The 54619-nt window shown below is 70.8% G+C and carries 63 protein-coding genes and 1 tRNA gene (2 of these 64 running past the window's edge); 22 read left to right on the top strand and 42 right to left on the bottom strand.

Going from position 1 to position 54619, the window contains the following annotated elements:
• From ACP7BP_RS06410 to ACP7BP_RS06360, 11 genes are all read right to left on the bottom strand, one after another.
• Positions 1-1309: the 5' portion of an aromatic ring-hydroxylating oxygenase subunit alpha gene (locus tag ACP7BP_RS06410; RefSeq protein ID WP_426243622.1), read on the bottom strand. It extends 38 nt beyond the left edge of the window; only the first 1309 of its 1347 coding nucleotides appear in the window; the start codon lies at positions 1307-1309; its stop codon lies off the left edge, out of view.
• On the bottom strand, positions 1306-2124 hold the full coding sequence (locus ACP7BP_RS06405) for an ABC transporter ATP-binding protein (protein WP_426243620.1): 819 nt from the start codon (positions 2122-2124) through the stop codon (positions 1306-1308). The genes ACP7BP_RS06410 and ACP7BP_RS06405 overlap by 4 nt, the downstream gene beginning before the upstream one ends.
• Positions 2117-3034: an ABC transporter permease gene (locus ACP7BP_RS06400; RefSeq protein ID WP_426243618.1), complete on the bottom strand. Its 918-nt coding sequence runs from the start codon at positions 3032-3034 to the stop codon at positions 2117-2119. The genes ACP7BP_RS06405 and ACP7BP_RS06400 overlap by 8 nt, the downstream gene beginning before the upstream one ends.
• Positions 3031-3822 (bottom strand): ABC transporter permease, encoded by a 792-nt coding sequence (locus tag ACP7BP_RS06395; protein WP_426243616.1) that lies wholly within the window; start codon positions 3820-3822, stop codon positions 3031-3033. The genes ACP7BP_RS06400 and ACP7BP_RS06395 overlap by 4 nt, the downstream gene beginning before the upstream one ends.
• 82 nt (positions 3823-3904) lie before the next feature.
• Positions 3905-4867, bottom strand: coding sequence for an ABC transporter substrate-binding protein (locus ACP7BP_RS06390; protein WP_426243614.1), 963 nt, complete (start codon positions 4865-4867; stop codon positions 3905-3907).
• 427 nt (positions 4868-5294) lie between these two features.
• Complete coding sequence (locus tag ACP7BP_RS06385) at positions 5295-6728, bottom strand: NAD-dependent succinate-semialdehyde dehydrogenase (protein ID WP_426243612.1); 1434 nt, start codon at positions 6726-6728, stop codon at positions 5295-5297.
• An 11-nt stretch (positions 6729-6739) separates the two neighbouring features.
• Positions 6740-7732, bottom strand: a complete 993-nt coding sequence (locus ACP7BP_RS06380; RefSeq protein WP_426243610.1) for an ornithine cyclodeaminase — start codon at positions 7730-7732, stop codon at positions 6740-6742.
• Positions 7729-8748, bottom strand: a complete 1020-nt coding sequence (locus tag ACP7BP_RS06375; RefSeq protein WP_426243608.1) for a dihydrodipicolinate synthase family protein — start codon at positions 8746-8748, stop codon at positions 7729-7731. Before ACP7BP_RS06375 ends, ACP7BP_RS06380 begins: the two co-directional genes overlap by 4 nt.
• 50 nt (positions 8749-8798) lie before the next feature.
• Positions 8799-8993: a ferredoxin gene (locus ACP7BP_RS06370; protein ID WP_426243606.1), complete on the bottom strand. Its 195-nt coding sequence runs from the start codon at positions 8991-8993 to the stop codon at positions 8799-8801.
• Between the two features lie 26 nt (positions 8994-9019).
• Positions 9020-10306 carry an NADH-ubiquinone oxidoreductase-F iron-sulfur binding region domain-containing protein gene (locus ACP7BP_RS06365; RefSeq protein WP_426243604.1) on the bottom strand — a complete coding sequence of 429 codons (1287 nt, stop codon included), beginning with the start codon at positions 10304-10306 and terminating at the stop codon, positions 9020-9022.
• On the bottom strand, positions 10299-11132 hold the full coding sequence (locus tag ACP7BP_RS06360) for an SDR family oxidoreductase (RefSeq protein ID WP_426243602.1): 834 nt from the start codon (positions 11130-11132) through the stop codon (positions 10299-10301). Before ACP7BP_RS06360 ends, ACP7BP_RS06365 begins: the two co-directional genes overlap by 8 nt.
• A 194-nt stretch (positions 11133-11326) precedes the next feature.
• On the opposite strand from ACP7BP_RS06360, the gene ACP7BP_RS06355 reads away from it, so the two are divergent.
• The 3 genes from ACP7BP_RS06355 to ACP7BP_RS06345 all read left to right on the top strand — a co-directional run bounded on the left by ACP7BP_RS06355 (position 11327) and on the right by ACP7BP_RS06345 (position 14193).
• Positions 11327-12256 (top strand): VOC family protein, encoded by a 930-nt coding sequence (locus tag ACP7BP_RS06355; protein ID WP_426243600.1) that lies wholly within the window; start codon positions 11327-11329, stop codon positions 12254-12256.
• 206 nt (positions 12257-12462) lie between these two features.
• Positions 12463-13260 carry an IclR family transcriptional regulator gene (locus ACP7BP_RS06350; protein ID WP_426243598.1) on the top strand — a complete coding sequence of 266 codons (798 nt, stop codon included), beginning with the start codon at positions 12463-12465 and terminating at the stop codon, positions 13258-13260.
• 150 nt (positions 13261-13410) lie between these two features.
• Complete coding sequence (locus ACP7BP_RS06345; protein ID WP_426243596.1) at positions 13411-14193, top strand: IclR family transcriptional regulator; 783 nt, start codon at positions 13411-13413, stop codon at positions 14191-14193.
• Positions 14194-14219: 26 nt separating this feature from the next.
• Here the strand turns inward: ACP7BP_RS06345 and ACP7BP_RS06340 are convergent, their stop codons facing one another.
• The 7 genes from ACP7BP_RS06340 to ACP7BP_RS06310 form a co-directional block, all read right to left on the bottom strand.
• Positions 14220-14933 (bottom strand): SDR family oxidoreductase, encoded by a 714-nt coding sequence (locus ACP7BP_RS06340; protein WP_426243594.1) that lies wholly within the window; start codon positions 14931-14933, stop codon positions 14220-14222.
• Entirely contained in the window at positions 14930-15748 is an 819-nt protein-coding gene (locus ACP7BP_RS06335) for a VOC family protein (RefSeq protein WP_426243592.1), read from the bottom strand. The genes ACP7BP_RS06340 and ACP7BP_RS06335 overlap by 4 nt, the downstream gene beginning before the upstream one ends.
• 13 nt (positions 15749-15761) lie before the next feature.
• Positions 15762-16274 carry an aromatic-ring-hydroxylating dioxygenase subunit beta gene (locus ACP7BP_RS06330; RefSeq protein WP_426243590.1) on the bottom strand — a complete coding sequence of 171 codons (513 nt, stop codon included), beginning with the start codon at positions 16272-16274 and terminating at the stop codon, positions 15762-15764.
• Entirely contained in the window at positions 16271-17566 is a 1296-nt protein-coding gene (locus tag ACP7BP_RS06325; protein ID WP_426243589.1) for an aromatic ring-hydroxylating oxygenase subunit alpha, read from the bottom strand. Before ACP7BP_RS06325 ends, ACP7BP_RS06330 begins: the two co-directional genes overlap by 4 nt.
• The gene (locus ACP7BP_RS06320; protein WP_426243588.1) at positions 17563-19104 is read right to left on the bottom strand and encodes a sugar ABC transporter ATP-binding protein; all 1542 of its coding nucleotides are present in this window, start codon (positions 19102-19104) and stop codon (positions 17563-17565) included. The genes ACP7BP_RS06325 and ACP7BP_RS06320 overlap by 4 nt, the downstream gene beginning before the upstream one ends.
• 16 nt (positions 19105-19120) lie before the next feature.
• The gene (locus tag ACP7BP_RS06315; protein WP_426243586.1) at positions 19121-20275 is read right to left on the bottom strand and encodes a sugar ABC transporter substrate-binding protein; all 1155 of its coding nucleotides are present in this window, start codon (positions 20273-20275) and stop codon (positions 19121-19123) included.
• A 112-nt stretch (positions 20276-20387) separates the two neighbouring features.
• On the bottom strand, positions 20388-21410 hold the full coding sequence (locus ACP7BP_RS06310; protein ID WP_426243584.1) for an ABC transporter permease: 1023 nt from the start codon (positions 21408-21410) through the stop codon (positions 20388-20390).
• 245 nt (positions 21411-21655) lie between these two features.
• Here ACP7BP_RS06310 and ACP7BP_RS06305 point away from each other — a divergent pair, with 245 nt between their 5' ends.
• A complete protein-coding gene (locus tag ACP7BP_RS06305) occupies positions 21656-22627 on the top strand; it encodes a Gfo/Idh/MocA family oxidoreductase (RefSeq protein ID WP_426243582.1) in 972 nt (323 codons plus the stop codon).
• A gap of 16 nt (positions 22628-22643) precedes the next feature.
• Here the strand turns inward: ACP7BP_RS06305 and ACP7BP_RS06300 are convergent, their stop codons facing one another.
• From ACP7BP_RS06300 to ACP7BP_RS06260, 9 genes are read right to left on the bottom strand one after another with little or no spacing between them, the layout of a single operon-like run.
• Positions 22644-23258, bottom strand: a complete 615-nt coding sequence (locus ACP7BP_RS06300) for a LutC/YkgG family protein (RefSeq protein ID WP_426243580.1) — start codon at positions 23256-23258, stop codon at positions 22644-22646.
• On the bottom strand, positions 23255-24739 hold the full coding sequence (locus ACP7BP_RS06295) for a lactate utilization protein B (protein WP_426243578.1): 1485 nt from the start codon (positions 24737-24739) through the stop codon (positions 23255-23257). Before ACP7BP_RS06295 ends, ACP7BP_RS06300 begins: the two co-directional genes overlap by 4 nt.
• 10 nt (positions 24740-24749) lie before the next feature.
• Positions 24750-25538, bottom strand: coding sequence for a (Fe-S)-binding protein (locus tag ACP7BP_RS06290; protein WP_426243576.1), 789 nt, complete (start codon positions 25536-25538; stop codon positions 24750-24752).
• 27 nt (positions 25539-25565) lie between these two features.
• The gene (locus ACP7BP_RS06285; RefSeq protein ID WP_426243574.1) at positions 25566-25889 is read right to left on the bottom strand and encodes a GroES family chaperonin; all 324 of its coding nucleotides are present in this window, start codon (positions 25887-25889) and stop codon (positions 25566-25568) included.
• A gap of 11 nt (positions 25890-25900) precedes the next feature.
• Positions 25901-26149: a DUF3618 domain-containing protein gene (locus ACP7BP_RS06280; protein WP_426243572.1), complete on the bottom strand. Its 249-nt coding sequence runs from the start codon at positions 26147-26149 to the stop codon at positions 25901-25903.
• Positions 26146-26901: an energy-coupling factor ABC transporter ATP-binding protein gene (locus ACP7BP_RS06275; RefSeq protein WP_426243570.1), complete on the bottom strand. Its 756-nt coding sequence runs from the start codon at positions 26899-26901 to the stop codon at positions 26146-26148. The genes ACP7BP_RS06280 and ACP7BP_RS06275 overlap by 4 nt, the downstream gene beginning before the upstream one ends.
• Positions 26898-27581 carry a cobalt ECF transporter T component CbiQ gene (gene cbiQ, locus ACP7BP_RS06270; protein ID WP_426243568.1) on the bottom strand — a complete coding sequence of 228 codons (684 nt, stop codon included), beginning with the start codon at positions 27579-27581 and terminating at the stop codon, positions 26898-26900. Before cbiQ ends, ACP7BP_RS06275 begins: the two co-directional genes overlap by 4 nt.
• 1 nt (position 27582) lies before the next feature.
• On the bottom strand, positions 27583-27915 hold the full coding sequence (locus ACP7BP_RS06265) for a PDGLE domain-containing protein (protein WP_426243566.1): 333 nt from the start codon (positions 27913-27915) through the stop codon (positions 27583-27585).
• Positions 27912-28598: an energy-coupling factor ABC transporter permease gene (locus ACP7BP_RS06260; RefSeq protein ID WP_426243563.1), complete on the bottom strand. Its 687-nt coding sequence runs from the start codon at positions 28596-28598 to the stop codon at positions 27912-27914. The genes ACP7BP_RS06265 and ACP7BP_RS06260 overlap by 4 nt, the downstream gene beginning before the upstream one ends.
• Positions 28599-28710: 112 nt before the next feature.
• Here ACP7BP_RS06260 and bcp point away from each other — a divergent pair, with 112 nt between their 5' ends.
• From bcp to ACP7BP_RS06240, 4 genes are all read left to right on the top strand, one after another.
• A complete protein-coding gene (bcp, locus tag ACP7BP_RS06255; RefSeq protein WP_426243561.1) occupies positions 28711-29181 on the top strand; it encodes a thioredoxin-dependent thiol peroxidase in 471 nt (156 codons plus the stop codon).
• A 21-nt stretch (positions 29182-29202) separates the two neighbouring features.
• Positions 29203-29276: transfer RNA gene (locus ACP7BP_RS06250), tRNA-Leu, on the top strand.
• Positions 29277-29339: 63 nt separating this feature from the next.
• Positions 29340-30263 carry an NADP-dependent oxidoreductase gene (locus tag ACP7BP_RS06245; protein WP_426243559.1) on the top strand — a complete coding sequence of 308 codons (924 nt, stop codon included), beginning with the start codon at positions 29340-29342 and terminating at the stop codon, positions 30261-30263.
• Between the two features lie 49 nt (positions 30264-30312).
• Positions 30313-31194: a bile acid:sodium symporter family protein gene (locus ACP7BP_RS06240; RefSeq protein ID WP_426243557.1), complete on the top strand. Its 882-nt coding sequence runs from the start codon at positions 30313-30315 to the stop codon at positions 31192-31194.
• On the opposite strand, the gene rdgB is transcribed toward ACP7BP_RS06240, so the two are convergent.
• The 4 genes from rdgB to ACP7BP_RS06220 form a co-directional block, all read right to left on the bottom strand.
• On the bottom strand, positions 31161-31769 hold the full coding sequence (gene rdgB, locus ACP7BP_RS06235) for an RdgB/HAM1 family non-canonical purine NTP pyrophosphatase (protein WP_426243555.1): 609 nt from the start codon (positions 31767-31769) through the stop codon (positions 31161-31163). The two genes, ACP7BP_RS06240 and rdgB, sit on opposite strands and share 34 nt — an antisense overlap.
• Complete coding sequence (gene rph / locus ACP7BP_RS06230) at positions 31766-32491, bottom strand: ribonuclease PH (RefSeq protein WP_426243553.1); 726 nt, start codon at positions 32489-32491, stop codon at positions 31766-31768. The genes rdgB and rph overlap by 4 nt, the downstream gene beginning before the upstream one ends.
• 118 nt (positions 32492-32609) lie before the next feature.
• Positions 32610-33410 carry an ABC transporter permease gene (locus ACP7BP_RS06225; protein WP_426243551.1) on the bottom strand — a complete coding sequence of 267 codons (801 nt, stop codon included), beginning with the start codon at positions 33408-33410 and terminating at the stop codon, positions 32610-32612.
• Complete coding sequence (locus ACP7BP_RS06220) at positions 33407-34321, bottom strand: ABC transporter ATP-binding protein (RefSeq protein ID WP_426243549.1); 915 nt, start codon at positions 34319-34321, stop codon at positions 33407-33409. The genes ACP7BP_RS06225 and ACP7BP_RS06220 overlap by 4 nt, the downstream gene beginning before the upstream one ends.
• 130 nt (positions 34322-34451) lie before the next feature.
• Between ACP7BP_RS06220 and ACP7BP_RS06215 the strand changes: the two genes are divergently transcribed.
• Positions 34452-35609 (top strand): sensor histidine kinase, encoded by a 1158-nt coding sequence (locus tag ACP7BP_RS06215; protein ID WP_426243547.1) that lies wholly within the window; start codon positions 34452-34454, stop codon positions 35607-35609.
• Positions 35606-36289: a response regulator gene (locus tag ACP7BP_RS06210; RefSeq protein WP_426243545.1), complete on the top strand. Its 684-nt coding sequence runs from the start codon at positions 35606-35608 to the stop codon at positions 36287-36289. The genes ACP7BP_RS06215 and ACP7BP_RS06210 overlap by 4 nt, the downstream gene beginning before the upstream one ends.
• A gap of 28 nt (positions 36290-36317) precedes the next feature.
• Here the strand turns inward: ACP7BP_RS06210 and ACP7BP_RS06205 are convergent, their stop codons facing one another.
• Both ACP7BP_RS06205 and murI read right to left on the bottom strand, forming a co-directional pair.
• On the bottom strand, positions 36318-37097 hold the full coding sequence (locus ACP7BP_RS06205) for an MBL fold metallo-hydrolase (protein WP_426243543.1): 780 nt from the start codon (positions 37095-37097) through the stop codon (positions 36318-36320).
• Positions 37094-37906 carry a glutamate racemase gene (gene murI / locus ACP7BP_RS06200; RefSeq protein WP_426243541.1) on the bottom strand — a complete coding sequence of 271 codons (813 nt, stop codon included), beginning with the start codon at positions 37904-37906 and terminating at the stop codon, positions 37094-37096. The genes ACP7BP_RS06205 and murI overlap by 4 nt, the downstream gene beginning before the upstream one ends.
• 100 nt (positions 37907-38006) lie before the next feature.
• On the opposite strand from murI, the gene ACP7BP_RS06195 reads away from it, so the two are divergent.
• Positions 38007-39062 carry an alkaline phosphatase family protein gene (locus tag ACP7BP_RS06195; RefSeq protein ID WP_426243539.1) on the top strand — a complete coding sequence of 352 codons (1056 nt, stop codon included), beginning with the start codon at positions 38007-38009 and terminating at the stop codon, positions 39060-39062.
• Positions 39063-39158: 96 nt separating this feature from the next.
• Here ACP7BP_RS06195 and ACP7BP_RS06190 read toward each other — a convergent pair whose 3' ends face one another.
• Positions 39159-40001, bottom strand: a complete 843-nt coding sequence (locus ACP7BP_RS06190; protein ID WP_426243537.1) for a DUF3152 domain-containing protein — start codon at positions 39999-40001, stop codon at positions 39159-39161.
• A 9-nt stretch (positions 40002-40010) separates the two neighbouring features.
• The gene (locus tag ACP7BP_RS06185) at positions 40011-40958 is read right to left on the bottom strand and encodes a PLP-dependent cysteine synthase family protein (RefSeq protein WP_426243535.1); all 948 of its coding nucleotides are present in this window, start codon (positions 40956-40958) and stop codon (positions 40011-40013) included.
• A gap of 89 nt (positions 40959-41047) precedes the next feature.
• Between ACP7BP_RS06185 and ACP7BP_RS06180 the strand changes: the two genes are divergently transcribed.
• From ACP7BP_RS06180 to ACP7BP_RS06165, 4 genes are read left to right on the top strand one after another with little or no spacing between them, the layout of a single operon-like run.
• Positions 41048-41968: an ABC transporter ATP-binding protein gene (locus ACP7BP_RS06180; protein ID WP_426243533.1), complete on the top strand. Its 921-nt coding sequence runs from the start codon at positions 41048-41050 to the stop codon at positions 41966-41968.
• Positions 41965-42720: an ABC transporter permease gene (locus ACP7BP_RS06175; RefSeq protein ID WP_426243531.1), complete on the top strand. Its 756-nt coding sequence runs from the start codon at positions 41965-41967 to the stop codon at positions 42718-42720. Before ACP7BP_RS06180 ends, ACP7BP_RS06175 begins: the two co-directional genes overlap by 4 nt.
• A 35-nt stretch (positions 42721-42755) precedes the next feature.
• Positions 42756-43988, top strand: a complete 1233-nt coding sequence (locus ACP7BP_RS06170) for a sensor histidine kinase (RefSeq protein ID WP_426243529.1) — start codon at positions 42756-42758, stop codon at positions 43986-43988.
• Positions 43989-43996: 8 nt separating this feature from the next.
• Positions 43997-44623, top strand: coding sequence for a response regulator (locus tag ACP7BP_RS06165; RefSeq protein ID WP_426244773.1), 627 nt, complete (start codon positions 43997-43999; stop codon positions 44621-44623).
• Here ACP7BP_RS06165 and ACP7BP_RS06160 read toward each other — a convergent pair whose 3' ends face one another.
• Positions 44624-44905, bottom strand: coding sequence for a MoaD/ThiS family protein (locus ACP7BP_RS06160; protein WP_426243527.1), 282 nt, complete (start codon positions 44903-44905; stop codon positions 44624-44626). It abuts the gene before it with no gap.
• Positions 44905-45345 carry a Mov34/MPN/PAD-1 family protein gene (locus ACP7BP_RS06155; protein WP_426243525.1) on the bottom strand — a complete coding sequence of 147 codons (441 nt, stop codon included), beginning with the start codon at positions 45343-45345 and terminating at the stop codon, positions 44905-44907. Before ACP7BP_RS06155 ends, ACP7BP_RS06160 begins: the two co-directional genes overlap by 1 nt.
• Before the next feature lie 121 nt (positions 45346-45466).
• Between ACP7BP_RS06155 and ACP7BP_RS06150 the strand changes: the two genes are divergently transcribed.
• Entirely contained in the window at positions 45467-46717 is a 1251-nt protein-coding gene (locus ACP7BP_RS06150; RefSeq protein ID WP_426243523.1) for an MFS transporter, read from the top strand.
• Here the strand turns inward: ACP7BP_RS06150 and ACP7BP_RS06145 are convergent.
• Genes ACP7BP_RS06145 through clpS form a run of 3 tightly spaced genes read right to left on the bottom strand, consistent with a single transcriptional unit; the run spans position 46714 to position 48058 of the window.
• Positions 46714-47193, bottom strand: a complete 480-nt coding sequence (locus tag ACP7BP_RS06145) for an NUDIX hydrolase (RefSeq protein ID WP_426243521.1) — start codon at positions 47191-47193, stop codon at positions 46714-46716. The genes ACP7BP_RS06150 and ACP7BP_RS06145 overlap by 4 nt on opposite strands.
• 3 nt (positions 47194-47196) lie before the next feature.
• Positions 47197-47787, bottom strand: a complete 591-nt coding sequence (locus ACP7BP_RS06140; protein WP_426243519.1) for a DUF2017 domain-containing protein — start codon at positions 47785-47787, stop codon at positions 47197-47199.
• Between the two features lie 10 nt (positions 47788-47797).
• Positions 47798-48058, bottom strand: a complete 261-nt coding sequence (gene clpS / locus ACP7BP_RS06135) for an ATP-dependent Clp protease adapter ClpS (RefSeq protein WP_426244772.1) — start codon at positions 48056-48058, stop codon at positions 47798-47800.
• A 54-nt stretch (positions 48059-48112) separates the two neighbouring features.
• Between clpS and ACP7BP_RS06130 the strand changes: the two genes are divergently transcribed.
• The gene (locus ACP7BP_RS06130) at positions 48113-49432 is read left to right on the top strand and encodes a nicotinate phosphoribosyltransferase (RefSeq protein WP_426243517.1); all 1320 of its coding nucleotides are present in this window, start codon (positions 48113-48115) and stop codon (positions 49430-49432) included.
• 9 nt (positions 49433-49441) lie between these two features.
• Here the strand turns inward: ACP7BP_RS06130 and ACP7BP_RS06125 are convergent, their stop codons facing one another.
• The gene (locus tag ACP7BP_RS06125; RefSeq protein WP_426243515.1) at positions 49442-49819 is read right to left on the bottom strand and encodes a VOC family protein; all 378 of its coding nucleotides are present in this window, start codon (positions 49817-49819) and stop codon (positions 49442-49444) included.
• Positions 49820-49871: 52 nt separating this feature from the next.
• Here ACP7BP_RS06125 and ACP7BP_RS06120 point away from each other — a divergent pair, with 52 nt between their 5' ends.
• Genes ACP7BP_RS06120 through ACP7BP_RS06100 form a run of 5 tightly spaced genes read left to right on the top strand, consistent with a single transcriptional unit; the run spans position 49872 to position 53574 of the window.
• Positions 49872-50444: an isochorismatase family protein gene (locus tag ACP7BP_RS06120; protein WP_426243513.1), complete on the top strand. Its 573-nt coding sequence runs from the start codon at positions 49872-49874 to the stop codon at positions 50442-50444.
• Positions 50437-51207 (top strand): enoyl-CoA hydratase, encoded by a 771-nt coding sequence (locus tag ACP7BP_RS06115; protein WP_426243511.1) that lies wholly within the window; start codon positions 50437-50439, stop codon positions 51205-51207. The genes ACP7BP_RS06120 and ACP7BP_RS06115 overlap by 8 nt, the downstream gene beginning before the upstream one ends.
• Before the next feature lie 24 nt (positions 51208-51231).
• On the top strand, positions 51232-52041 hold the full coding sequence (locus tag ACP7BP_RS06110; RefSeq protein ID WP_426243509.1) for a transporter substrate-binding domain-containing protein: 810 nt from the start codon (positions 51232-51234) through the stop codon (positions 52039-52041).
• A gap of 1 nt (position 52042) precedes the next feature.
• Positions 52043-52843 carry an amino acid ABC transporter permease gene (locus ACP7BP_RS06105; RefSeq protein ID WP_426243507.1) on the top strand — a complete coding sequence of 267 codons (801 nt, stop codon included), beginning with the start codon at positions 52043-52045 and terminating at the stop codon, positions 52841-52843.
• On the top strand, positions 52840-53574 hold the full coding sequence (locus ACP7BP_RS06100) for an amino acid ABC transporter ATP-binding protein (RefSeq protein ID WP_426243505.1): 735 nt from the start codon (positions 52840-52842) through the stop codon (positions 53572-53574). The genes ACP7BP_RS06105 and ACP7BP_RS06100 overlap by 4 nt, the downstream gene beginning before the upstream one ends.
• 16 nt (positions 53575-53590) lie before the next feature.
• Here the strand turns inward: ACP7BP_RS06100 and ACP7BP_RS06095 are convergent, their stop codons facing one another.
• Positions 53591-54619, bottom strand: partial view of a bifunctional metallophosphatase/5'-nucleotidase gene (locus ACP7BP_RS06095; RefSeq protein WP_426243503.1) — the 3' portion only. 810 nt of this gene lie beyond the right edge of the window; only the last 1029 of its 1839 coding nucleotides appear in the window; the start codon falls outside the window, past its right edge; it ends in the stop codon at positions 53591-53593.

Below are 54619 nucleotides of genomic sequence, written 5' to 3'. Positions count from 1 at the left end.
ACCGCTGGTTCACCTCGGAGATGTCCGATCCGACGATGTTCCCGGGGCCGTCGAACCAGGCCTCGTAGGGCGCGTGGTCGTGGGCCAGGTCGAAGTTCGCGGCCACCCGCGCGCGGGTCTCGACGCCGCTGTTCACCTGCAGCATCCGGCGGAAGTTCTCCATGTCGTCGCTCTCGAAGAACGCGGTGGCACCGTGCTGGCGCTGCATGGTCTTGAACGCCGACTCCTTCCAGTCCTCCGCGTAGTCGGTGGGGGCGACGAGCCAGCAGAGCTCGTCGGTGGTGTCGGGACCGACCGGGTTGAAGACCCTCAGCTGGACCATGGCTGCGTCGACGTCGCCGGGGTCGAACCCACCGGCGCGGGGCGTGTGCAGGAAGGACAGGTTGGGGAAGATGGTCCCGTGCATCACGGTCGAGTTCGCGAACATCTCGACCTGGGCCGGCGAGAGCTGCGAGCGGATCTCGGGCCAGCGCTCCTCGGGGTAGCCGGGGAACGCGATCTCCTCCACGCCGGCCGTGCGCTGGGCCCTGATGGTGTGCCCGTGCTCGAACTGGATGCAGACGCCCTCGGTCGAGCCTGCCTGGCTCCCCATCAGCCCCAGGTCGAACCCGGCTCGGTGGGCGTGGCGTAGGTGGTAGCCGTCGCCGGAGAAGTTGTCGGCCTCGAGCTTCCAGTTGCCCTGGTGGAGGAACCGGAACGCGCCGTACGGTGCCTCCGTCCCGGCGGCGGAGACCCCGAGGAAGCACTCGAGGTAGAACGCCATGTCGCCGAGGTAGTCGCGCAGCGACACCTGGTCGGCGTCGAACGTCGCGAAGAGCAGCCCGTGGAAGGACTCCGTGCGCGCCGCGCGCAGGTTGAACGACGCCTTGTCGAAGTCCGCGCCGTACAGCTCGCGGTAGCGCGGGACGCCGGTCAGCTTGCCGTCGTTGGCGAAGGTCCAGCCGTGGTAGCCGCACCGGAAGTGCGAGGCGTTCCCGACGTCGGCCTTGCAGAGCAGCGTGCCCCGGTGCGTGCAGGAGTTCAGCATGGTGCGCACGTCGCCGGACTCCGTGCGGGACACGATGACCTGGTCGGTCCCCATCAGCCGGGTCACGTAGTCGCCGGGCTCGGGGATCTCGCTCTCGTGGGCCACGAAGAGCCAGCTGTGCCGGAAGATCCGCTCGAGCTCGCTCTCCCAGTCGGACGAGTCGGCGAAGTAGCGCCGCGGGACGGAGAAGGACTGGGTCGGCGCGGCGGCCGCGCCGTTGCCGGTCGAGGAGCTCACGGTGCCTCCGAGGGGAGTGGACGGGCTGTCGTCGACGGTCGTCACGGTTGCCCTCCCTCGCTCAGGAGACCGGCGGTGGCCACGGCGTCCGGCCGGCGCAGCAGCGCCGTCACGTGGCTGCGGATCCTGATGAAGTCGGGATGTGTCTTGGTCGAGATGTGGTCGCGCGGGCGGGCCAGGTCGACGTCGATGACCTCGGCCACGACGCTCGGCGGCTTCGACAGCACGAAGATCCGGTCGGCGAGGTAGACCGACTCGTCGATGTCGTGGGTGACCACCAGCACGGTGATGCCGAGCTCCGACTGGATGCGCATCAGGAGGTCCTCGAGGTCCGCCCGGGTCTGCGCGTCCACCGACGCGAACGGCTCGTCCATGAGCAGCAGCCTCGGGTGCGACGCGAGCGCCCGGGCGATGGCGACCCGCTGCTGCATGCCACCTGACATCTGCCAGGGATAGAGCGTCTCCTTGCCGGCGAGGCCGACCTCCGCGATGGCGTACCTGACCCGCTCCGCCCGTTCGGCGGCCGGCAGCCGGCGGATGGGGAAGGCGATGTTCTTCTCGACCCGCATCCACGGGTAGAGCGAGCGGGAGTAGTCCTGGAACACCATGGCCAGGCCCTCGGGGACACCCTTGACGGGCTTGCCTTCGAAGCGGACCTCGCCGTCGCTGGGCAGGTCCAGGCCCGAGATCATCCGCAGGAGCGTGGTCTTGCCACAGCCCGAGGGACCGACGATCACGCTGATCTTGTGGGCAGGGATCTCGGCATCGATGCTGCGAACGGCCAGGACGTCCCCGTACCGACGCGAGACGCCGGCCAGCAGGAGCTCCGGGTCCCCGGAGTTGAGAACCTCGTCAGTCATGTTGCTCCGTCGCTCCTCTGTGCCAGGCGAGCACTCGTCGCTCGATCAGTTTGAAAACCAGGTTGAAGATCAGTCCCAGGACCACCAGCATCACCAGGACCGACCAGAACGCGCCGTAGTCGAACACTCGCTGCGACTGGACGAGCCGGTAGCCGAGCCCGTTCTCGGACTTCTGGAGCTCGGAGATGATCATCAGGATCAGCGACAGCGACAGCGAGGTCCTGATGCCGGCGAAGATCTTGGGCGAGGCGCCCGGAAGGATGACCCTGAGCAGCACGTCGCGGTCGCGGATCCGGAAGATCTGGGCCGCCTGCGCCCGCACCTGTCCGATCGACGCCACACCGTCGACGGTGTTGAAGAGGATCGGCCAGACGATGCTGAAGGCGATGAGGAGCACCTTCGGCCAGTCCCCCGTCCCGAACAGGAAGAAGAACACGCCCAGCAGGGCCGGCGAGGGCAGCGACCTGCCGAGGTGGATGAGCGGTTGCGTCATCGCCGCGAGGAGCCGGGACACCCCGATCGCCGTGCCGAAGACCACCCCGACCACGATCGCGAGCGCAAGGCCTCCCAGGGCACGCAGGACGCTGGGGATCATGTCGTCGTACGTCGCGTCGCCGAGGAAGAGTCGTGAGGCGTCCGTCGTGAAGAAGTCGCTGAAGAACTGCCGCACTGCGGTGAGCGGGTCGACGACGTAGAGCTGCAGGTCGGGGACGGTCGAGGCCCACCACCACAACGCCACCAGGATCACCGGCACGACGAGGCGCAGCCCCGCTGCCCGAAGAGCTCGGACGGGGCGACCGCGGTCGGCGGCACGGGTCTCCGCCGGCCGCTTCGGCGGCCGAGCGGGACTGTCGACCTCGACGGCGTCGGGGGACGAGCGCACCACTGTCTTGGAGGGACCTTCCGTCACTGAGCCAGTCCCTTCTTCCAACCGAACGCGATGCCGTCGATCTTGGCCATCGCGACGTTCACGACCACACCCAGCAGCCCCGCCACCACGGTCGCGGCGTAGACGAGGTCCAGGCTCGTGGCGTTGGCGGTGTTCTGGAGGATGTAGCCACCGATGCCCGACCCGTTGCCCATCAGCAGCTCGGCGCTGACAGCCACCAGCAGGCCGATCGAGGCAGCGATCCGCACTCCGGTGAAGGCGAACGGGAGGGCGCTGGGGATCTTGATCAGGCAGAGCACGCCCAGGTCGCTGACGCCGAGGGTCTTCGCCGTCATCACCGCGGTCGTGTCGACACCGCGCACGCCGTACAGCGTGTTGAGCAGGATCGGCCACAGGCACGAGAGCGCGACGGTGAGCGACAGCGGCAGCATCCCCTGACCGATGAGGACGACGAGGATCGGGCCGACCGCCACGGACGGCAGGACCCGGAAGGCCTCGACCGGCCACTCGAACGCCAGGAAGACATGGGTGAAGGCACCCATGAGCCCACCCAGGACGACGCCTACGATCGCCGCGATGGCCAGGCCGAGCATCCACTCGACGAGGGTGAACCTGATGGCCTCCCAGAAGACGCCGTCTTGAAGCAGGGAGACGACGCCGTCCGCCACCTGGCTGGGCACGGGCAGGCCCGGGACGTCGATGATCCCGGACCGCAGCACGACCTCGGCGACCAGGGCGCTACCGAGCACGCCCAGCAGGCCGAGCCCGAACTCGGTCCTGCCGCTGTACGGGTCGTGTAGCAGCTTCATCCTGCTATCCCTCTCGTGATGGCCGTCGGCTGTCCTGCGGGTGGCGGGCGAGGACCCTGAGTCCTCGCCCGCCCCCGCTGCGTCACGGCTGGTAGAAGTGCGCGTCCACGTCGTAGTCGTCGCCGATCAGGTTCTGGCCGGCCAGGAGGTCCGCCAGGCGCCCGACCTCGTCGGGGTTGGGAGCGTCGAAGTACGTCGGGAGCTTCATGTTCGCAGCGACCTCCGCCGGGACGTCGGCGATGCCGGGCAGCCAGTCGCGCAGCTCGTCCTCGTTGGCCGCGAGGTCGCCGCCGGCGGCGTAGATGGCCTCGGCGAACGCCTTCGTGGTCTTCGGGTTCTCGTCGACGAATCGCGAGCCACAGACGAAGGCTGCGGCCGGCAGCGCCTTGTTGGGGCCTGTGGTCAGGTCGACCACCTCACGGAGGCCCGCTCCGAGAGCGGCCGAGCGGAAGGGCTCGGGCGTGTGCGTGGCGTCGATCGAACCGGCCTTGACGCCGTCGATCATCTCGCCGAACGGGACCTCGACGAAGTCGACGTCGATGTCGATGCCCTCGTCGTCGAGAAGGTTGTAGAAGGCGACGTCGCCGACGTTGTTGGTGGTGTTGACGCCGATCGTCGCACCGTCCAGGTCCTCGATCGTCTTGATGGGCGAGTCGTCGGCCACCATGATGACGTTGCTCTGGTCACCCAGCGCGGAGGACAGCGCGACCATGTCGACCGGCACGCCGCCGTCCTGCGCCACGAGCGTTGCGATCGTGTTCGCGAAGCTGCAGTCGATGTCGCCCGCCACCGCGCTCTGGATGCCCACCGGGCCGCCGGCGATCGGCTCGAGGGTGACGTCGAGACCGGCGTCCTCGAAAAAGCCGTGGTCCTTGGCCCAGTAGACGGCCGCGTAGTCGGCGAGTGGGAGAACGCCGACCTTCAGCTCGGTCTTCTCGAGCCCGGAGCCGCTGGTGTCGGCGTTCGCCTCGTCGCCGGAGTCGGAGCAGCCGGCGAGCAGCAGCACCAGGGCGGCGGCGGCCGCCGCGGTCAGGGGAATACGCATCGTGCGTGCCTTTCGATCAAGGGTGACGCAGCCAAGACCCGTGCCGGTGCCCGCGATCCGATCAGTGTGACGATGATCGGCTCGATTCGGATGTCTTGATCGCATTGTGACTGTGATGTTCACAATTCACAGACGCGATGTCAAGGGTTTCGCCGGCGCTGAGTGCCTGCCTGCCGGAGATTTGTCATGGCCTCGGGTGCATCAGCAGACAAGGCGCCACGGTCGGCCGCCATGAGGCGTCGCGGATACCCACCGCCCGTCCCAAGTGAGAGACCTGGGGCGTGCGTGCAGCGGTGCCGTCGCGCAGGGGCAGCACTGCGGGCGCAGCGCTGCCGCGCCCGCCTGTCACAGGCGCACGGAGGGTCTCTCGGCCGTCCGCGGCCCAGTGGTCAGGGCAGCGGGCGCCCGACTGGTCGACGGCCGGCTGTCACCGGTAGGGAATGGCGGTGTATTTCATCTCCAGGAACTCGCGCATGCCCTCGGCGGCCCCCTCGCGTCCGATCCCGGACTGCTTGACCCCGCCGAACGGCGCTGCCGGGTCGGAGACGACACCGCGATTCAGCCCGACCATGCCGGACTTGAGCCGCCGTGACACCGCCAGACCTCGGTCGAGGTCCCGCGTGTAGAGGTAGGAGATGAGGCCGAACTCGCTGTCGTTGGCCAGGGCCACGGCCTCCGCATCGTCCTTGAACCGGACGATCGGGGCGACCGGGCCGAAGATCTCGTGCCGCAGGATGTCGGCGTCCGGCCTGACGTCCGTGAGCACCGTGGCCCGGTAGGAGTACCCGGGCAGCCCTTCCGACCCGCCGCCCACGGAGACCGTCGCGCCCGCTCCGACAGCAGCGTCCACGAGGTCGGCCACCTTCTGCTGGGTCGCCAGGTTCACGAGCGGCCCGAGCTCGACGCCCTCGTCGAGGCCGTTGCCATGACGCACGGCCCCCATCCGCTCGCTGAACGCGGCCACGAAGTCGTCGGCCACCCGATCGGACACGTAGATCCGGTTCGCGGCCGTGCACGCCGAGCCGCCGTTGCGCAGCTTCGCGACCATCAGGCCGTCCACCGCCGCATCGAGATCCGCATCGTCGAGGACGACGAACGGCGCATTGCCCCCGAGCTCCATGGACGTGCGGACGACGTTGCGGGCGGCCACGGACAGCAGCGTGCGCCCGACCTCGGTCGAGCCCGTGAAGGAGAGAGCCCGGACCCGCGGGTCGCCCAGTGCGTGCTCGACCAGCTCGCCGGCCCGTCGCGTGCAGACGATGTTGAGCACGCCGTCGGGCAGGCCCGCGCGGGCGAGGAGGTCGGCGATCGCCAGTGCGGTGAGCGGGGTCTCGGCGGCCGGCTTCAGCACCGCGGTGCAGCCCGCGGCCAGGGCCGGGGCGATCTTCCGGGTCGCCATCGCGGCGGGATAGTTCCACGGCGTGATGAGCAGCGAGATGCCGATCGGCTCCTCGGTGACCATGATCCAGTTCTGGCCGTTCGGGGATCGCCGCATGTCGCCGTGTCCGCGCACGGCCTCCTCGCCGAACCATCGGAAGAACTCGGCCGCGTAGGCGACCTCGTTGCGAGCGTCGGGCAGCGCCTTGCCGTTCTCGCGGACGATCAGCCGCGCGATGTCCTCGGCCTCCTCGGTCATCAGCTCCCAGGCGCGCCGCAGGATGACCGACCGCTCGCGCGCCGGCGTCTCGGCCCACGTCTCGTGGACGCTGTCGGCGGCGTCGATCGCGGCCGCCATGTCCTCGACGGAGCCGTCAGCGACGTGCCCGAGGGTCTCCATGGTCGCCGGGTCGATCACCTCGAACTCGCCGTGCTCACCGAGCGTTCCGCGCCACTGTCCACCGATCCACAGTCCGGTCTGCATTCAGAATCTCCTCAGAGGTTGCGCTTGATGTCGGTCAGGCTCTCGATGACGCGTCCGTCGCCACCGACTGCATCCATGGCATCGATGATGGCCTTGGCCAGCACGAGGTCCTGCTCCGGTGAGCCGATCGACTTGTAGAGCGTCGTCCCGGCTGCCTGGCCGCCGGGCTCGGCGATGTAGTCGCCCAGCGTCCTGACCCGGGACCGGTCCAGTCCGAGGGCCACGGCCTCGAGGGCGTCGCCCGACTCCTCGAGGACGTCGGGCGTGTCGACGACGAGCACGCTCGCGCCGGTCAGGACGGCGCCGGGCAGCTCGCGCTGGTCGGGCATGGTGGACCCGATCGAGAGCACCAGCGGCACGTCGGCAAGATCGGCCGCCCCGACGACGACGTGTCGTGAGCCCGTGGCCAGGTAGACGACGTCGACGTCGTTCGCGGCCGCCTCTGGGCTCGCGACCGGCAGCACGGCGATCTCGAGCTCCTGGCTCATCTCCTCCGCGAAGGCGACCCGGTTGGCCTCCTGGCGGCTCGTCACGTGCGCGACCTTGACCGGGAGCGTGCTCGCGAGGGCCCGCAGTCCCGCCCGCGCCTCGGCTCCCGAGCCGATCACGCCGACCGTCAGCGGTCGCCCCGGCTCCCCGAGGTACGCCGTCGCGGCGGCTGCCGCGCTCGCGGCCGTCCTCATGGTCGTGATGAGGGAGGCGTCGACGACACCCAGCGGCCGCCCGTCGTCGGTGGAGAAGAGGTGGATCGCGTAGCGCAGCACGCCGCCGGGCGAGTAGTGGAACTCCTTGTAGCCGAACACCCCGAGAGAGGGCAGCGTCGCCGCCAACACCCGCATCCAGCCACCGGGCAGCGCCAGGTTCAACCGCTTGACGGCCGAGTCGGGCTGGCGGCGGACGTCGGCGGCCACGCGGGCGGCGGTGAGCGCGAGGTCGGCCGTGCCGTAGCGGAGCACCTCTGACGCGGTCACGACCCGGACCTTGGTCAGGTCGGCCTCGATCATGAAGGGCACCGACCGCGGAAGAACTCGGTGTCGGGCTCGTCGGTGACGTCCATGCCGCTCGCGACGGCGGCCGCACGCAGGGTGCGCATCTGACGGTCGAGGAGCCGCATGTGCGGCGGGCGGACCGGACCGCCGTTGAAGCCCTGAAGCCATCCCTGGTACTTCCACAGCATGCGGTGCACGAACACCGTGCCGCCGTTCGCCTCCTTCATCAGCGAACCGGTCGCCTGCCGAGCCGGGTGGATGCGCCAGTAGATCTCCATCGCCTCGTCGTAGCGCTCGGGATCCTGGAGGAGGTCGAAGTACCTCGGCACCTCGGCGCCGAAGTACTCGTAGTTCGAGGTGCCCATCCACGGCATGCCGTACAGGCTCGTCCAAGCGGGCGAGTTCATCTCGAGCGGGTCTGCGACCAGGACCCGGTCGGAGAACCGGCGGAAGACGTCGGAGATGCCGGCCACGCCCGGCTCGGCCACCTCGTTCTTGATGGCGACGACGTTCGGCGATCCTTCGACCAGCTGCTCGAGCCAGTCCACGGCGAAGCCCGAGGGGTGCAGCCGCTCGAAGTTCCACAGGTTCATCGCGAAGACGATGAGCCCGAGGTGGCTCGCGTCGGCGAGCGCCTTCGTGTACGCGACCACCTCCTCACCCTGCTGGGGGTAGAACCCGATCGGGTACGACGGCATGACCAGGTCGACGCCCGCGTCCGCGGCGTAGCGGATGAGGTCCACGTTCGCCTCGACCGTCGGCTCGGCGGCCTGGAGGACGGTGACCATGTCGCCGCTCTCTGCGACCGAGAGGTCGATGAAGCGTCGCAGCTCCACGGGCGTGGTCCCGCACTCGGCGACGATGAGGAATCCGCTGAAGCCGAGCTCTCTCTCGCGCTGGATGTCGTGCACGATGCCGGCCTCGTTCAGGCCGGACATGTCGGCCGTGAACGACGGCATCACGCATCCGGTGACGCCTCGGAGGTGCTCGAGCGCCCAGGACCGGGCCTCACCAGCTTTGTACTTGGCCACGGGGGCTCACTTTCTCTGGTCGTGGGCAGGAGCCCATCTGGGACGGTTCGTCAGTCGACGGTTCTGATGGCCCTGACCGGGCAGGCCTCGAGCGCCTTGCGAGCCACGTCCTCGTGCTCGGCGGGCACGACGCCGTCGGCGAGCGCGGCCGCGTAGCCGAAGTCGTCGAGCTCGAAGACCTCCGGGGCGATCTCTGCGCAGGTCCCGTAGGCCTCGCACTTGGTGGAGTCGACCAGCACCTTCATGTCGGCACCTCTCTTCGTCGTTGGGTTCAGGGCACCGAGACCCGGAACCGGGTGTCGTTGGCGGGAAGGCCGGCGCCGGAGAGGCACAGGCCGCAGGACTCGTGGAGGTGGCGGTCGACGACGTCGCCGAAGTGAGCCAGGAGGCTCCCGACGACAGCCGCGGCACCGTCGAGGGCGGCGCACGACCCCCGGCCGGGGAGCATCTGCGACCACCGGGCCAGGTTGGAGCGGTCGTCCTCGGTGGGGGTGCCGGCACCGAGTCGCCCGAGCGCCTGATGCATCGCGGCGGTGCCCTTGAAGCAGGAGCCGCACTGGTGGGCGTTCTCGCGGTCGAAGAAGCCGAGCACGTCGGTGGCGACGTCGACCGGGCAGCTGCCGGGGAGGACGAGGAACGACCCGCAGCCCAGCCCGGTTCCGGCATCGTGCAGCTCGTCGAACCCCAGGGGGACGTCGAGCGCGCCGGGTGGCATGAAGCCCGAGAAGAACCCTCCGGCCAGGATCGGCGCGCCCTCCAGGCTCCCGAGGTCCAGCGTCGTGTCGATGACGTCGCGCAGGCGCTGGTGGCTGTCCGCCTCGACCAGGACGGCGCGTTCGGGACCCACCAGGGTCAGCAGGAAGCGGCTCGCAGACTCCAGCCCGCCGGGACCCCGCGAGCCGGCGTGCCACAGCTGCGCGACCCTGGCCAGGGTCTCGACGTTCATGACGGCGGTGGGCAGACCGCCGACCCCACTCTCGAAGGGTCGTGGCGGCTTCTGGACCGGCAGCGCCGGGCCGCCGTCGAGCGCTCGGACGACGGCGGTCTCCTCCCCGCTCACGTAACGGCGGGGTGCCATGAACAGGCGCGTCTGGGCGTCGTCCCGCTCGATCAGGGCCCGGCGTACGGCGTGCTCCGAGCCTGGATCGGACAGGTACACGGTCGACGAGGTCGCGCCGAGCGCGTCGCGGACGACGGCCAGGCCCTCCAGCACGAGGTGCGGCCGGCGTCGTAGCAGGTAGCGGTCCTTGGCGCTGGCGGGCTCGCCCTCCTCGCCGTTCGCGACCACGGCGACCGGACCGAGGGCGGCACCTGCGGCGACCGTCTCGACCTTGCGCCAGGCGGGGAACCCCGCTCCTCCTCGGCCGCGCAGGTCGGAGGCCCTGAGCAGGTCGACCAGTGCGGCTGCCGAGGGGGCGGGCAGCACGGGGTGCCCGGCGCGGAACCTGGTGAGATCCTCTCGCGGCCCCGGCTGCCCGAGCAGGCCAGGTTCGGCCCAGGAGTCGTCGGAGGGCACCACCTCGACGGTCCTTCCGTCGGCCACGAGCTCGTCAAGCAACGGAGAGTCCTCCGTCGGGACGCAGCACGTGACCCGTGAGCCCGGCGCTCTGGCTCGTCAGCAGGAAGACGTAGTGGGAGACGAGATCCTCGGGGCTGAGGATCGTCCGGAGCGGGTTGAGGTTGCGGATGTCGGCGACCACGCGGTCGACGTCCTCGTAGACCCTGTTCAGCTCCCGGGTCGGCGACACCCGGCTCAGCGGCGTGACGACGCCTCCGGGGGCGACCGCGTTGACCCGGACGTCGGGTGCGAGCTGGGCGGCGATCGACCGGACCGCGCCGAGAGCCGCGTGCTTGGATGCCGCGTAGGCCACGCCCGCCCCGTTGCCGGAGACGACGTACGACGCGTCGGACAGCGTGAAGACCATGACTCCGCCTGCGGCGACCACCGCATCCGCTGCGGCACACGCACCCACCAGGTAGCCCACCACGTTGACATCGAGGACCGTCCTGGCGAGGTCGCGCATGTCGGCAGGCTCGAGGTCCTGGATCCGGGACCCGCCGTCGTGGACACCGGCGTTCCCGATGAAGGCGTGAAGGGCGCCGTACTCACGCACGGCCAGCTCGACGGCGCGCTGGTTCGCGTCCGGGTCGGTCACGTCGCCGACCACGCGGTGGTGCTCGCCTGCAGCGGCGCGCTCGTCCGCGGGCGACTCAGCCGCTTCGAGCGGGGTGCGGTCGAGCTCGACCACATGACAGCCGAAGCCACGCAGGGCGTGGGACAGGGCGAGGCCGATGCCCGAGGCGGCGCCGGTGAGCACCACGACCCGGCCAGCGAGCTCGTGAGCGCTCTGGACGTCCTGGACGGCGTGGCCTGGCTCCTCCACGGTGACCGCTCCTCCCACGAACATTGCGAACACTATGCTCGCATTGTGAACTTAATGCTCGCATCGGCTCGGCGAGGGTGTCAAGCAACCCGGACCCGGCTCGGTATCGACGCGGCCGATGAGCGGCATCACCACGCGTTGGTGGACTGCCCGCGCGTGGCCTACCTAGGGTCACGACCAACTGAAGGAGCACCATGACCACGCCCAGAAGCCTGATCACCCACCTGCGCCACGTCGGGATCGCCGCCCCCGACTTCGCCGCGGCGTCCGAGTTCTACCGGACCACGTGGGGACTGACCCAGGTCGACGAGGACGGCGGCATCGCCTTCTTCGGCTCGCCGGCGTCGCCGGAGAGCTACATCCTGCGGGTCCGCAAGGACGCGTCGAAGCGGCTCGACCTCGTCGCGTTCGGCGCCGCGAACCGGGCCGACGTCGACACCCTCGCCGAGCGACTGGCCGCGGGTGGGGTCACCTTGGACCGCGCCCCCGACACGCTGGGCACGCCCGGTGGCGGCTACGGATTCCGTTTCTTCGACCCCGACGGCCGGCTGATCGAGGTGTCGAGCGACGTCGCCGAACGGCCCGCTCGCCCGCTCGAGCCCGGCGAGTCCATTCCTCGGAAGCTGAGCCACGTCGTCTTCAACAGCACCGACGTCCCCGCCACCAAGCGGTTCTACGAGCAGCTGATGGGCCTGCGGCTCTCCGACTGGCTCGCGGACCAGATGTGCTTCCTCCGCAGCGGCGCGGATCACCACATCCTCGCGATCGCGCGAGGACCGCACGTCTCCCTCAACCACATCTCGTTCGAGATGCGGGGCATCGACGAGTACATGCGAGGCACCGGGCGGCTGCTCCGCAGCGGGCACGACATCGTCTGGGGGCCGGGTCGCCACGGACCGGGCGACAACACGTTCTCGTACTTCTTCGATCCCAACGGCAACATCATGGAGTACACCACCGAGCTCGAGACCATCCCGGACGAGCAGACCTGGGTGCCCCGCGTCTTCGAGATCAACGACGAGAACTCCGACCAGTGGGGGACGGCGAACCCCATCACCGAGGTCATGATCCCCGCGCAGTTCAACGACCCCGACCAGGGGCTGTGGACTACGTCGCCGGTCTGACGCAGTATTTCCCGGACGGCTCACGCGCCGGCGGCCTCCCTCGAGGAAGGGCCGGGCCTCCGGTCGCATCCGCCTGATTGACTCGACCAACTGCTCATATTGCGGCTACCCTGACCGCGCGGCGAGCGACCTCGGGCCCGATCCTTCCGCGCATCGGGCCTCCAGGCGTCCCGGGTCGCGACGTGAACGGACAGGACGGATCGCTGATGACTGATACGACACCCGCCCAGCCCAAGGGCCCGCACGTGAAGTCCCTCTCGCGGAGCACCCTGATCATGCGGGTGCTGGCGGACCGGCCGATGCGCCCGACTGACCTGTCGCGCGAGCTCGACAAGCCCTGGGCGACGATCTACAGGTCGGTGCGGGTGCTCACCGAGGAGGGCATGCTCCAGCGCGATCCCGACACGGGCGAGTACTCCATCGGTCCGATGATGTGGAGCCTCGCGACCACCTACATCCGCGACCACGCCGTCCTCGGCGTCGGCCTCGGCCACCTCGAGCAGGCGCTCCCCCAGATCCCCGGGCTGCTCAAGGTCACCGAGCGCAGCGGGCCGAACACGGTCACGCTCTTCGCGGAGCAGAACTCCCAGGCCGCCACGGTCACCCGGATCCGGGAGCAGTACCGACTCCCGCTGCACGCCGCCTCCTTCGGGCTGGTGCTGCTCGCCCATGCGCCGGATGACTTCGTCGAGACCTACCTCGCACGTCCCCTGCAGCAGGTCAGTCCCCGCACCACCACGGACCCGGCCGCCCTCAGGGAGCGGCTCAACGAGGTGCGCGAGCACGGCTTCGCCGCGTCCCGGGCGGAGCTGCAGGACGACAACGGGTCGCTGTCGGTGCCGCTGCGCCGCAAGCACGGCGAGGTCGTCGCCGCGCTGACCAGCGTTCTCCCACTGGCGATCTTCGACGACACCGACCAGCGCGCCGAGCAGCTGCGCCTCCTGCGCGACACCGCGGTGCGCATCTCCGAGGCGCTCGGCTGGCGCGCCTCCTACGCGACCTGAGACCCACGGTCGCCGGTCCCACGGAACGTCGGGCCGATCCCAGGATCGGCCGCGGCGGTCCGCCTGTCGTCGCGCCCCCTAATCGAGCTCCATGCTCGTGATATGAATATCGTGGTTGCATAGCGAACGTTCCCGGACGGTTGGACCCCGATGAAATCGTTGTCTCGCAGCACGCTCATCCTGCGCGCCCTGGCGGAACGTCCCCGGCGGCCGAGCGAGCTGTCCCGCGAGCTCGGAAAGCCCTGGGCCACCATCTACCGGACGGTGCGCGTTCTGACCGACGAGGAGATCCTCCGGCGGGACCCCGACACCGGCGCCTACGCGCTCGGGCCGACGATGTGGTCGCTGGCGAGCACCTACGGCCGCGACCACGCGGTGCTCGGCGTCGGCCTGGGGTACCTCGAGCAGATGCTGCCGCAGGTGCCGGGGCTGCTGAAGGTGACGGAGCGCTGCGCCGGGGAGGCCGTGACCCTCTTCAACGAGCAGAACCCCCAGGCCACCTCGGTCAGGAGGATCCACGCGCAGTACCGGCTGCCCCTGCACGGCGCCTCCTTCGGCCACGTGCTGCTCGCCCACTCGGACGAGGAGTTCCTCGAGGAGTACCTGAGCCTGCCGCTGCCCCGGGTCACCCCCGGCACGATCACCGATGCCGAGGCGCTCCGGGAGCGGGTCGCCCAGATCCGCGAGCACGGGTACGCGATCTCGCGCGGCGAGCTCCAGGCGGGCAACAGCTCGGTCTCGGCGCCCATCTTCAGCCGTCGCCCTGGCGCGATCGCCGCGCTGAGCGTCGTCGTACCGATCGAGGTGGTCGAGCAGCAGGAGCGCTGCGACGAGCTGGTGCGCCTCGTGCGCACCACCGCACTCCTGATCTCGGAGTCGCTGGGCTGGCGCTCCTACCACCCCGGCCATCCCACCGGGTCGGCCCACGCCTGATCGGCTGCTCCGAGACAGCGGGCGCCTCAGCGCTGGCGCGTGTGCGCGACCTGCAGCTCGCGCACGCAGACGTGCTGCGGCAGGTCGCACGCCCAGCGCACGGCCTCGGCGACCTCGGCCGGATCGAGCACGTGCTCGCGATGCCGGAGATACTCCGCGCGCAGGTCCTCCGACGCCGTGGAGTCGATCAGCGACGTGTCGACCATCCCGGGCGCGATCTCCACGACCCGCACCCCGTGGGGGCCGGCCTCGAGCCGCACCGCGTCCGCGAGCGCGTGCACCGCGGCCTTGCTCGCGCAGTACGCCGCGTGGTGCTCGAAGACCTGTCGCGCACCGAGCGAGGTGACCATGACGATGGTCCCGCGCCCGGCGTGCATCATGGCCGGAAGGACGGCCTGGGTGAGGCCGGCCACGGCCACGCAGTTCACGTCCAGCGTCGCCTGCCAGTCCCCCATCGGCTGACCGGCCACGTCGCCCAGCGGCATGATCCCTGCGTTGTTCACGAGGATCTCAACGGGGCCGAACCGCTCGGTCGCCCGGTCGATGGCGACCCGCACCTGGGCGAGGTCCCGCACGTCGACCGCTGCCGCCATCGCGCGCGCGAGACCGAGCCGGGCCATCTCCTCCTCGCGACGAGCGAGCATCAGCAACGGTCGGCCCGAGCGATGCAGCTCCTGGGCCACGGCGGCTCCGACCCCCGAGCTCGCCCCGGTGACCACCGCCAGGCCGTGCTCGCTCACGACCAGACCGTGTCGGGGTCCACGGGCGAGTACAGCCGATCGGACGTGTCGCGCTCGTAGGCCTTCCCCTCCGGGTAGGAGATCAGCTCGAGCGGCTGACCCCAGGGCGTCAGGAAGAAGCAGAACTCCGCCCGCTCACCGACCTCGGGGCCGGGCAGCGGCAGCGGACCGCCGAGCACCTGCACCCCCTCGTCCCGGAGGAAGGCCACCGCTCGGGCCATGTCGTCGACGTACACCGCGACGTGGGCGCTCCCCCAGTCGCTGGTCTTCGGGACCCTGGTCACCTGGTCTGGTGACTCGAACTGGAGCAGCTCGAGGTTGAGGTTGTGCGTGCGGAGCATCCGGATCTGGACGCACCTCGACCGGGGATGCCGGTCGAAGTACACGACCTGGCTGTCACCGTCGTCGTCGGCGTACGGTCCGTGGGAGTAGAACTCGACGAAGCCCAGCAGGCCGGTGAAGAAGGCCGTCGCCTCCTCGATGTCAGGCACCGTCAACCCGATGTGGTCGACTCCTCGGCGGCCCGGGAGCCCCGGGCCCGACCGGGACTCCACAGGGTCCGGCGCCGGTCGTCGCTGAGGTGGCGGCTGGTCGACGGTCTCGTCGGATGCCTGCATCCCCGCCGACACCAGGGCCGCCAGCGCCTCGGGGCCTAGGCGCGTCAGCGCCTCGAGGACGGTCGCGTCGAGGAGGGCGCTCGACCCGAGGTGGTCGGAGGTCACCTCGAGGCGGGTGCCCCGGCCGTGCGCCCGGACCGTCAGCCGCGCAGCGGCGAACTCGTTGCGAATCTCGACTTTGACGAAGGCGTCACTCACACGTCCGGTCCCATCAGTAGATGATGCTCAGCTGGCTGTCGGTGGGCACCTCGACGTCGAGATGGACCAGCCGCTGGCCGAGACGAAGGCCCTCGGCAGTCTCCACCACGATGTCCCGTCGGCCGGCCGACGACACCGTGGGGGTCTCCGGCAGCCGGGACCGAACGACCATCACGTTGGTCGCGACGACCCACGACGGGTGGGGTCCGTCGTTCTCCTCGGCATGCACCCGCAGGTTGCCGACCAGGTGGCGCTGGAAGGCGGCGGGACGCTCCGCCCAGGCGAAGTCCGAGCTCGTCCGGCTGAAGCGCATCTGGAGGAAGCTCTTGGACTCGTGAGCGAGGTACTGGTCCTCGACGTACTGAGGCAGGGCGAGGTCCTCCCGCGCCGTCGGCACGGGTACGGCGTAGACGAAGTCGTCGCTCAGCATCGCCAGCCAGTCGTCGTACCGGCGCTCGTCGATGGCCGCAGACTCCTCCACGAGGAACTCCATCAGCCTGGCCCGCAGCTCGGGGGTCGTGGTCACGGCGCGACCACCTCGTCGAGGACCTCGAGGTAGCGCCGGTAGAAGTTGCGCTGGTTGGCCTCGCTGAAGTCCTGGGAGACGACGGTGCCGGGTCCGGTGAACGGCGCCTCCCCGCCCAGCGGGACCCCGATGCCGAGGTCGTAGTTGAGCGGGACGTCCGCCCCTCCGGATCCGCCGAGCCCGGCGTCGATGCGGCGGAAGTTCTCCAGGTCGTCGGCCTCGAAGTACGACGCGGCCCCGTGCTGCCGCACCGAGTACAGGTAGGACTTGCGTCTCCACTCCTCCGGCGCGTCCTTCGGCACGAGGCTCCAGTAGGTCACCTCGTGCGAGTGCACGTCGATCGGTGTGACGACCCGGACCTGGGTGAACGCGGTCTGGCCGGTGGCATCCTCGCCGAACTGCACCGGCGCGGTGGTGATCAGCGGGGCGTTGGGGAAGAGCACGCCGTGGATGACCGAGCTCGCGGCGCGGAACTCCATCGCACCAGGAAGGTCCTTGCGGCGGGCCGGCTCCAGGATCTCCTCCGGGTAGCCGAACACCGTGTCGACCAGGGCGGGGTCGTCGACGTACTGCGCCCGCAGGGCGTGCCCCTGGGGGGTGGAGACGCAGAAGCCCTTGGTCGCCCCGGCCTGCTCGCCCATCACCCCGAGGTCGAACATCGTGCGGTGCGCGATGCGGAGGTGGTAGCCGTCGCCGGAGAAGTTCTCCGCGTGGATCTTCCAGTTGCCGCGGATGACCACCCGATGGGCTCCCCCGTGGACCTCCATGCCACCGGGGAAGAAGCCGAAGATGCGGTCGAGGTACCAGCGGTAGTCGCCCAGGAACTCGTCCAGCTCACCGACCCGGTCGGAGAACGTCGCGAACACCAGCCCGTGCACCGACCCGACCCGGGCCTGCTTGAGCCCCAGCTTCGAGACGTCGAGGTCCGGGTCGTAGTTGGTACGGCGGCCGGGCATGCCCCGCAGCCGTCCGTCGTTCGCGAAGGCCCAGCCGTGATAGCCGCACCGGAAGTTCGCGGTGTTGCCGAAGGCCGCCTTGCAGACCTGGGTGCCGCGGTGGGTGCAGGAGTTGTGGAGGACGTGCACGTCCCCCGACTCGCTGCGCGACATGATGACCGGGTCCCGGCCCATCCGGCGGGTGACGTAGTCGCCGGGCTCGGGGATCTCGGACTCGAAACCCACCAGGAGCCACGAGTCGGTGAAGATGGTCGCGAACTCCCGCTCGAGCACCGACTCGTCGGTGTAGAGCCGGCGCGTGACCAGTGGTGTGGGTGCTGCGTCGTGGTCGATCACCGAAAGGCCTCCTGTGTGTTGGGACGGTGGGACTTCTGTTCCCGGGCGCCGTAGGACCCCGCGAAGACATCATCGAGGTGCTCGAGCCCGCCAGGGTGCTCGGAGACGATCGCACCGCGGCTCATCACCAGCACCCGGTCGGCACACTCGACGACCTCCTCGGCGTCCGAGGACACGTAGAGGACGCCGAGCCCGTCGTCGACGAGCGCTCGGACGCGGTGGATCAGGGTGCGTCGTGTCGTCTCGTCGACACCCTGGGTCGGCTCGTGGAGCACCAGCACACGCGGGCCGTGCTCGAGCACCCGCGCGAAGAGCACCTTCTGCTGATTCCCGCCACTGAGCGCCGACATCGGCAGCTCCGGGTCCCGAGGCACGATCTCGTACTCCTCGATGATCGTGCGAGCCCAGAGCTTCTCGGCACCGGTGCGCCACAACCCGGCCCTGCGGTGGGGCTTCCGGCTGGCGGGCGAGAGGTTCTCGCGCACCGTCGCGCGCGGGAGGACCCCCTGCCGAAGACGCTCGGCGGGGAGCACACCCAGTCCTCGGCGCTGCGCGGGCCCGACCCCGCGGCCGCGGTAGGCGTCACCGCCGATCCGGACCGTGCCGGCCGAGGCCCGGACCGCGCCACACAGGAGGTACGGGACCTCGTCGTGGCCGGCACCGGCCGCGCCGGTGAGCCCCACGATCTCACCCGAACGAACCTCGAAGGCGAGATCCCGCACCGCGTCCCCGGTCAGGCCATCGACCGTGAGCAGCTGCGCTCCATCGCTGGCGCGGCCGGATCCGGTCGTGCCCACGGCGTCGGGCACTGCACCCCCGCCGATCAGCGTCAGCAGGCGCTCCTCATCGGTGACCGCGACGTCCACCGTCTCGACCACCTGGCCGCTGGCGAGCACCGTCGCCCGGTCGGCTACCTCGAGCACCTCGGACATGTGGTGCGTCACGAGCAGGACGCCGCCCCCGTGCTCGGCCACGGCGCGCGCCGACGACAGCACCTTCTGCGCATCCGGCCCGCGCAGCGCCGCGGTCGCCTCGTCGAGCACGAGGAGGTCGACCCCCTCGACTCCGCCGGTTACCTTGAGGGCGCGTGCGATCGCCGTGATCGCCCGATCGGCGGGCGACAGGTCGGCGACCAGGTCGTCGAGCCCGAAGTCCGCGCCCAACGAGGCCAGGATCTCGCTCACGACCCGCCGCTCATGCTTCCAGTCGATCATCCCGAAGCGGAGTCGGAAGCTGCCCATGCCGCAGTTCTCGACCACCGTCGCCGAGGAGCAGAGGCCGAGGTCCTGGTGGACGATCCCGACCCCGGGTGTCCCGGACCCGGCCGCGGAGACCTCGAGCGTGCCGCCGTCGGCGGCCTGGTAGCCGCTGATGATCTTCACCAGGGTCGACTTGCCGCACCCGTTGTGGCCGAGCAGCGCGTGGATCTCGCCGCGGCGTACGTCGAAGGACACGTCATGGAGGGCGCGCGTCGCGCCGAACCGCTTCTCGACCCCCGCGACGGTGAGCGCCGGGCGCGGAAGGGCAGCCTGGGTCATGCCGACGACACCGGCCTCACGCCAAGCCCCAGAGCTCGAGGTAGCCCTGCCGGTATCCCGTGCCGAAGAGCGCCTCGTTGACTGCGGACTGCGAGCTGGTGTCCACGCCGTCGAGGTCGTCGGTCGTGACGTACCGCACCGGCAGGACCGGATCGGCGGGGTCGAGGTCCAACATGCCCCGCATCGCCTGGTCGATCGCCGCCCAGGCAGCCCAGTCGTTGTTCTGCGCGACGTTCGCGGTCGCGATGTCGCCGTCCGCGACGAGCTCCAGCGCCGGTGCCGTGCCGTTGAAGGACGCCATCTGCACCTTGCCGGTGCCACCGGCCTGCCGCACGCCGGTGCTCGCGAAGAGGGTCATGGCGTCGTAGATCGGCAGCATGAAGTTCACGTTCGGGTCGCTGCGGAGCACCGACGACGCCTGGTTCGGAAGCTCCGTCGACCAGTCGACCAGTGCCGTGTCGGTGTCGGAGTACTCGCATGCCTCGCACTCGTCGAGGGTGTCGTGCATCGCGCCCACGATCGTCGGTGCGACGGTGAGCTCCGAGGTGTTCATGATGGCGACGTCGGCGTCACCGTCGGTCTGCACGATGGCGGTCGCCGCGAGCAGTCGACCGACCGCCGCGCTGTCCGGGGCGACGTTGCCGAACATGTCGGGATCCGAGCCCTGTCCCGGGGCGTCCGCGTCGGGTGGGGTGTTGATGACATCGACCATCGGGATGCCGGCGTCCTTCGCCTCGACGATCTGCTCGTGGATCAGGTCCACCACGAGCCCGACGCTGAGGATCGCACCGACCTTCCCGTCGATCGCCTGGGAGAGTCCCTGACGCACCATGGACGCGTTGCCCTGCGCGTCGAACACGGTCGTCTCGAGACCGGCCTGCTCGGCAACGTCCTGCGCGCTCTCGGCGACCTCGGCGATCGCCGGCACGCGCAGGTCGATCCCGATGATCGCGACCGTCTTTCCGGACAGCTGCGAGGCGTCCAGCTCGGGGCCCGGAGCCTTGAACTCGGGCTCACCGGATGCCTGGTCGAGCACGGACTGCATCTCCGCGACGAGCTCGCTCGCATCGCCACCCTGGACCCCGGCCTCGTCGGCGCTGGAGCAGGCGCTGACCAGGACGGCGACCAGGGCCACGGACACGGCGGCGGTGCTGCGGCCGCGGCGGAGCATTGTGGGCCTCCATGCGGAGGGGCGTCGGGCACGGTTCATCGGGTTCCTCCTGAGGTGGGGCGAGGTCGAGCCACTGGTCGCGGCCGACTCGATTCGACACGGACGCGAGCCGTCATGAGCCGCGGCCGACGAGACGGGAGAAGGCGACAGCGAGCACCAGCACCGCGCCGTTGAACACGTCGGTGATCCAGCTGCTGAGCCCGAGCAGCTGGAAGCCCACCGTGCTGACCGCGAGCAGGTAGATCGCGACGACGGTGCCGGTGACGTTGAAGCGTCCCGGGGTGAAGGCGGTGGCGCCGAGGAAGGCCGCGGCATAGGCGGGGAGCAGGTACGGCGAGGAGATCGTCGGGCTGGCCGCACCGATCTGGCCGATCAGCATGATTCCGGCCAGCGCCGCGATGACGCTCGAGGCGATCAGGCTCGCGGCCCGTAGCGCCTGCACCCGGATGCCCGCCAGCCTGGCCGCCGCCGGCGCCTCGCCCGTGAAGAAGATGCTGCGACCGATCGGGGTCTTCTGCAGGACCACCCAGCCGACGACCGCGAGCGCGAGCATGTAGAAGAACGCGACCTCGATGCCGAGCACGTGGGCGCGGAAGGTGTCCGTCAGGGAGTCCGGGACACCGCCGATGGTGGTGGATCCGGCGGTTCCCAGGCCCACGCCGGTGACCAGGGTGCCCATGCCGAGGGTGACGATGAACGAGTGGATGCCGACCACGGTGACGAAGAACGCGACGACCGCACCGGTCAGCACGGCGCCCGCGAGCACCACCACGACGGCGAAGGCGACGGAGTGACCCTGCACCGACGTCAGGTGCGCCATCAGGCTGGCCGAGGTCCCCATCACCGCCGCGGCGGACAGGTCGAACTCCCCGACGAGCAGCACGACCGTGACCCCGATGGCCAGCACCCCGATCGCGGCCTGGATGCCCAGCATCGAGGTCAGGTTGGCGACCGTGAAGAACGAGTCCGGGCGCATGACGGAGAAGCAGGCGACGAGGACGACCAGGGCCAGGAGCAGCGCGTAGCGCTCGAGCAGCGCAGTCGCGAGGCGACGCGGCAGCGAGGGGCCCGGACCGGCCCCGGCGGAAGGCGCTCCACCAGGCCGCACCGGGTGCGCCACGGAGTTCGACGTCACTGAGCAACCTCCTCGTGTGTGCTCGGAGCCACGCGTGACGAACGAAGGAGGCCACCTTCAGGGCGCTACACATGCGAGCACGATGTTTACATTGCGAGCACGATGCTCGACTTCAGCCCGGACGTCAAGGCTCAATTCGAGAATGATGGGACCGTCCAGGTGACCCGGAGGCCAGCCATATGACCTGATGTTGACTAAGGTGCTCGCTTAGCGGACTCGACGGAACTCCTGGAGGTGCGGGACGGATGCGCGTAGGACTGGTGGGGACCGGCAGGATCGGCGAGCTGCATCTCCAGGCACTGGCCGCCGATCCGGGATGCGCTGAGCTGGTGGTCTTCGATGTGGAGGTCGAACGAGCGCGCACCCTCGCGGCCGCTCACGGGGCGCAGGTGGCGCCCTCGACCGACGCCGTCATCGAGAGCGCAGACGCGCTCGTCATCGCGTCACCGACGCCCACGCACGCCGACCTGCTTCGGCAGGCGATGGCCGCTGGCCTGCCCACGTTCTGCGAGAAGCCGGTCGCGACGACTCTCGAGGAGGTGGTCGCACTCGCCGCGGCGGCAGACCGAGACGGCTCGGTCGTGCAGGTCGGCTTCCACTACCGGTTCGACCCGATGCTGCGAGCGCTCGCCGCGCGGGCGCGCGGTGACGGGCCCCGGTCGCTGAGGGTGCACTCGACGACGGAGTTCGCGCCCTCCCCGGCGTACCTCGCCAGCGCGGGCGGACTCGTCGCCGACAAGCTCATCCACGAGCTCGACCTGGTCCGCTGGCTGACCGGCGCCGAGGTGCTCCGCGTCGCCGCGCTGCCGACCGCCGACCCCACCGACGGGGGCGAGCCCATGACGGCGGCGCTGGTGCTGCAGCTCTCCGACGGCGGGCTGGCCAACGTCTGGGGCGGCTACCGATCGGCCGCGGGCTTCGACCTCTCCGTCGAGGTCGAGTCGTCGGAGGAGGTGATCGTGGCCGGCAGCCGGCGATCGACCGGAGACGCGCCGCACGCGGTCGCGCCGAGCAGCGTCGTCGACTTCCGCCACCGGTTCGCGGCCGCCTACCGGGCCGAGCTGGTCACGTTCCTCGACCTGGCGCGCGGCGCGGTCCCGAACCCGTGCCCGCTGACCGAGGCGGTGCGCACCCAGCGTGTCGTCGCGGCCGCCCAGGAGGCGCTGGCATCCGCGCGGGTGGTCGACGTACGGGACGACGATCCGGTGGGCGGGTAGCAGCGCGCAGGCGACGTCAGCACGGATCGCGCAGAGGCTCCGGCCCGGAGACGAGGACGACGACCAGGGTGCGCGGGCCGTGCACCCCCTCGACCCGGTCGAGCTCGATGTCGCTGGTGGCCGAGGGGCCGCTGATCCACGTCTGCGGCCGTGAGGGGTCCAGCAGCGCCACCGCCTGCGGCACGTCGGCCACGACCTGGTCCTCGTGCACCACGCAGACGTGCAGGTCCGGCACCAGGGAGAGCGCCCGACGACCCTGGCCGGCTCCGTGGTCGAGGACGATGGTGCCGGTGACCGCGATGCCCACCGCGGCCATGGTGACGACCGCCTGCATCTCGTCCAGTGCACGGGTTCCCAGGCTGCCGTCGAGGACGGCGCCGTCGAGGTGCCAGGGCAGATCGGCCGGGACGACCGTCCGGCTCGGTTCGGGCAGCAGTCCCGCGACGACGTGCTGGACCTCGCGGGTCGGGCAACGGACCACGGTTGCGCGGTAGTCCTCGACGCGCTCGACGAACAGGTCCAGGTCCGCGGGCCGGTCGTGTCGGTAGGCCCGGGTCACGGTGACCGGCGCGCGGTCCGCACCGGCGAGGGCCCGCCGCACGTCGGAGAGGATCTGCTCGCGGGCGCTCATGTCCCCCCTCCGGTGCGTCGCCACCAGGCGCGGAAGGACTCGGGCGGCGGCGCGGGCAGGTCACGGGCATCGGTCCACGCGGCGCCCAGTCCCGGCAGCCGACCCATCAGGCGACGACCGCTCGCCGAAGTCCGGGCATCACGTCGCCCGGCCACCCGTCCGAGGATCGCGGACACCCTCTCGGCCACGCTCAGACGTCGCGCGGAGCCCAGGGCGAACGCCGCACCCTTCATCGCGGCGGCCTCGAGGCTCGGCACCGCGCGGCCCCGGGCGCGCTGCGCGTCCACCACCTGGGCCCGGAGGTCGACGAGCACCGACGGGATGTCGATCCGCACCGGACAGGCGTCGAAGCAGGCGCCACACAGCGTGGACGCATAGGGAAGGGCGTCGGTCTGCTCGTCGACCCCGACGCCCTTGAGGAGGGGGTTGAGGATCGCCCCGATCGGTCCCGGATAGACCGATCCGTACGCGTGCCCGCCGGTGCGCTCGTAGACAGGGCAGACGTTGAGGCAGGCGGAGCAGCGGATGCAGCGCAGTGCCTGCCGGCCGACCTCGTCGGCCAGGGCGCGGGTGCGGCCGTTGTCGAGCAGGACGACGTGCACCTCCTGGGGGCCGTCGCCCGGGGTGACCCCGGACCACGTGGAGGTGTAGGGATTCATCCGCTCACCTGTCGAGGAGCGCGGGAGCAGCTGGAGGAAGACATCGAGGTCCGGCCACGTCGGCAGGACCTTCTCGATGCCCACCACCGAGATGAGGACCTCGGGGAGGGTGAGGCACATCCGTCCGTTGCCCTCGGACTCGACGACGACCAGCGTGCCCGAGTCGGCGACGGCGAAGTTGGCACCCGAGACGCCGACCTTGGCGCGCAGGAACTTCTCGCGCAGGTGGAGCCGGGCGGCCTCGGCCAGCCGGGCCGGCTCGTCGGTCAGGTCGGCCGGTGCCGGACGGCCGGCGGCGGCCATCCGCGCCAGGAAGATCTCGCGGATCTCGGCCCGGTTGCGGTGGATCGCCGGCACCAGGATGTGGCTGGGCAGGTCGTCACCGAGCTGCACGATGAGCTCGGCCAGGTCGGTCTCCCAGGCCGTGATCCCCACGGCCGCCAAGGCGTCGTTCAGACCGATCTCCACGGTCGCCATCGACTTGACCTTCACGACCTCGTCCACGTCGTGGCTCCGGGCGATGCCGGCCACGATCTCGCACGCCTCGGCGGCGTTCCGAGCCCAGTGCACGCGGGCGCCCCGAGCTGTCAGCGACTCCTCGAGCCTCAGCAGGTGCTCGTCGAGGTGCAGCAGCACGTTGTCCTTGATCGCCGCAGCAGCCAGCCGGAGCTCCTCCCACCCGTCGAGCTCGGCCACGACCGTCGCGCGCTTGGCGCGGATGGTGGAGGTGGCGTGGGCGAGGTTGCTGCGCAGCTGGGAGTCGGCCAGGGCGGCACGCGCCGCATCCGGGAACGCAGGCATCCCCACGAACGTCGCCGTCATGCGACCGTCCTCACGACGGACCGTCCGTGGCCGCCAGGACCTCGGCCAGGTGCATCGTCCGGACGCCGGATCGCTGTCGCGACATCAGCCCGCCGATGTGCATCAGGCACGAGCTGTCGCCGGCCACCAGCACCTCGGCCCCGGACGCGGTCACCTTCGCCGCCTTGTCCGACCCCATCGCGACCGACGTGTCGGCGTTCTTGAGGGCGAAGGTGCCGCCGAAGCCGCAGCACTCGTCGGCGCCGGCGAGCTCGACCAGCCGCAGCCCGCGCACCGCCCGCAGCAGCCGGGCGGGGCGATCCCCGACCCGGAGCAGCCGCAGCGAGTGGCAGGTCGGGTGGTAGGTCACGGTGTGGGGGAAGTACGCGCCCACGTCCTCCACCCCGAGCACGTCGACGAGGAACTCGCTGAGCTCGTGCACCTTCGGCGACAGCTCGGCCACCGCGGTCGCGAGCCCCGCGTCGCCCGACCGGCGGGCGACGATCGAGTGCTGGTGCCGGGCCGACCCCGCACACGAGCCCGACGGCACGACGACGGCGTCGTACCCCGCGAAGGCCTCCGTGAACGTGCGTACGACGGGCACCGCCTCGTCGAGGTAGCCGGTGTTCACCATCGGCTGACCGCAGCAGGTCTGGGCCTGAGGGAAGTCCACCTCCACGCCGAGCCTCCGGAGCAGGCGCACGACCGCCTTCCCCGTTTCCGGGAAGAGGGCGTCGTTGATGCAGGTGACCATCAACGCGACGCGCACACCAGTCCCCTTCCCCTCCGCCGGGCCGGTGTCGTCAACGTACCCCTGCATGGCCCGCGTCGGCCGGGAGCGGCTGGCTCAGAGGTAGAGGCCGGTCGCCTCGGACTCGAGCCGGCCCGCAGCCACCGCATGGATGTCGCGCTCGCGCATGACGACGTAGACCTCGCCCTGCACCTCGACCTCGGCCTTGTCCTCCGGGTCGAAGAGCACCCGGTCGCCGATCTCGACGGCCCGGGCGTGCGGGCCCTTCGCGACGACCCGCGACCAGCTGAGGCGACGGGCGCCCATGGCGGCGGTGGCGGGGATGACGATGCCTCCGGAGGAGCGGCGTTCGCCGCCCTGGAGGTCCTCCTCGACCAGGATCCGGTCGTGGAGCATCTTGATCGGTGCCTTCTCTGACATCGGCACTCGTGTCAGCGGGTGATCTTGCGCAGCACCGCGAACAGCACGACGACCCCGGCGACGCCCGCCGCGACCTTCAGGATGTTGTCGGTGCGCGGCTCGCCCGTCTCCATGTCCACGAAGTGGGCCTTGGTGGAGTAGACCTGCCGGCCCACGATCGTCTTGGGGCTCGCCCGGTGGACGAGCTGGTCGATCGTCGAGGCGAGGCTCTCGCGCGCCGCCTCGATCTCGCGCTCGAGGGAGCTGGTGTCGTTGCTCACCCGGGCAGGCTATCAATGCGACGCGGGTCGAATCCGAAGGGGAGCTCGAGCCGGTGCGCACGCATCAGCGCGTCGTCGGTCAGCACGTCGTACGTCGTGCCGTCGGCGACGACCACCCCGTCACTGAGCACCACCGACCGCGGGCAGAGCTCCAGCGCGTAGGGCAGGTCGTGGGTGACCATCAAGACGGTGACGTCGAGGCTGCGCAGGATGTCTGCCAGCTCGCGCCGCGACGCCGGGTCGAGGTTGGAGCTGGGCTCGTCGAGCACCAGGATCTCCGGCTCCATCGCCAGGACGGTGGCGACCGCGACCCGGCGCCGCTGGCCGAAGGACAGGTGGTGCGGCGGCCGGTCGACGAAGTCGGCCATCCCGACCAGGTCGAGGGCGTCCATCACGCGCCGGTCGAGCTCGCTGCCGCGCACGCCCAGGTTGGCCGGGCCGAAGGCGACGTCCTGCCGCACCGTGCCGAGGAAGAGCTGGTCGTCGGGGTCCTGGAAGACGATGCCCACCCGCCGGCGGATCTCCTTGAGGTTTTTCTTGACCACCGGCAGCCCGTTGACGGCCAGCGTGCCGGCGCCCGCGGTGAGGATGCCGTTGAGGTGCAGCACCAGCGTCGTCTTGCCGGCACCGTTCGGCCCGAGCAGTGCGACCCGCTCCCCCGCGTGCACGTGCAGGTCGACGCCGTAGAGCGCCTGGTGGCCGTCGGGATAGGCGTAGGCGAGGCCGCGCACGTCGAGCGTCGGCGTGGTCATGGCGTACGCCGCAGGTCGGGCAGCGCGCCGTCGTAGCCTCGCGACAGCATGGCCAGGTGGACGCGCTCGCCGCGCTCGTAGGACCTGATGAACAGGGCGCCCAGCGACCGCGCCAGGGTCGGCCAGTGGCGGGGCGAGCGCGGGTCGCAGCCGCGCGAGCGCATCGCCGTCGTCATCCGCGCCAGGTCGCCGGTGACGACGTCGAGGTAGCGGACCATGAAGCCCATGATCGCCACGAGCAGGCCGGGCATCCGCAGCCGCTGCAGCCCGCCCAGCAGCTCGGCCGGCTCGGTGGTGGCCGCCAGGGTGAGCGACGCGAGGACGCCGAGGCTGCCCTTGACGACGAGCGCGAACGCGGCCAGCAGGCCGGGCTCGGAGACCTGGACGCCCAGCAGCTCGACCTGCGGCCCGTGCGCGACGAACGGCACGAGGAGCGCGAAGACCAGGAACGGCACCTCGATCACCATCCGGCGGGCGAGGTAGCCGAACGGCACCCGGGACACCGCGATGACGGCGAGCAGCACGACCAGGTAGCCGGCGAAGACCGGGAACCACGTACGGGGGGTGGCGACCACCACGAGCATGAAGGCGACCAGCGCGACGAGCTTGAGGTGCGCCGGTGCTCGATGGATCCGGCCGTGGCCGTGGAAGTACAGCCGATGGCCGTGTCCGGCGCCCACGTCAGTGGCTGTCGACGTGCTGGTGAGGATCGGACGAGTCGTCCCGGTCGCGACGGCGGATCGTCCAGAAGAGTCCCCCGCCGATCAGCAGCACGGTCAGTGCCCCGAGCACGCCGGCGAGGCCGCCCGACAGCCGAGGATCGTCGACGCCCTTGGCGTGGTAGTCGGCGAGCGGGCTGTCGTCGGCGTGGTGCTTCGCGGCACTGTCGAGGAACCCGGTCTCACCGGCCACGAACTCCAGCCCGTCAGGGTGGCTGCTGGCGTAGTAGCTCGCCACGCCCGCCATCAGCAGGGCCGCGACGAGGCCGGTGATCAGGAAGGTACGCAGCTTCATGTGGGAACCCCCGGCCGGCGGATCTCGAGCTCGCGGGCCGCGAGCAGCGGGCGGGCGCCGTACACGAGGTCGGGCCGGACGACGACCACGCTGCCGACGACGAGGCCGGTGATGGCCGCCTCGCCGACCCCGATGACGACGTGCCAGCCGACCATGGCGGCCAGCACCGCGCCGGCGTCGACCGGCACGGTCCCGCCGATCGCGAAGAGCCCGCTGAACACGGTGGCCGCGACCGGCACGCTGACCAGGGCGGCGACGGCCGCCGCCGGGGCGACCGAGGCGATGCGCTTGGGCAGGATGCGGCGCAGCAGCACGAAGACGCTCCAGCCGACGACGACGCCGACGAGCGCCATGAGCGTGATGTTCGTGCCGAGCGCGGTGATGCCGCCGTCGGCCATCAGCAGCGCCTGCACGAGCAGCACCACGCTGATGCAGAGCACTGCGGTGAAGGGTCCGACGAGCACGGCGGCGAGCGTGCCGCCGAGCAGGTGACCGCTGGTGCCGGCACCCACCGGGAAGTTCATCATCTGGCCGGCGAAGACGAAGGTGGCGACCAGCCCGGCCATCGGGGCGGTCTTGTCGTCGAGCTCGCGCCGCGCGCCGCGCAGGGCCACGGCGACACCCGCGGCCGCAACGATGCCCGTGGCCACCGAGGTGGGCGCGTCGAGGAATCCGTCGGGCACGTGCACGAGTGGTCGCCTCCGGTAGGTAGGTTCCAGTTGATTGTTCGCTGTGCAGCATGACTCTATTGCAAGTCGTTTGCAACAAACGACCCCGGCCGTCCAGGAGCCTCGAATGACCGATCGACTCACCGTCGGCGACACCGCCCCCGACTTCACCCTCACCTCGGACACCGGCGAGACCGTCACGCTGTCCGGGCTGCGCGGGCGCTCGGTGATCGTCTACTTCTACCCCGCGGCGATGACCCCCGGCTGCACCACGCAGGCGTGCGACTTCACCGACTCGCTTGCCTCGCTGCAGGCGGCGGGCTACGAGGTGCTCGGCATCTCCCCCGACAAGCCGGAGAAGCTGGCGAAGTTCCGCGAGCGCGACGGACTCACCATCACCCTGCTCTCCGACCCCGACCGGACCACGCTCGCCTCCTACGCCGCCTTCGGGGAGAAGAAGCTCTACGGCAAGGTCGTCGAGGGGGTCATCCGGTCGACGATCGTGGTCGATCCCGAGGGGCGGGTCGCCCTCGCGCAGTACAACGTGAAGGCCACCGGGCACGTCGCCAAGCTCCGCCGCGACCTCGGCCTGGGCTGACGGCTCTAGACTCTGGCCCCGGCGCTCGTAGCCCAATTGGCAGAGGCACCAGGTTTAGGTCCTGGCCAGTGAGAGTTCGAGTCTCTCCGAGCGCACCGGAATAGACGCGTCGCCGTCACGCTTGGCCCCGAGTAGTCCATCGACATGAGAGGCCCTTGATGCGCGCAGCGATCTATGACCGGTTCGGCGGAGCCGACGTGCTCCAGGTGCGTGAGGTGGCCGACCCTCCGGTCGGACCCGACACGGTCCTGGTCCGCGCCAAGGCGACGAGCGTCAACCCGGTCGACTGGAAGGTGCGCGAGGGCTACCTGCAGGGCGCCTACCCCCACCACCTCCCGATCATCCCGGGCTGGGACGTCGCCGGCGTCGTCGAAGCCGTGGGGCCCGCCGTACGCACCGGGCTCAAGGTCGGCGACGAGGTGTTCGGGTACGTACGCCGAGACGACCTCGCCTTCGGCACCACCGCCGAGCTCGTGCCCGCCCCCGAGCGCACCGTCGCCCGCAAGCCCGCGGGCATCTCCTTCGGTGAGGCCGCGGCCCTCCCGCTGGCCGGCATGACCGCCTACCAGTGCGTGGTCGAGGAGCTCGACGTGCAACCCGGCGAGCGGGTGCTCGTCCACGCCGCGTCGGGCGGCGTCGGCCACTTCGCCGTCCAGATCGCCAAGTCGCGCGGCGCCTACGTCATCGGGACCGCGAGCGCGGCCAACCACGAGTGGCTGAAGGAGCTCGGCGCCGACGAGGTCCTGGACTACGCCGCCGGGCCGATCAGCGAGCAGCTGGATGACCGGGTCGACGCGGTCGTCGACCTGATCGGCGGGGACGCCCTCGAGGACGCCCCGAACCAGGTCCGCGACGGGTCCCGGGTGGTGTCGGTGATCGATGCCGACCGTGTGCTCGGCCAGGGCGGGCACTACGTCTTCGTGCGGCCCTCGCGGGAGAACCTGGCGGCCCTCACCGAGCTCGTGGAGTCCGGGCAGCTGAAGGTCGCCGTGGCCGAGACCTTCGACCTCGACCACACCGCCGACGCCCACCGTCTCTCCGAGGGCGGCCACTCCCGCGGCAAGGTCGTCATCACCATCTGACGAGCGCCGACCCGCCCAGGACGGCCCTGTCGACCACTAGTGTCCCGTCATGGACTCAGCGCTAACGACCGTCGGGCTGCCTGTCGCCCTCGCGATCATCATGTTCGGCCTCGGTCTGGGCCTGACCCCCGATGACTTCCGGCGGATCGGCAAGCACCCCAAGGCGGTCGCCGTCGCGCTGGTCTGCCAGCTCGTCGTCCTCCCCGCGGTGTGCTTCGGCCTCGTGCTCGCCTTCGACCTGAGCCCGCTCCTGGGCATCGGCATGATGCTGCTGGCGTCGTCCCCCGGCGGCACCACCGCCAACCTCTTCAGCCACCTGTTCCGAGGCGACGTCGCCCTCAACATCACCCTGACCGCCATCAACTCGGTTATCTCCATCGTGACGCTGCCGCTGATCACCGGCCTGGCCATCGCCTACTACGACCGCGGCGACGAGGTGTCGATGCCGTTCGTCGAGATCGTCAAGGTCTTCGCACTCATCCTGGTCCCCGTCGGCCTCGGCATGCTGGCCCGGCGCCGCAACCCCGGCTTCGCCGGTCGGATGGACCGCCCGGTGCGAGCTGGGTCGGCCGTCATCCTCGCCGTACTCATCGTCGGCATCCTGCTGGACCAGAAGGAGAGTGTGGGCGAGTACCTCGCCGACGTCGGCATCGTCGCGGCACTGTTCTGCGCGATCAGCCTCGTCGTGGGGTACGTCGTGCCGCGCGCGTTCGGGGTCACGGCCGCGCAGTCGATCGCCTCCTCGATGGAGATCGGCGTCCACAACGGCACGCTGGCCATCTTCGTGGCGGTCGAGGTGCTCGACAGCACCGAGATCTCCGTGCCTGCGGCGGTCTACTCGCTGCTGATGTTCTTCCTGGCCGGGGCGTGGGGCGCACTCATCAGCTCACGCGCGGGTCAGCCGGCGGTCGCCAGGACCGACGCCACCTGAGGCGCGATCTCGCGCAGCGCCCGGCCCCGATGGGAGATCGCGTCCTTCTCTACGGGGTCGAGCTCGGCCGTGGTGAGGTCGTGGCCCTCGGCGGCGAAGAGCACGTCGTAGCCGAAGCCGCCGCTGCCGCGCACCTCGCGGAGGATGCGCCCGTCCATCCGGCCGTGCACGACGAGCTCGGCGCCGTCGGGATGGCAGAACGCGACTGCGCAGACGAAGTGCGCGCCGCGGCGCCCGTCTGGCACGTCGGCGAGCTGGTCGAGCAGCAGCGAGTTGTTGCGGTCGTCGGACTTGGGCGGGCCCGACCACCGCGCCGAGAGCACACCGGGCATCCCGTTGAGGGCGTCGACGCACAGCCCGCTGTCGTCGGCCAGCGTCGGCAGACCCGTGGCAGCCAGCCCGGCCCGGGCCTTGAGCAGCGCGTTGCCCTCGAAGTCGGGCTGGTCCTCGACCGGTTCGTCGTACGTCGGCAGGTCATCGAGGCCAACCACCTCGATGCCCGGCGCGTGCTCGGCCAGGATGCGCTGCATCTCGGCGAGCTTCTTGGGGTTGCGCGAGGCGAGGAACACCCTCACGACGCGAGCGCCTCGCGCTGCATGCGGGTCAGGTCGGCGCAGCCCTTCTCACCGAGTGCGAGCAGGGCGTCGAGCTCGGCGCGCGAGAAGGCCGCGCCCTCGGCGGTGCCCTGCACCTCGACGAAGGCCCCCTCCCCGGTCATCACGATGTTCATGTCGGTCTCGGCGCGCACGTCCTCCTCGTAGGGGAGGTCGAGCCGCGGCACACCGTCGATGATGCCGACGCTGACGGCGGCGACCGAGCCGGTCAGCGGCTCACCGGCCAGCGAGCCGGTCCCGCGCAGGTGGGTGACCGCGTCGGCGAGGGCTACGTAGGCACCCGTGATGGCGGCCGTGCGGGTGCCGCCATCGGCCTGGAGGACGTCGCAGTCGAGCTGGATGGTGTTCTCCCCCAGGGCCTTGTAGTCGATGACCGCGCGCAGGGAGCGCCCGATGAGGCGGGAGATCTCGTGGGTGCGGCCGCCGATCCGGCCCTTGACCGACTCACGTTCGGAGCGGGTGTTGGTGGAGGCCGGGAGCATTGCGTACTCCGCGGTGACCCAGCCAAGGCCGGAGCCCTTGCGCCACCGCGGCACCCCGACCGACGCGGAGGCAGCGCACAGGACGCGGGTGCGGCCGAACTCCACGAGCACCGACCCGGCCGCGTGGTCGAGCCAGTTGCGGGTGATCGTGATGTCGCGGAGCTGGTCGTCGGAGCGGCCGTCGAGGCGGGTCTGGGTCATCCCGCGATCCTAGGAGGGGCCGCCGACGGTCGGAAATGTGGACCGGGCCCGGCCACCCCCGTGGGAGGACCGGACCCGGTACCTGCCCCTCCCCCGAGGAGAGCAGCCTGTGGTCCTGCTACTTGAACTCGATGCGCAGCAGGCGGGTGATGCCGAGGACGAGGGGGATGACTAGCCAGATGACGCCGGTGACGGCGATCTGACCCCACTGCTCACCCGTCGGCGTGTAGTCGCCCATGAAGAGGGGCGTCTGAGCGGTGTTGAACTCGATCCAGGGCGCGACCTTCCCGAAGCCCGAGCTGATCTCACTGAGGATGCCGACCGCGAGCGGGAGGATGAAGCTGTACGCGAAGTAGCCGACGATCGCTGCCGGGGTGTTCATCAGAAGGGTGGCGATCGCGAAGCCGGTCAGGATGCCGACCACGTTGGCGAGCACGAACCCGTTGAAGAGCAGGTTGCCGTCGACGGTCCATTGCGGGGATGCACCGCTGGCGATGCCGAGGAGAGTGCCGAAGACCGCGATGACGGCACCCAGCACCATCACCACGACGGCGAGCCCGAAGCCGGCCAGGAACTTGGCGATCACGACCCGCGACCGACGGGGCTCGAGCGTGAAGGTCACCAGCCCGTTGCGTTGGCTGGCCTCGCTGGTGACGAGCATGATGATGAGGATGGGCAGGAAATAGCCGAGCGTGCCGCCGGCGGCCGCCAGGAAGTTGCCGTAGTCCTTAGAGTCGTCGGGGGCGGCCAAGGCCCAGATGATCGAGACGACGAGGACCAGAGCCAGGATCGACACGGCGAACCAGCGGCCGGCGCGGGTGTCGAGTGCCTTGCGGATCTCCACCTTGGCCAGCCGGCTCATCGGCACCTGCGTGGTCGAGGCCACGTCGATCGAGGCGGGGAGGGCGGTGGTGCTCATGCCTGGGCTCCTTCGGAGAGGTCGTCACGCTGCGTGTCGGATGTGAGCGCGAGGAAGAGGTCCTCGAGCCCGCCGTCAGCCGAGCGGAGATCGGTGAGGACGATGGTGTTGTCCGCGGCCACCTGGCCGATGTCGACCGGGGACGCCTCGACGCGCAGGCCGGTGCCGGCGCGGGTCACCGCGAACCCCTTGTCGGTGAGGGCCTTGGTGAGCAGGTCGTTGTCGAGCGCCGTCACGTTGGTGGTCTGGTGATCGGCGCCGGAGAGCAGCGACGCCTTGTCGCCCTGCGCCACGATCTTGCCGCGACCGATCAGGATCATCTCGTCGGCGATCAGCTCGACCTCGTTGAGGAGGTGGCTGGAGAGCAGCACGGTGCCGCCCCGGTCGGCGTACCCCTTGAGGAGTCCGCGCATCCACCGGATGCCGGCCGGGTCCAGGCCGTTGGCGGGCTCGTCGAGGATGAGCACCGACGGGTCGCCCAGCAGCGCGTGGGCGATGCCGAGACGCTGCTTCATGCCGAGCGAGTAGTTGCGCAGGCGGCGCTTCGACTCTGTGTCGTCGAGCGAGACCAGGGCGAGCATCTCGTCGACCCGCGACGTCGGCAGGCCCATGGTCTCCGCGCCGATGGTGAGGATCTCGCGGCCTGTGCGGCCGGCGTGCTGCGCCGACGCGTCGAGCAGGACCCCCACGTGACGGCCCGGGTTCGGGATGTCGTGGTAGGCGTGACCGCCGATGGTGACGTGGCCATGGGAGGGCGTGGTGAGCCCCACCATGATCCGCATCGTGGTGGTCTTGCCGGCACCGTTGGGACCGAGGAAGCCGGTCACTCGGCCGGGCTGGCAGGAGAAGCTGATGTCGTCCACGGCCCGGAAGCTGCCGTACGACTTGGTGAGGCCTTCGACCTTGATCATGACGAGGAGTCTGCCGGTGACAGTGCCATGGGCACATCCGTCACGAGGATCGTCGTACCTGACCAAAGTAGGGGGTTGCCCACGCCTCGGGACGGCTGCCACGTGTCCCGCGGGCGCCTAGCCTTTGCTGGTGGACGAGCCGACGCCCGAGCAGTACCAGCCGCCGTTGCGGTGGTACTCCCACGCGTGGCGGATGGCCCTGTGCGTGGCCATCTCGCTGTCGGTCTGGCTGCCGATCGCAAAGACGCAGATCGACCGGCACCCGATCCTGTTCACTCTCGACGTGGGCCTCGGTGTGCTGTCCTACGTCCTGGTGTTCTGGCGCCGCCGGTGGCCCTACCCGATCGCCGTCCTGCTCGGCGCGCTGACCGTCTTCTCCGGCATCGCCGCAGGCCCCGCCACGCTGGCAGCCGTCTCCCTGGCTGTGCATCGGCGGCTGGTACCCATCGTCGTGGTCGGCCTGGTCGGCATCGTGGCCGGCCAGGGCTACTACGACATCCAGCCCATGGCCAACCAGGACCCGATCTGGCTGACCCTCGCCTTCGGGGTCGTGGTCACGGTCGCGACGATGGGCTGGGGCATGTACATCGGCTCACGACGCGAGCTGATGTGGACTCTGGAGAACCGTGCTATCCGCGCCGAGGCCGAGCAGGAGCTGCGCTCCGAGCAGGCCCGCGGCACCGAGCGGTCGCGGATCGCCCGTGAGATGCACGACGTGCTCGCCCACCGCATCTCCCAGATATCGATGCACGCCGGAGCGCTCGCCTACCGCTCCGACCTCGACGCCGACTCACTCCGGGCGGGCGTCGGCGAGATCCACGATCACGCCATCGAGGCGCTCACCGACCTCCGCGGCGTGCTGGGCGTGCTCCGAGACGAGGACGGGCGGCTCACCCATCAGCCGCAGCCGACGTACTGCGACCTGCCGGACCTCGTCGCCGAGGCACACCAGCTGGGGATGCACGTCGAGTTCGACGACCTCCTGGAGGGGCGGACGCCGCCCGACGCCGTCGGCCGCACGCTCTACAGGATCGTCCAGGAGGGTCTCACCAACGCCCGCAAGCACGCGCCGGGTGCACTCGTCACGGTCGAGATCAGCGGCGACCCGGACCGCGGCGTCGACGTGGTGATGCGCAACCCGCTCGGGTTCGGGCGCACCTTGGCGCCCACCTCCGGCCTCGGCCTGGTCGGCCTTTCCGAGCGCACCCTGCTGCGCGGGGGGCGTCTGGAGCACCGTCGCGAAGGATCGGCGTTCGTCCTGCACGCCTGGATACCGTGGGCGCCGTGACCGACTCGACGACGGCGTCTGGGCAGCCCGTGACCAGGGTGCTGATCGTGGACGACGACCCGCTGGTGCGGTCGGCCCTCGTCCTGATGCTCGGTGGGCGGGCCGACCTCGACGTGGTCGGCGAGGCCGCCGACGGCCGGGCCGGCATCGCCCAGGTCGACGTGCTGTCGCCCGATGTCGTGCTCATGGACATCCGGATGCCGGTCCTCAACGGGCTCGACGCCACCCGGCTGCTCCACGAGCGACCGGACCCGCCACGGGTGATCGTGCTGACGACCTTCGACGCCGACGACTACGTCGTGGGCGCACTCGAGGCGGGCGCCGACGGGTTCCTGATGAAGGACACCCCGCCGGCCGCCATCGTCGAGGCGATCCGCAAGGTCGCCGACGGCGAGGCGATGCTCTCTCCCACCGCCACCCGCGCCGTTGTCGACCGGCTGCGCCACAGCCGCTCCGACTCCCGCAGCGCCGCGGCCGAGCGACGGCTCGGCCAGCTGACCGCGCGCGAGCGCGAGGTCGCCGTCGCGGTGGGCCGCGGCCTCAGCAACGCCGAGATTGCCGCCGAGCTCTTCCTCTCGGTGCCGACCGTCAAGGCACACGTCTCGCGGCTGTTCGAGAAGCTCGGCACGACCAACCGCGTGCAGATCGCGATCTGCGTGCACGACGCCGGCCTCGTCTGAGCCGCCCCCGGCGGCAGCGGACTCCCGCTCAGGGCTGAGAGACGTGCGAGCCCTGCACGTCGTAGACGGCTCCGGGGGCCGCGAGGTCGATCGGGCCGGAGTACGTCGCCGTCGCCTCCCGGAGCACGACCTCCGGGTCGTGCCACGGCGGGATGTGCGTGAGCACCAGTCGCGCGACGCTCGCGCGGCTGGCGGTGTCGCCACACTCGGCCCCGGTGAGGTGCACCGAGGGCGGGCTGTCGTCGCCCTCCTGGAACGACGCCTCGGCGAGGAAGAGGTCCGCACCGCGGGCCACCTCGTCGAGCCCGCGGCACGGACCGGTGTCGCCGCTGTAGGCGAGCACGCCGTCACCGTCGCTGATCCGCAGGCCGTACGCCGGGACCGGGTGCTCGACCGGGATCGCCTCGACCGTGAACGGGCCGATCCTCACCGGACCGTCCCACTCGCGGAAGTCGAACTCCCCGCTCATCCCCGGGTCGGGCGGGAGGTCGTAGGCGCGCGCCATCCGGGCGGCCGTGCCCACCGGACCCCACACCGGGATCCGCGGCTGCGGACCGAGCGGGTGGTACTTGCGGAGCACGTGGTAGCCGCAGAGGTCCAGGCAGTGGTCGGCGTGCAGGTGGCTCAGCAGCACCGCGTCGATGGCCAGCGGATCGGCGTACTTGTGCAGGGCACCCAGCGCGCCGTTGCCGAGATCCATGACGACCCGCCAGGTACGGCCGTCGTGCTCGGTCTCGAGCAGGTAGCAGCTGGCGGGCGAGTCGGGCCCGGGGTAGGACCCGGAGCAGCCGACGACGGTGAGCCTCATGCCCGGCCTCCGGCGTACTGGCGCGCGGTGTGCAGCTCCGGGCCGAGGAACCGTCGGCCGATGGTCTCGAACTCGTCGGGCTGCCCGGTCGTCTTGAAGGTGTACGACGGCTCCCCGGGACCACGCATCAGGTCGTGACGCGCGAGCAGGCGGTAGACGTCCTTCGCGCACTCCTCGGCCGAGCTCACCAGCGTGACCCCGTCACCCATGACGATGGAGATGACTCCGGTGAGCAGGGGGTAGTGGGTGCAGCCCAGGATCAGGGTGTCGACGCCCGCGGCGGCAAGCGGGTCGAGGTAGTCGTGGGCAGCGGCCATCAGCTCCTCGCCACCGGTCACCCCCGCCTCGACGAACTCCACGAAGCGCGGGCAGGCCCGGGTCGACAGCGTCACCTGCGGGGCCGCGGCGAAGGCGTCCTCGTAGGCGAGGGACTCCGCCGTGGCGCGCGTGCAGATCACGCCGATGCGGCCGTTGCGACTGGCCGCCACGGCGCGTCGGGTGGCCGGCAGGATGACCTCGACCACCGGCACGTCGTACCGCTCCCGCGCGTCACGCAGCATGGCCGCGCTGGCGGAGTTGCACGCGATGACCAGAGCCTTCACGCCCTGGTCGACGAGGTGGTCGAGGCACTCGAGGGCGTACTCGCGGACCTCGCCGATCGGCTTCGCGCCGTAGGGCTGCCGGGCGGTGTCGCCCAGGTAGAGGATCGACTCGTGCGGCAGCTGGTCGATCACCGATCGGGCCACGGTGAGGCCACCGAAGCCTGAGTCGAAGATGCCGATCGGGGCGTCGGCGGTCACTGCTGGCACGTGGCACAGGCTAAGCCACGGGGAGGCGCAGCGGCCGGGTGAGCGACACAGGTCACGCCCGATGCCGGATCCGGTCCGCGGAGGCGTCTACCCTTCCGGGGTGACTACTGCTCGGACCCGTCGCCCGTTCGCCCTGGCCACCGCGGTGGCCGGGCTCGTCCTCGTGGCGGGGGCCGCCTGCGCGCAGGCCACCGACCACGACCCCGGCATCGAGCTGAGTGCGTCGTCGGCGCCCCGGGCCGCCGCGGGGTCACCGACCTCGGTCATCACCGTCTCGATCGACGCCTTCAACCCGCGTGCCCTCCGCCTGCTCGGCCCCTCGGGCGCGCCCACGCTGCACCGGCTCATCGACCAGGGAGCGTCGACCCTCAACGCCCGCACCGAGTACGAGATGACCGTGACGCTGCCCAACCACACGGGCATGGTCACCGGCCGGCGCATCGAGGCGAGCAGCGGCGGGCACGGCGTGACCTGGAACGACGACCGCCTCTCGCCCACGACCGTCGACGCGGCCGCCGGGCACCACGTCGTGTCGCTGTTCTCCGTGCTCGACGAGCACGGCCTCGGGACAGCGCTCTTCGCCAGCAAGACGAAGTTCTCGCTGTGGCAGCGGTCGTGGCCGACCGCCTTCGACAAGGTCGACATCACCGAGGGCAACGGCTCGCTCGTGCGCCACCTGATCGCCGACCTCGCGACGCCGCGCAGCTACCGCTTCCTCCACCTCTCGGCCCCCGATGTGGCAGGGCACGCACACGGGTTCATGTCGAAGCCCTACCTCAAGGCCATCCGGCAGACCGACCGCCGGCTCGGCAAGGTCGTCGCCGCCATCGACGCCGACCCGGCACTGCGCAAGAGCACCGTCTTGATGGTGACCGCCGACCACGGCGGCAAGGGCGCCAGCCACGAGATGCCCACCGTCTTCGCCAACTACCGCGTGCCCTTCATCGTGCGCGGCCCCGGCGTGCCGACGGGTGCCGACCTCTACGACCTCAACCCGACCTACCGCGACCCCGGCCGCAGCCGGCCGACGTACGCCGGCCCCCAGCCGATCCGCAACGGCGACGTGGCCAACCTCGTCACCTCGCTCTTCGGCCTCCCGTCGGTCAGCGGCAGCGAGCTCGACGCGGCGCAGGACCTGCGGGTCTACGGGTCGTAGGGGGTCCGGTAGGGATACCCGGTTACCCGGGTATCGCGTCGCTTCACGGGCGTTGCAACCCCCCAGAAGCGACGGGAAGCCCCGTGAAGCTCAGGCTCAGAGCTCGTCGCGGCGCGGCCACGGGTTGAACCGGCACCCGCCGGTCCCCTTCGACTGCTGCATCATCACCGGCGCCGGCTGACCCGGCCCCGGGCAACCCACGTGCCCGCGGCCGAGCCAGTGTCCGGTCTCGTGGTTGACGACCAAATTCCGGTAGTCGCGCACCGACCGGCCCGCCGCCCTCCACGCCGGCGAGGCGCCCAACCAGCGGGCCTGGTTGATGATCACGAAGCGCCCCACCCGGCAGCTCCACAGGGTGCTGCACGTCCCGCTGAACCGCGGCAGCCACGACGCCTCCGCCAGCACCAGCGTGAAGTCGCCGCCGCTGGGCACCCGGCGGAACTGCACGCCGCCGTTGCGCCACCCTCGCGGGTCGTCGTACGTCCGCTGGGCCTGGCGCCGGAACTCTTTCAGGCTCGCGGAGATCCGGCCGCGCGTCTCGACGTGGTAGGTCACTACGCGCCGCCGGTCGACGCGGTAGGTGACCGTGCGCGGTCGCGACACCGCGGCGGCCGGCTCGAAGCCGTCGGCCGCAGCGGTCACCATGACCTGCACCGAGGTGCCGACGTCGTCGGTCGCCAGCTCGTAGCGGCGACCGGTGGCTCCGGCGATGGGCGCGCCGTCGCGCAACCATTGGTACGACGTGGAGGTGCGCTGCGGCGTCCAGCGACCGGGATGCGCCCGGAGCGTGTGGGTGAAGCGTGCGACACCACGCACCGCAGGCCGCTCGGTGTTGACCAGGGGCACGACCTGCTCCTGCTCCAGCACCGGCGCCGGGGCGGCGACGGCGGCCGCAGGAGCCAGCAGGACGGCCGTCAGCACGAAGGGGGCGAGGCGCACGCGCACACCCTAGGCCCAGAGCTGGCCCTCGAGGCGCTCCTCGGCCTGGTCGACCGTGCCTTCGTAGGCGCCGGTCGAGAGGTACTTCCAGCCGCCGTCGGCGACCACGAAGGCGATGTCGGCGCGCTCCCCCGCCTTGACCGCCTTGGCGGCCTGGCCGAGCGCGGCGTGCAGGATTGCGCCGGTGGAGATGCCGGCGAAGAGGCCCTCGAGCTCGAGCAGCTCGCGCACCCGGCGTACGGCGTCGCGCGGGCCGACCGAGAAGCGGGCGTCGATCAGAGACGCGTCGTACAGCTCGGGCACGAAGCCCTCGTCGAGGTTGCGCAGGCCGTAGACCAGCTCGCCGTAGCGCGGCTCGGCGGCGACGATGCGGACGTCCGGCTGCTCCCGGCGGAAGAAGCGCGAGACGCCCATCAGGGTGCCGGTGGTGCCGAGGCCCGCCACGAAGTGGGTGATCGACGGCAGGTCGGCGAGCAGCTCGGGCGCCGTGCCCTCCTCGTGCGCGAGGGCGTTGGCGGGGTTGCCGTACTGGTAGAGCATCACCCAGTCGGGGTGCTCGTCGGCCAACCGCTTGGCCACCCGGACCGCCTCGTTGGAGCCGCCGGCGCCCGGCGAGGTGACGATCTCGGCGCCCCACATCTGCAGGAGCTGACGGCGCTCGGACGAGGTGTTCTCCGGCATCACGCACACGAGCCGGTAGCCCTTGAGCTTCGCCGCCATGGCCAGCGAGATGCCGGTGTTGCCCGACGTGGGCTCCAAGATCGTGCACCCGGGACGCAGCGTGCCGTCCTTCTCCGCCATCTCGACCATCTTCAGGGCCGGACGGTCCTTGATGGAGCCGGTGGGGTTGCGGTCCTCCAGCTTCGCCCACAGCCGCACGTCGGCCGACGGTGACAGCCGCGGCAGCCCGACGAGCGGCGTGTTGCCGACCGACGCCAGGAGGTTGTCGAAACGCATGGGACCAGTCTGGCATCCACCGATCGGATGATCCCGTTCAGCGCCTGCTGCCCGATGGACGAGACGGCGCCTGCCACCACGCTGGAGCCATGACATCAACGGCAGTGGTCGTCGAGGGCCTGCGCAAGCGGTACGGCGACAAGGTGGCGGTCGACGAGGTGAGCTTCTCCGTCGACGAAGGCGAGATCTTCGGCATCCTCGGGCCGAACGGCGCGGGCAAGACCACGACGGTCGAGTCCATCGCCGGCCTGCGGGTCGGGGACGCCGGTCGCATCCGCGTGCACGGCATCGACCCGTGGGACGACCGGGACGCACTCACAGGCGTCCTCGCGATCCAGCTCCAGGAGAGCCGGCTGCAGGCGAAGATCACGGTGCGGGAGGCGCTGGAGCTGTGTTCGGCGCTCTACGACGCCCCGGTGGCGTGGCGCGGTCTCGCCGGGCGTCTGGGGCTCACCGAGCACCTCGACCGTAGGTTCGCCAAGCTCAGCGGCGGCCAGCAGCAGCGGCTCTCGATCGCCCTGGCGCTGGTCGGAGGCCCGCGGGTGGTGATCCTCGACGAGCTCAGCACCGGGCTCGACCCGCGCGCCCGTCGGGAGGTCTGGCAGCTGGTGCGGGACGTGCGTGACTCCGGCGTGACCGTGCTGCTGGTCACCCACTCGATGGAGGAGGCGCAGGAGCTGTGTGACCGGATCGCGATCGTCGACGCCGGCCGGGTTCGCGCCCTCGACACTCCCCAAGGGCTGATCCGCGCCGCGGGGTCGGCGACGCTGACCTCGTTCGTGCCCTCGGCACCGACCGACCTGGAGCGCCTGCGGGAGATCGACGGGGTCGCCTCCGTCAGCAAGGACGGCGCCCGCGTGCTCGTCGAGGGCGCGGAGGACACCGCGCTCGGCGTCCTCGCCGCCCTCGCCGCCCAGCAGGTGGTGCCCCGCGACCTGCGTGTCGCGAGCGGCTCCCTCGACACCGCCTACCTGGACCTGACCGCCGAGCCCGTGGAGGAGCCCGCATGAACGCCGTCCTGACCCCGCCCGCCGCCGCCGTGCTGCGCACCGAGGCCCGCCTGTTCGGCCGCGAGCTCGGCGCGCTGTTCTGGATCGTGCTGTTCCCCGTCGCGCTCGTCGCCATCCTCGGATCGATCCCCAGCTTCCGGGAGGACGACCCGAACCTCGGCGGCTTGAGCACCGTCGACGTCTACGTGCCGGTCTCGGTGCTGCTCTCGATGATCATGGCGTCGATCATGGCCATGCCGCCGGTGGTGTACGCCTACCGCGAGGGCGGCGTCCTCCGCCGCCTCTCGACGACCCCGGTCGGTCCGTCGGCGATCCTGCTCGCGCAGGTCCTCCTGCACGCCGCCGCCGTGCTCGCCTCCTCCGTGCTCGTGCTCGCCGTCGGCCGCGTCGCGTTCGGGACACCGCTGCCGCAGTCGGTGGTCGGGTACGTCCTCGCCTACGTGCTCGCACTCGTTGCCGCGTTCTCGATCGGGGCGGCGATCATGGCGGTCGTCCCCAACGGCCGGGTGGGGACCGCTGTCGGCACCATCGTCTTCTTCCCTGCGATGTTCACCGTTGGGGTCTGGGTGCCGGTGCAGAGCATGCCCGGCCTGATGCGCGACATCGTCGGGTTCACCCCGTTGAGCGCGTCCGCCGAGGCGCTCACCGACGCGATGGCCGGCGACTTCCCCGACCTGCGGCACCTGCTGGTGGTCGCGGTCTGGGCTGCCGTGCTCTCGCTGGTCGCGGTGCGCACGTTCCGTTGGGAGTGAGCGGGGGATGCGCGAGCGATGAGAAGGTGTCGTCCGTGAGCACGTCGGTGGCCGTCTCGGAGGACCAGTGGGGCCGGTGGCTGCGCTACCTGCCGCTGGGCCTGCTTGCCGTCGGCACCACCGTCGCGATGGCGACCGGCCCCACCACCGGGGCGATCACCCCGTGGCCGCGGCTGGCCGCCCAGCTCGCCCTCGTCGCCATGACCGTGGTGTGGATCGTCGCGTGGATCCACCGGCCGCCGACGCCCCTGTCGTACGTCGTCCGCAGCCTGCTGGCGGGCGCGCTCACCCTGCTCAACCCGCTGTTCTGCATCTACGCGTGGATCGGCTTCACCGACGCCACCGACGCCTTCCGCGGGCGCGGCGTCTGGCTGGCGGTGGGAGCGACGGCGGTCATCATGGCGGCCGGCCAGTCCGGAGGCCTGCCGCCGGAGTCGGCCGCGCAGGGCGTGCTCTTCGTGCTCCTGATCGTCGTCAACTTCGGGTTGGCCTACGTGATGGGCAGGTACGCCGTGCAGACGGAGCGCACCAGCGCCGACCGCCAGGTCGCGATCACGGAGCTGGAGCAGGTCAACGCCAGCCTCCAGCAGGCCCTCGCTGACAACGCCGCCCTGCAGAAGACCGTCGTCGCCCAGGCCCGGGCTGCCGGCGTACAGGAGGAGCGTCAGCGGCTCGCCCGGGAGATCCACGACACGATCGCCCAGTCGCTGGCCGGCATCGTCGCGCAGATGCAGGCCGCCAGCGAGGAGTCCGACCCGGCCGCCGTGCACCGCCGCGTGGACCGCGCGGCGGCGCTGGCGCGCGACGCCCTGGTCGAGGCCCGACGCTCGATGATGGACCTGGTGCCTGCGCCGCTCGAGGACCGGTCGCTCGCCGACGCCGTGAGCGCGCTCGTGCACGACTGGGCCGCGCACCACCCCGTCCAGGCCGACACCGTCGTCACCGGCGTGGTCCGGGCGCTGCACCCCGAGGTGGAGGCCACCCTGCTGCGCATCGTCCAGGAGGCGCTCTCCAACGTCGCCAAGCACGCGCGCGCGGACCGGGTCGGGGTGACCCTGAGCTACATCGACGACGAGGTGGTGCTCGACGTGCGCGACGACGGCGCCGGCTTCGACCCGAGCCGCCCGGCCGGGACGACGTCGTTCGGCGTGCGCGGGATGCGCCAGCGGGCCGAGCGGCTGGCGGGCACGTTCGACCTCGAGACCGAGCCCGGCGCCGGCACGGCCGTGTCGGCGCGGCTCCCGGCGATCGAGAGGGGCGCGGCGTGAGCAACTCCATGACTATCCGGATCCTGGTAGTCGACGACCATCCGGTGGTGCGCGACGGCGTCGCCGCGACCCTCGCCGCTGTCGAGGAGTTCGAGGTCGTCGGTCAGGCCGGCAACGGAGTGGAGGCGGTGCGGCTCGCCGCCGTCCTCGACCCCGACGTGATCGTCATGGACCTGCGCATGCCGGGCGGCAGCGGCGTCGACGCGGTGCGCGAGCTGCACCGTCGCGGCCTCCGCGCCGCAGTGCTGGTGCTGACCACCTACGACACCGACTCCGACACCGTTGCGGCGATCGAGGCCGGGGCGACCGGCTACCTGCTCAAGGACGCCCCGACCGAGACGCTGGTCGCGGGCGTGCGCGCCACCGCCGCGCGAGAGACAGTGCTCTCCCCCACCGTGGCGACCCGGTTGGCCTCCCACGTGCGGCGGCCGTCGCGTTCCGCTGCGCTGAGCGCCCGCGAGCGGGAGGTGCTCACCCTGGTCGCACGAGGCACACCCAACCGGGCGATCGCCCAGGAGCTGTTCGTCAGCGAGGCGACCGTCAAGACGCACCTCACCCACATCTACGACAAGCTCGGTGTCACCGACCGCGCCGCGGCCGTCGCGACGGCGTACGAGCAGGGCATCCTGGGCTGATCAGGCGGGGGCGCCGCCCGCGACAGCGGGGAGTACGACGACCTGGTCGCCGTCGCTGAGGCCGGCCTCGAGGCCGCCGATGAAGCGCACGTCCTCGTCGTTGATGTAGACGTTCACGAAGCGGCGCAGGTCGCCGCCGTCCAGGAGGCGCCCGGCGATGCCGGGGTGGTTGCCCTCGAGGTGGTCGATCAGGGTGGCCAGCGTGTCGCCTTCGGCCGTGACGGACTTCTCGCCGTCGGTGTACGTGCGCAGGATGGTGGGGATCCGGACCTCGATGGCCATCAGGGGGTGCTCGCTTCCAGCTGGGGGACCACGACGACCTCTTCCTCGGTCACCGCGCCGTCGATGATTCTGTAGGACCTGAACTCCACCGGGCCGGGGTTATTCCCGTGCTCGCGCGTGCTCACCAGCACATAGTGAGCGTTCGGCTCGCCGGCGAGGTCGATGTCGGTACGGCTCGGGTAGGCCTCGGTGGCGGTGTGCGAGTGGTAGACCACGACGGGCTCCTCGCCGCGGTCGTCCAGGTCGCGGTAGAGCCTCAGCAGGTCGGTGGAGTCGAACTCGTAGAACGTCGGGCTGCCCGCCGCGTTCACCATCTCGATGTACCGCTCCGCCCGGTCACTGCCCGCCGGGCCGGCCACGATGCCGCAAGCCTCGTCGGGGTGGTCGCGCTTGGCGTGCGCGACGATCGCGTCGTGTGTCGTCTGGTCGATGGTCAGCACCCGTCCAGCGTAGGTCGCGAAGCCGGGCCGGTCCGCCGCGTCTCGACAGCCGGGTCTTACTGATTTGCGAGCGCATGGACCCCTGGGATATATCTCGACATCGAGACATACAGGGGGCGAGATGACGACGTACGACGCGACGCCGCTCACTCGCTGGGGCATCCCCTACGACCGGGACCTGCGGGTGCTGGCGGTCGGCTCGTTCGCCAACCGGTTCGGAGCAGGCGCGGTGATGACCACCAGCGCGCTCTACTTCACCCGGCACGTCGGGTTCACGGCCACCGAGGTCGCGCTCGCCCTGTCCGTGGCGGCGTTCGCAGGGATCTTCGTGCAGGTGCCTGCCGGCCACCTCGGCGACGTCCGTGGCCCGCGCGAGGTGCTCGTCGTGTTCATGGCGGGCGCCGCGCTCTTCAGCGCACCGCCCGTGCTGGCCACGAGCCCGGTGATGCTGGCCGCCCTGCTCACCCTGCTCGCCGTCTTCGAGCGCTCGGCGGGGGCGGTCAACCAGGGCGTGATCGCCCAGCTCGCGACCGGCGGACGCGGCGTGCTCTTCAAGGCCTACCTGCGCGCGGTCACCAACACCGCGATCGCACTCGGCTCGGTCTTCGGCGGCGCCGCCCTGGTGATCGACCAGACCTGGGCGTACGTCGCGGTGTTCGTGCTCAACGCGGTGTTCACCGGCTTCGCCGCGTGGAACTGCACGCGCCTCCCCCACCTGCCGCCGTACCAGCGGGCCGCGGGCGAGCCGCGCCTCGCCGTGCTGCGCGACCTCCCGTTCGTGGTGATCATCGCCATCACCGGCGTCTTCAACCTGCACTTCTTCGTGATGGAGCTCGGCCTGGCGCTCTACATCTCCGAGCGGACCGAGGCCCCGACGGTGATGGTCGCGATCCTGCTGCTGATCAACACGGTCATGGTCGCGCTCTTCCAGGTGCGCCTGTCGCGTGGCTCCGACTCGGTCGAGGCCGGCGCGAAGTCGCTGGTGCGCGGCGGCTGGTTCATCGCCGCCGGGTTCGTGGTCGTCGCTCTGGCCGACCGCGGGTCCTGGTGGTTCGCCATCGCCGTCCTGGTGGCGGGCTCGCTGGTCCACGTCGTCGGCGAGATGATCGGCTCGGGCGGGCAGTGGAGCCTGCAGATGGGCCTCGCCCCGCACGAGCGCCAGGGCCAGTACCAGGGCTTCTCCGGGCTCGGGTTCTCGGTGATGGCCGTGATCGGGCCGCCCGTCGTCGCGTTCTTCTGCGTCGACCAGGGTGAGCGCGGCTGGCTGATGCTCGCCGCCATCATGGTGGTCACGTCGCTCGCGTCGGTGCCTGCCGCCCGCTGGGCGCTGGCGAGCCGAGAGCGCTACGGCGTCACCACCCACTCCGGCTAGAGGCGGAAGCGGGTCTGCTCCTCGCCGGCCAGCACGTCGTCGATCCGCTGGCGCAGGCGTAGTGGTATGTCCGGCAGGTCGTCGACCGCGCACCACCGCACGTCCACCGACTCGTCGTCGCCGACGCGGGCCTGACCAGACAGCCACGTGCAGGCGAAGGTGAGGTCCAGGTAGACCGCCCGGTCACCGTTGACGTGGGTGACCCGGTGACCGCTGGAGATCGAGGCCAGCCGGTCGACGCGGATCTCGACGCAGGCCTCCTCGAACGCCTCGCGCACCGCTGCGCCGGCGGGTTCCTCGCCGGGGTCGAGGATGCCGGTGATCGGGGTCCAGTGGTGGTTGTCGGAGCGCTGCACGAGCAGCACCTGCAGGTCCGGGGCCTCCCCACGCAGGACGACGGCGGTGATCGCCGGCATCCACAGCTCGTGGTCGCCCACCAGGCGACGCAGCTCCACGACGAACTCCGGGATGGGCACGGGTCAGCGTCCGGTCGTGAGCGCGGCGACCAGCGTCTCCTGCAGCCAGCCCACCCACTCGTAGATGTCGTGGGCCTGGGCGCGCGGGTCGTCGTCGGGAAGGGAGTACCAGAACTCCTCGTCCCCCTCCTCGACGCCGAGGCGCGTCGCGATCGCGAGCCGGATGTCGGTGAAGGAGCGCATCCACATCTCGGCCGTCGGCTCGTCGAGCTCGACGTCGATCATCAGCCCCTCCTCGGTCAGCTGAGGGGGAAGGCCGGCCTCCTCCAGGCCGTCGATGATCGCGATGGCGGCGTTGGCCTTGCCGTCGCGCAGCGAGCCCTCCGTGAACCGCCGGAACTCCGCCGCCGCCTCCTCGTCCTCGGCGTACGCCGACGGGAAGAGCCTCTTGAGCACGGGGTCCTCCGGCTCGGCGGTCGGTCCGGAGAAGTCCATCATCGCCTCGAAGGGGTCCCGCGAGTCCGACGGCACCGCCGCCTCGTTGCGCAGCAGCTCGACGATCTGCGAGGCCAGGGAGCGCAGCAGGTCGGCCTCGAACCCGGAGAGGTTGGCGATGACCAGGCCGCTCTTACGGTGCCGCTCGAAGCCGTTCACTGATCGCCTCTCATGAGCTCTTTTCCATCGTCGCCCACAGCCCGTACTCGTGCATCGCCTGCACGTCGCGCTCCATCTCCTCGCGCGTGCCTGTGCTGACCACCGAACGCCCTTCCTCGTGCACTTCCATCATCAGCTTCTCGGACTTCGCCTTGCTGTAGCCGAAGTACTTCTGGAAGACGTAGGCCACGTAGGACATCAGGTTGACCGGGTCGTTCCACACGATGGTGACCCAGGGCTTGGCCAGGAAGGTGATGTCGTCGGGCGTCAGGGTCGGATCGACCCCGGGGTCGGCGTGGACGGGGCTTGCGGTTGACACGCCGTCATGGTGGCACACCCCTACGCTGTCGTCGTGAACCAGTCGACGGCCCTGCTCACCGACCACTACGAGCTCACCATGCTCCAGGCCGCGCTGCACGCCGGCACGGCCGAGCGGCGCTCGGTCTTCGAGCTCTTCCCGCGCAGGCTCCCCGAGGGACGCAGGTACGGCGTCGTCGCCGGCGTGGGCCGCGCCCTGGACGCCTTCGAGGGCTTCCGCTTCGACGACGACGTGCTCGGCTACCTCGACCAGGGGCGGATCGTCGACGAGCAGACGCTGGCGTGGCTGGCCGACTACGAGTTCACCGGCGACGTCTGGGGCTACGCCGAGGGCGAGGTCTACCTGCCCTACTCACCGCTGCTCGTGGTGGAGTCCACGTTCGCCGAGGCCGTGCTGCTCGAGACGCTGCTCCTCTCGATCTACAACCACGACTGCGCGATCGCCTCGGCGGCCTCCCGGATGACCCGGGCCGCCGGTGACCGGCCGTGCATCGAGATGGGGTCGCGGCGTACGCACGAGGAGGCGGCGGTGGCGGCCGCCCGGGCGGCGTACATCTGCGGCTTCCAGGCGACCTCCAACCTCGCCGCCGGGCAGCGGTACGGCGTCCCGACGCGGGGCACGTCCGCGCACTCCTTCACCCTGCTGCACGACACCGAGAAGGACGCCTTCACCGCTCAGGTGCAGTCACTGGGCCGCGGCACGACGCTGCTCGTCGACACCTACGACATCGCCGAGGCCGTGCGGCTGGGCGTGGAGATCGCCGGGCCCGAGCTGGGCGCCGTACGCATCGACTCCGGAGACCTCGGCGTCCTGGCCCACCAGGTGCGGGCCCAGCTCGACGGGCTCGGGGCCACCAGCACCCGCATCGTGGTGACCAGCGACCTCGACGAGTTCGCCATCGCGGCGCTCGCCGCCGCGCCTGTCGACGGGTACGGCGTGGGCACCCAGCTGGTCACCGGCTCGGGTCACCCGACCTGCGGATTCGTCTACAAGCTCGTGTCGCGCGAGGGCGACGGCGGCGAGATGGTGTCGGTGGCGAAGAAGAGCAAGGACAAGCTCTCGATCGGCGGCCGGAAGTTCGCGCTGCGGCGCCGCGACGCTCGCGGGGTGGCCGAGGCCGAGGTGGTGGGCATCGGGGAGGCGCCCTTGGACGACGGCGACGACCGACCCCTGCTCGTGCCGCTGGTCGCCGACGGCGAGGTGGTGGGGCGCGAGTCGCTCGAGGACGCCCGGGCCCGGCACCGCGCCGCGCGTGCCGAGCTGCCGCTGGCCGCCCAGCAGATGAGCCGTGGGGAGCCTGTCATCCCGACGATCCACCTGGAGTGACGCCGGACGTCACTCCCAGGTGACGGCGTACGCGTCGAAATCGCTGCCGGTCTGCACCGGCACGACGCAGAAGACCAGCCCGCCCGGGTCGTTGAGGATGACGTAGCCCTCGCGGTCCTCGACCACGGTCGCGCCCAGCGCGACGAGGCGCTTCACCTCGGCGCCGACGTCGTCGGTCTCGATGTCGAGGTGGATGCGAGCAGGCGTGTCGCCCCCCAGTCGCTGCGCCTCGAGCTTCACCCCGCCGGGCAGCACCGTGACCGACGCGTAGGTGTCGTCCTCGGGCACCAGGGTCGAGCCCGCGGCGGCAGCCCAGAACGCGCCGGCCTCGTCGTAGGCCGAGGCGGGATGGTCGATGAGCACGACGGCGATGCGGCTGCGGTGCATGCGCGAAGGATACGGGGGGTCCCCCGCCGGCTCCGCTGGGTAACCTCGACCCATGCGTGCGCTCATCGTCGTCGACGTCCAGAACGACTTCTGCGAGGGAGGGTCCCTGCCGGTCGAGGGAGGCGCGCGGGTGGCCGCCGACATCGCCGCCGTGCTGCATGCCCGCTCCCAGCGCGGCCCTGACGCCGGCGACTACGCCCAGGTCGTGGCCACCAAGGACCACCACGTCGACCCGGGCGACCACTGGTCGGCCGAGCCGGACTTCGAGAGCTCGTGGCCCGTGCACTGCGAGGTCGGCACCGACGGGGTCGCCTTCCATCCCAACCTCGACCCGCAGCCCTTCGACGCGGTCTTCCTCAAGGGCGACCACGCGGCGGCCTACAGCGGGTTCGAGGGCCGCACCGACGACGGCACCTCGCTCGTCGACTGGCTGCAGGGGCACGCGGTCACCGAGGTCGACGTATGCGGCCTGGCGACCGACCACTGCGTGCGGGCCACCGCGCTCGACGCCGTTACCGAGGGCTTCTCGGTCAGGGTGCTCCGCGACCTGTGCGCCGGGGTCGCCCCCGCGACGACGGACGCCGCGCTGACCGAGATGGCCGCGGCCGGGGTCACCCTTGCCTGACCTCGACCGCCTGCTCGAGGACGGCGTCCTGTGGCTCGTGCTCAACCGCCCCGAGGTGGGCAACGCCATGGACGGCACCCTCTCCGACCATCTGGCCGTGGAGCTCGAGGACGCTCAGCTCGACGAGACCGTGCGCACTGTCGTGGTGACCGGCAGCGGTACGTCGTTCTGCTCGGGCGCCGACATCAGCGGCTCCGACGCCCACGAGCGCTTCGACGTCACCGCGCTGGACCGGGCGAACCGCATCATCCGGGCCCTCACCCACCTCGACAAGCCCGTCATCGCCGCCGTCAACGGCGTCGCCGCTGGTGTCGGGGCCAGCATCGCGTTCGCCGCCGACCTCGCCGTCGCCACCGAGTCGGCACGGTTCGTGCTCGCCTTCGCCCGGATCGGGCTGATGCCCGACGGCGGCTCGTCCGCCACCATCGCCGCCGCTGCCGGGCGGAGCCGCGCCATGCGGATGGCGCTGCTCGGCGACCCGCTCTCCGCGACCGAGGCGTACGCCGCCGGGCTGGTGAGCCACGTCGTACCCGATGCCGAGTTCGGCGACCTCGTGATCGACGTCGCGCGCCGCGTCGCCACCGGCCCGCCGCTGGCCTTCGCCGCCACCAAGAAGGCGATCAACGCGGCCACCCTCGGTCACCTCGAGGCGGCCCTCGAACGGGAGCGCACCGGCCAGTCGATCCTGCTCCGCACCGACGACGCGGCGGAGGGCATGGCCGCCTTCGCCGAAAAGCGTCGGCCCAACTTCCACGGACTGTGATCTGGCACATATAGGGTGCCCACCATGAAGCGCACTCTGTCGGCGGTCGCCGCCATCCTCCTCGCCACCACGCTCGCCGGCTGCGGCTCCGACGACGACGGCTCGTCCGGCACCGACTCCGGGGCGGACAACGGGACCACGTCCAGCCTGTCCACCATCGAGTCGGGCAAGCTCACGGTCTGCTCCGACGTCCCGTACCCGCCGTTCGAGGACTTCGACGACACCTCGGAGTCCGGCTTCAAGGGCTTCGACATCGACATCGTCCAGGCCATCGCCGACGGTCTCGAGCTCGAGCTCGCCGTCAAGGACTCCTCGTTCGACGCCCTGCAGAGCGGCCAGGCGCTCAACGCCGGCCAGTGCGACATGGCGGCCAGCGCCATGACGATCACCGAGGACCGCCAGGCCGCGCTCGACTTCTCCGAGGGCTACTACGACTCCGAGCAGTCGCTCCTCGTCCCCGAGGACTCCGACATCGCCTCGATCGACGACCTCGACGGCGTCAAGGTCGGCGTGCAGCAGGGCACCACGGGCAAGGCGTACACGGAGGAGAACGCCCCCGACGCCGACATCGTGTCCTTCCCCTCGGATGCCGAGATGTTCCAGGCCATCAAGGCCGGCCAGGTCGACGCCCTCCTGCAGGACCTCCCCGTCAACCTCGACCACGAGAAGGCCGGCGGCTTCTCGGTGGTGGAGACCTACAAGACCGACGAGCAGTACGGCCTCGCGATGAAGAAGGGCAGCGAGCTCGTGGACCCCGTCAACGAGCAGCTCGCCGCGATGCACGACGACGGCTCCTACGACGAGATCTACAACACCTACTTCGCCACTGACTGACGTGAAGCGATCCACGCGGCGCCGCCTCACGCAGGGCGTCCTGTACGCCGTCCTGCTGGGGCTGCTCCTGCTGCTGGTGCTGGCCGCCGACTGGGCGACGATCAAGACCAACTTCTTCGCTCCGGCCGGCTTCAACAACTGGGACTCCTGGCGCGAGCTGATCACGGTCGGGGTCAAGAACACCCTCATCTACACCGCGATCGCCTTCGTCTGCGGCCTGGTGCTCGCCCTGATCCTCGCGCTGATGAAGCTGTCACCGCTGGGGCCCTACCGCTGGATCGCCACGGCGTACGTCGAGTTCTTCCGTGGCCTGCCGGCCCTGCTGGTCATCCTCTTCATGGCGTTCGGCATCCCGATCGCCTTCCAGTGGACACCCCCTGGCGGCGCCGTGGGCGCGGGCGTGATCGGCCTCGTGCTGATCGCGGGCGCCTACATGGCAGAGACCCTGCGGGCCGGCATCCAGGCCGTGCCGAAGGGGCAGACCGAGGCGGCCCGCTCGCTCGGCATGAGCCCGGGGCACACCAACCTCGCCGTGGTGCTCCCCCAGGCGTTCAGGATCGTGATCCCGCCACTGACCAACGAGTTCGTGCTGCTGATCAAGGACACCGCGCTGCTGTTCGTCATCGGCTTCGCGGCCGACCAGCGCGAGCTGACCACCCTGGCCCGCGACTTCCTGTCCAGCGGACCCACCGCGGGCACGTCCACCAGCCTGGTGCAGGCGGCCATCCTGTACCTGATCATCACCGTGCCCCTGACCCAGCTGGTGTCGTGGCTCGAGAAGCGTCAACGGAGGACCCGATGAGCACGCCGGCGATCCAGATCGACCAGCTGCACAAGTACTTCGGCGACAACGAGGTGCTCAAGGGCATCGACTTCCACGTCGACAACAGCCAGGTCGTGTGCGTGATCGGGCCCTCGGGCTCCGGCAAGTCGACGCTGCTGCGCTGCGTCAACCGCCTGGAGGAGCCCACCTCGGGCAAGATCATCGTCGAGGGCATCGACATCACCGACCCGGAGACCGACCTCGACGCCGTGCGCTCGCGCATCGGCATGGTCTTTCAGCAGTTCAACCTCTTCCCGCACATGTCGGTGCTGCAGAACCTCTGCATCGCCCAACGGCGCGCCAAGAAGCGCAGCAAGGACGAGGCCGTGCAGATCGCCCGCGCGAACCTCGAGAAGGTGGGGCTGGCCGACCGCGAGGGTGCCTACCCCGCGCACCTCTCCGGCGGGCAGCAGCAGCGCGTCGCCATCGCGCGAGCCCTGTCGATGGACCCCGACATGATGCTGTTCGACGAGCCCACCTCGGCGCTCGACCCCGAGCTGGTCGGCGACGTGCTCGAGGTCATGAAGGACCTCGCCTCCGAGGGCATGACGATGATGGTCGTCACCCATGAGATGGGCTTCGCCCGCGAGGTCGGCCACAAGCTGGTCTTCATGGACGGCGGCGTCATCGTCGAGGAGGGCGACCCGCGCGAGGTGCTGGCCAACCCCCAGCACCGGCGCACGCAGTCGTTCCTTTCGAAGGTGCTCTAGCAGCAGCCTGGCGTGGTCAGGTCACCGTGATCGGCTGGCCGCCCGACGTGAGCCGCCAGTCGGTCGACGCGAACTGAGCCGGGTCGATGGCGCCGTTGGCCGTCACCCAGTCGATCAGGAGCTGCCGGATCTCCACCTGCGCGTTGTAGAGCACCGGGGCCGTAGCGACGTGCGGGAAGCCGCCACCGCCGCTTTGGCGGTAGTTGTTGATGGCCAGCGCGAACTGCTGGTCGGCCGCGACGGGTACGCCGCCGTACGCGAGGTCGACGATGCGTGACCCGACCGGCTGGGCGATGTCGATGTCGTAGGTCAGGTCGGCATCGAGACCGGCGACCGAGTCGAAGTTGTAGTCGGGGGTGCCGTTCGGTGCCGTCTCCGTGACCGCGTTGGTCACCTGGTCCATGGTGAACGGACCGGTGCCCGAGACCTGCTGGAAGTAGCGCGCGGAGAACTCCAGGTAGTCCTTCACCTGCGCCCCGGTCACCTGGATGCCCAGGAGGGTGTTGTCGTAGATGTAGAGGCCCGCCACGTCGCGGTAGGTCACCTCCCCCGACGGGAACGACGCCGAGCGGTTGAAGGGCGCGGCGATCGAGAGCACCGGCAGGCTGCCGCCGGTGGCGGTCTTCACCGCATCGGCCTGGACGTACTGCACGAAGTCGATGATGGGCACGTCCTCGACGACGGCCCGAGCCGCCGAGAGCGCGGCGGCGGAGGTGCCGATGACCGAGTTGACGTAGGCCACGACTAGGTCGTGCTGCCGGCGTACCGCGGCGGCGACGTCTCGGCGCTCGGCCACCAGGTTGGAGTTGAGCGTCTGGGAGGTCGCCCTCTCGACGCGCCAGCCGCCCCGGTCACGCTCGAGCTGGAGGTCCATGACGGCCAGCCGCATGCCCCAGTAGAGCGGCTCGCACAGCAGCACGTCGCGGCCGGTCCGGGTGTTGCGCACGTAGCGCTGGGCGATCTCCTTGTGCGCGTGGCCGACCAGGATGGCGTCGATGCCGGGCACCTCCGCGGCCACCAGGGAGGCGGCGTTCTCGGGCGGGAG

Source organism: Nocardioides sp. LHG3406-4 (assembly GCF_049897745.1).
GTDB lineage: Bacteria > Actinomycetota > Actinomycetes > Propionibacteriales > Nocardioidaceae > Nocardioides.
The sequence above is the reverse complement of the archived record's forward strand: the minus strand, read 5'-3'. Positions and strand labels throughout refer to the sequence as shown.

Excerpts from the sequence above, each read along its gene's own strand:
- ACP7BP_RS06355 (WP_426243600.1), top strand. The coding sequence starts at position 11,327 with ATGACCACGCCCAGAAGCCTGATCACCCACCTGCGCCACGTCGGGATC.
- ACP7BP_RS06245 (WP_426243559.1), top strand. The coding sequence starts at position 29,340 with ATGCGCGCAGCGATCTATGACCGGTTCGGCGGAGCCGACGTGCTCCAG.
- ACP7BP_RS06380 (WP_426243610.1), bottom strand. The coding sequence starts at position 7,732 with ATGATCGAGGCCGACCTGACCAAGGTCCGGGTCGTGACCGCGTCAGAG.
- bcp (WP_426243561.1), top strand. The coding sequence starts at position 28,711 with ATGACCGATCGACTCACCGTCGGCGACACCGCCCCCGACTTCACCCTC.
- ACP7BP_RS06160 (WP_426243527.1), bottom strand. The coding sequence starts at position 44,905 with ATGGCCATCGAGGTCCGGATCCCCACCATCCTGCGCACGTACACCGAC.
- ACP7BP_RS06290 (WP_426243576.1), bottom strand. The coding sequence starts at position 25,538 with ATGCAGGGGTACGTTGACGACACCGGCCCGGCGGAGGGGAAGGGGACT.
- ACP7BP_RS06205 (WP_426243543.1), bottom strand. The coding sequence starts at position 37,097 with ATGAGGCTCACCGTCGTCGGCTGCTCCGGGTCCTACCCCGGGCCCGAC.
- ACP7BP_RS06405 (WP_426243620.1), bottom strand. The coding sequence starts at position 2,124 with ATGACTGACGAGGTTCTCAACTCCGGGGACCCGGAGCTCCTGCTGGCC.
- ACP7BP_RS06305 (WP_426243582.1), top strand. The coding sequence starts at position 21,656 with ATGCGCGTAGGACTGGTGGGGACCGGCAGGATCGGCGAGCTGCATCTC.
- ACP7BP_RS06125 (WP_426243515.1), bottom strand. The coding sequence starts at position 49,819 with ATGCACCGCAGCCGCATCGCCGTCGTGCTCATCGACCATCCCGCCTCG.
- ACP7BP_RS06180 (WP_426243533.1), top strand. The coding sequence starts at position 41,048 with ATGACATCAACGGCAGTGGTCGTCGAGGGCCTGCGCAAGCGGTACGGC.
- ACP7BP_RS06150 (WP_426243523.1), top strand. The coding sequence starts at position 45,467 with ATGACGACGTACGACGCGACGCCGCTCACTCGCTGGGGCATCCCCTAC.
- ACP7BP_RS06165 (WP_426244773.1), top strand. The coding sequence starts at position 43,997 with ATGACTATCCGGATCCTGGTAGTCGACGACCATCCGGTGGTGCGCGAC.
- ACP7BP_RS06320 (WP_426243588.1), bottom strand. The coding sequence starts at position 19,104 with ATGACCCAGGCTGCCCTTCCGCGCCCGGCGCTCACCGTCGCGGGGGTC.
- ACP7BP_RS06275 (WP_426243570.1), bottom strand. The coding sequence starts at position 26,901 with ATGACCACGCCGACGCTCGACGTGCGCGGCCTCGCCTACGCCTATCCC.
- ACP7BP_RS06130 (WP_426243517.1), top strand. The coding sequence starts at position 48,113 with ATGGTGGCACACCCCTACGCTGTCGTCGTGAACCAGTCGACGGCCCTG.
- ACP7BP_RS06350 (WP_426243598.1), top strand. The coding sequence starts at position 12,463 with ATGACTGATACGACACCCGCCCAGCCCAAGGGCCCGCACGTGAAGTCC.
- ACP7BP_RS06240 (WP_426243557.1), top strand. The coding sequence starts at position 30,313 with ATGGACTCAGCGCTAACGACCGTCGGGCTGCCTGTCGCCCTCGCGATC.
- ACP7BP_RS06345 (WP_426243596.1), top strand. The coding sequence starts at position 13,411 with ATGAAATCGTTGTCTCGCAGCACGCTCATCCTGCGCGCCCTGGCGGAA.
- ACP7BP_RS06175 (WP_426243531.1), top strand. The coding sequence starts at position 41,965 with ATGAACGCCGTCCTGACCCCGCCCGCCGCCGCCGTGCTGCGCACCGAG.
- ACP7BP_RS06265 (WP_426243566.1), bottom strand. The coding sequence starts at position 27,915 with ATGAAGCTGCGTACCTTCCTGATCACCGGCCTCGTCGCGGCCCTGCTG.
- ACP7BP_RS06120 (WP_426243513.1), top strand. The coding sequence starts at position 49,872 with ATGCGTGCGCTCATCGTCGTCGACGTCCAGAACGACTTCTGCGAGGGA.
- ACP7BP_RS06100 (WP_426243505.1), top strand. The coding sequence starts at position 52,840 with ATGAGCACGCCGGCGATCCAGATCGACCAGCTGCACAAGTACTTCGGC.
- ACP7BP_RS06390 (WP_426243614.1), bottom strand. The coding sequence starts at position 4,867 with ATGCGTATTCCCCTGACCGCGGCGGCCGCCGCCGCCCTGGTGCTGCTG.
- ACP7BP_RS06185 (WP_426243535.1), bottom strand. The coding sequence starts at position 40,958 with ATGCGTTTCGACAACCTCCTGGCGTCGGTCGGCAACACGCCGCTCGTC.
- ACP7BP_RS06295 (WP_426243578.1), bottom strand. The coding sequence starts at position 24,739 with ATGACGGCGACGTTCGTGGGGATGCCTGCGTTCCCGGATGCGGCGCGT.
- ACP7BP_RS06110 (WP_426243509.1), top strand. The coding sequence starts at position 51,232 with ATGAAGCGCACTCTGTCGGCGGTCGCCGCCATCCTCCTCGCCACCACG.
- ACP7BP_RS06300 (WP_426243580.1), bottom strand. The coding sequence starts at position 23,258 with ATGAGCGCCCGCGAGCAGATCCTCTCCGACGTGCGGCGGGCCCTCGCC.
- ACP7BP_RS06220 (WP_426243549.1), bottom strand. The coding sequence starts at position 34,321 with ATGATCAAGGTCGAAGGCCTCACCAAGTCGTACGGCAGCTTCCGGGCC.
- ACP7BP_RS06385 (WP_426243612.1), bottom strand. The coding sequence starts at position 6,728 with ATGCAGACCGGACTGTGGATCGGTGGACAGTGGCGCGGAACGCTCGGT.
- ACP7BP_RS06370 (WP_426243606.1), bottom strand. The coding sequence starts at position 8,993 with ATGAAGGTGCTGGTCGACTCCACCAAGTGCGAGGCCTACGGGACCTGC.
- ACP7BP_RS06395 (WP_426243616.1), bottom strand. The coding sequence starts at position 3,822 with ATGAAGCTGCTACACGACCCGTACAGCGGCAGGACCGAGTTCGGGCTC.
- ACP7BP_RS06285 (WP_426243574.1), bottom strand. The coding sequence starts at position 25,889 with ATGTCAGAGAAGGCACCGATCAAGATGCTCCACGACCGGATCCTGGTC.
- ACP7BP_RS06225 (WP_426243551.1), bottom strand. The coding sequence starts at position 33,410 with ATGAGCACCACCGCCCTCCCCGCCTCGATCGACGTGGCCTCGACCACG.
- ACP7BP_RS06315 (WP_426243586.1), bottom strand. The coding sequence starts at position 20,275 with ATGCTCCGCCGCGGCCGCAGCACCGCCGCCGTGTCCGTGGCCCTGGTC.
- rph (WP_426243553.1), bottom strand. The coding sequence starts at position 32,491 with ATGACCCAGACCCGCCTCGACGGCCGCTCCGACGACCAGCTCCGCGAC.